Genomic DNA, 57671 nt, shown 5'->3' with positions numbered 1-57671 from the left:
ACTCGGTGACGACGTAGAGCTGGTCGCCGTCGAGGGCCGCCTCGATCACCGCGGCCGTGCAGAAGCGGCGTACGCGCATCGCCGCGTCGGCCTCGCGCCGGAAGCGCATCCGGAACTGCTCGTGCCGGCTGTACTCCGGGTTGATGACCTTGATCGCGACCGGCTGCCCGGTGGGGTCCTCACCGAGGTACACCGTGCCCATGCCGCCCCGCCCCAGACGGCTGCGCACGGAGTAGCGCCCAATCTGGCGGGGTTCGTCCGGACTCAGGTTGTTCACCGCTCGACCTAACCGCTATGCATAGTGATGAGGTGGCTCAGCCTATCGAGGAGGCGCCTCCGGTTGAGAGGGGTCGGCCGCGGCGGCGCCGTGACGGGCGGCATGACCTTCACAGCGTGGCCTTCACAGCGTGGCCTTGTCGATCCGCGGCCCGATCGGCGCGGACCCGTCGATCCGGCAGGCCGGCGACTTGCGCTGAGACCCCAGAAGAACATATGTTCGATACAGCACCCGACTTCCCCCGGGTGGCTCACGAGAAGCAGTCCGGAGCCCCAGGGAGGAAGAACCGCCTTGAGCAGACTCTACGGCGATCCGATCGAGGTGTGGACCAGAGACGGGGAGCCCAGCCAATTCGTCTGGCGCGACCGCCTCTACGTCGTGCGCCGGATCCTGGACCACTGGGTGGTCGCCCGAGAGTGGTGGAAGACCTCCGAGACCGACCCGGGCGAGCGCAGGTTCTGGCGCGTCGAGGCCACGCCCGACCGTGAGGTCGGCACCTACGAGCTCCGCTTCGACACCGCCAGCGGCGGCTGGCTGCTGCTGAGGGCGTGGGACTGATGTTCGCCCACCTGCACGTCGCCTCGGCGTACTCGCTCAGGTACGGCACCGCCTTCCCGGCCGCGCTGGTCGAGCGGGCCGCCGAGCACGGCATGGACATCATCGCGCTGACCGACCGCGACGGCGTCTACGGCGCGATCAAGCACGCGCAGGCGTGCCTGGACGCCGGCCTGCGCCCGGTCGTCGGCGCCGACCTCGCCTGCGCCGACGGCACCCGCGTCACCGTGCTGGCCCGCGGCCACGCCGAGGGCTGGGCGAGCCTGTGCCGCCTGGTCACCGCCGCCCACTACGCGGGGGAGCGGGGCGAGCCCGCCGTCACCCGCGAGCTGGTCGGCCGATACGCCGAAGGGCTCGCCGTGCTGCTCGGCCCCGGCTCCGACGTCGGCCGCGCCGTCGCCGACCGCCGCGACGAGCAGGCCCGCGACCTGCTGCTCGCCTGGCGCGCCGCCGTGCCCCACCTCGCGGTCGAACTGGTCGACCAGTACGGCTACCGCGAGGGCGGCACCGCCGCCCGCATGCTCGCGCTCGCCGAGTCGGCCGGCGCGCGTACGGTGCTCACCAACGCCGTGCGCTACCTCGACCCGGCCGACTACCAGGTCGGCGACGTGCTCGACGCCGCCCGCAAGCTGGTCCCGCTGCACCCCCGCCATCTGGAGCACACCACCTCCCACGCCTACCTCAAGAGCCCCAAGGAGATGGCCCAGGTCGCCGCCCGGGTTTGCGGCGGCGACACCCGCAGGGCCGCCCGCCTGCTCACCTCCACCCGCGACCTGGCCGAGCGGTGCGCGTTCGACCCGCGCGAGCTGCTCGCGCTGCGCGCCCAGCCCGCCCGGCTGCACCTTCCCGAGATCGGCCGCGACCCGGTGCCGCTGCTGCGCAACCGCTGCGCCGACGGCCTGTACCGACGCGGCCTGGACCGTTCCAGGGACGTGCGCGGCCGGCTCGCCGCCGAGCTGGACATCATCGAGGCCAAGGGCCTGTCCGGCTACTTCATCGCGGTCGCCGGCATCACCGACATGATCCGCGCCATGGGCGTACGCTGCGCGATCCGCGGCTCCGGCGCCGGCAGCCTGGTCAACTACCTGATCGGCATCGGCGAGGTGAACCCGATCGAGCACGGCCTGCTGATGGAGCGCTTCCTGTCCGAGGGCCGCGTCGGGCTGCCCGACATCGACATCGACGTGGAGTCGGCCCGCCGTCTCGACTGCTACCGCGCCATCTACGAGCGCTACGGCGAGGAGCGGGTCGCCTGCGTGTCCATGATGGAGACCTACCGGGCGCGCAGCGCCATCCGCGACGTCGGCGCCGCCATGGGCCTGCCGCCGCACGAGATCGACGTGATCGCCAAGGCGTTCCCGCACGTCCGCGCCAAGCAGATCCGCGCCGCCCTGTCCGACCTGCCCGAGCTGCGCGAGAGCGGCCTCGGCGACCGGCAGCTCGAAACCGTCTTCCGCCTCGCCGAACGCCTCGACGGCCTGCCCCGGCACATCGCCCTGCACCCCTGCGGCGTCCTGGTCGGCAACTCCGCGCTGCGCGACATCACCCCGGTCGAGCGCAGCCTGCTCGACTTCCCCATGTCGCAGTTCGACAAGGACGACGTGGAGGAGGCCGGGCTGCTCAAGCTGGACGTGCTCGGCGTGCGCATGCAGTCGGCCATGGCCTACACCCTCCAGGAGATCAAGCGGGTGGACGGCCTGGACATCGAGCTCGACGCGGTGCCCCACGACGACGCGGCGACGTACGACATGATCCGCACCGGCCGCACGATCGGCTGCTTCCAGATCGAGTCGCCCGGCCAGCGCGAGCTGGTCGCCAAGCTGGAGCCGCGCACGATGCACGACCTGATCGTGGACATCTCGCTGTTCCGCCCCGGCCCGGTCAACTCCGACATGGTCACCCCCTACCTGGAGTCGCGGCACGGCTTCCGCCCGGTCGTGTACCCGCACGAGGACCTGCGCGAGGCCCTGGCCGAGACCAACGGCGTGGTCATCTTCCACGAGCAGATCCTCAGGATCGTCGATGCGATGACCGGCTGCGGCCTGTCCTTCGCCGAGACCATCCGCCGCACCCTGGACACCCCCGAGGGCCGCGAGCGCGTCCGCTCGTGGTGGGAGGGCGCGGTGCGCCCCGAGTACGACCGGGAGACCGTCGAGCGCTCCTGGCAGGTCCTGGACGCCTTCGGCGCGTTCGGCTTCTGCAAGGCCCACGCCGCCGCCTTCGCCCTGCCCACCTACCAGTCGGCCTGGCTCAAACGCCACCACGCGGCGGCCTTCTTCGCCGGGGTGCTCACCCACGAGCCCGGCATGTACCCGCCCCGCGTGATCCTGGAGGAGGCCCGCCAGTGCGGCGTCTCCGTCCTCCCGCTGGACGTCAACCGCTCCGGCAGGCACTGGCAGGTGGAACGGGTGTCCCCCGGCCTCGGGCCGGACGAGGAAGGACTGGACACCATCGGCCGCGGCTACGGCCTGCGCGTGCCCTTCTCCGCGATCAGGGGCATCAGCGAGGCCGAGGTGGACCGGATCGTCGCCGGCCGGCCGTACACCTCGCTGTCCGACTTCTGGGACCGCGCCCGCCCCTCCCGCCCGGTCGCCGAGCGCATCGTCCAGGTCGGCGGCTTCGACGCGCTGCACGGCCTGACCCCCGGCCACGGCCCCCGCTGGCGCCCCGGCGAGCCGACCAGGCGCGATCTCGTCGCCCAGGTCGGCGCCCTGGACCGCTCCTCCGCCGCCGGCGTCACCGTACGCCCGTCCACCCGCGCCTCCCGCACCACCTCCACCGCCGCCGCCGAGGCGCTGTCGGTGCAGATGCCCCTCGGCTTCACCGAGCACATCACCCCCGGCGAGCTGCCCGAGATGACCGAGACCGAGATGGTCGCCGCCGAGCTGGAGATCCTCGGCATGGACGTCACCCGGCACGTGATCACCTTCCACGACGAACTGCTGGACGCGCTCGGCGTCGTACGCTCCCGCGACCTGCTGACCCAGCGCAACGGCGCCGAGATCCTGGTCGCCGGCGTGAAGGTCGCCACCCAGACCCCGGCCGTACGCTCCGGCCAGCGCGTCATCTTCACCACCCTCGACGACGCGACCGGCCCGATCGACCTCACCTTCTTCGAGTCCGTCCAGGCCCGCTGCGCCGCCACGGTCTTCGGCTCCTGGATGCTGCTGGCCCGCGGCGTCGTCCGCCGCACCGGCGCCCGCGCGGTCTCCCTGCGCGCCGTGGACTGCTGGAACCTGGTGGACCTGGACCGGATCTGGCAGGAGGAGGGCCTGGACGCCGTGCGATCCGCCATGACTTCGCAGCCCGCGCCCGCTTCGGCGGTGGGCGGCAGGGTGATCGAGTACGCCAACGGCTTCAAGCTGTCGCCGTACGCGGATGTCGGGCCGGCGCCGGGCGTACAGACGCCGCCCCGGAAGCTGTGGCACGCCAGCCCGGGCAGCTCCGGCGGAGGACCGACGCGCCGCTCGGCGTGATACCCGCGTGTCCTCACGCGGCCGCGCATGGGTTTTTAAGGCTGCCGACCCACCCGCCACCCCCCGACCTACCGGGCGGGCCCCTCAGGCCCGTCGTGGCTGATGCAGGCGCGGAAGTGCGGGCTCGCGGGCCGGGCGTGCCCGCAGGCCCGCCGTGGGCGAGGCAGGCGCGGACGTGCGGGACGGTGCGTGGCCGTGCCAGTACCGCTCGGCCGCCGTCCGCTCGATGGAGGTGTCACCGACAGGGCGCCTCGTAACGGGGGGATCATCCAGCCCCAGACGATCACGGCCGGACACGGCCGATCCGCGATGGGCGCGTCGCCGTGCCGGTTTCCGCGCATGCCGCACCGGCTGCGCGTCCTGGGGGGGGCAACGCCGGGCGTATAGACGCCGCCCAGGAGTCACTGGCACGCGTCGGCCATGTCAGTGAGTGGCCCGTGCGCTTTCCAGGTAGGCGACCAGCTCGGCCATCTTCTCGGCGGGCCAGGGCAGCCGGGCGCCGAGTTCCTCGCTGTGCTCCCGCCACATTCGCCGGGCCGCCGCCGCGGTCTGCTCGCCGCTGTCCCCGTCGCCGTGGAAGGCGGCGCCCAGCTCGTCCCAGCGCCGGACAAGGTCCTGCACCTGCGGGTCGTCGGTGGGAGTGCCGTCCTGCACGTGGCGCAGGAGCTGCTCGACCAGCCCGGCGAAACGAGCTTTGGCCTGCTCCACGGCCTCGGCGCCGAGTTCGGCGCGGCGCCCGGCCAGCTCCTCGCGCTGCTCGGGGGTGAAGTAGCCGTCCAGCATCGCCATCGTCTCCAAGGTCGTCATGAAGTCTTCCGGGTCGGGCAACGACGCCTGGTCGAGCCGTTGCATCAGGTCGCGGACCTGCTCGGTGAGTCTCCGAAGACGCTCGGCCTGTCCGTTCAGCTCCAGAAGCTGGGCGGCCAGAAGCGCGCGCATGGCCTCCAGAGCATCGGCCGGGGTGGCCAGCGCCTCCCTGATTTCCTCCAGCGGCAGCCCCAGGGCCCTCAGCGCCCGGACCCGATACAGCCGCCGCACGTCCCCGGCGGTGTAGCGGCGGTGTCCGGAGGCGGTGCGCTCGCCGGCCCGTACCAGGCCGATCTCGTCGTAGTGGCGCAGAGCGCGCACCGTCACTCCGCTGGCGCGGGCCAGCTCGCCGATGCTCCAGCGGCGTCCGGCGCCGTTCTTCCCGGTCATGCCGGCAACGCTAGGACCTCCCGTAACGGCGGGTTCAAGCCCCTGGTGATACCGGTGTACGACCTCTGGACGCGCCGGCGGCGAAGGCAGATCGAGGCGTGATTACTCCCGTTCACCCTGTGGAGCTTGGCGACCACGGGTAGTATCCATGGTGCGCCCTTGGGCGTTGCGCTGCTGTTTCTTCACCATCCCCGCCATCCCTCCGGGACTGGCGGGGTTCTTACGTCAGCAGGGGCGCCGCGCCCCCGGCTCACCCCGGGGCGGCGTCCAGGATGGCGAGCGCTTGGGCGTATTTGCGGGTGAGCGACGCCGCCTGCCGCGGGTCGAGCGCCGCGAGGCGTTCCGGGTCGGTGTTGTGGGCGATGTCGGCGCGCTTGACGAGCCGGCCGATCGGGTGGGAGGCCGCGCGGCGGACGAAGTCGGCGTAGGTCTCGCCCTCGCGGCGGGTGACGGCGAGCACCGCCTCTACGGTGTCCGGCTCGACTCCGGCGGCCAGCAGGTCGTCGGCGGTCACCGGGGTGTCCTCGATGACGTCGTGCAGCATGCCCGCGATCTGCGCCTGCTCACCGTGCTCGGCCAGCGACTCGGCCACCGCGAGCGGGTGCAGGACGTACGGCCGGCCCGCCTTGTCCGTCTGCCCGGCGTGGGCGCGCTCGGCGAGCCGGTAGGCGTCGGCCAGAGTGAACGTCACAGCCCCTCCAGCGGCTTGCGCCAGATCGAGACGTGGCTCTCGCTGTCGGCGGTGAAGGGGGCGCGGGTCCAGTCGGCCCAGCGGTCGGTCAGGTGGAGGCCGGCGAGCCGGGCCATCAGGTCGAGTTCGGCCGGCCAGACGTAGCGGAACGGGATCGAGCGGAACTCGGCGCGGCCGTCCACGACGTCCACGTAGTTGGAGCTCATGGCCTGGGTGGCGACGTCGTACACGTCGTAGGCCCAGCCCGTGGGGCTCACCCGCCAGGGGACGATGTTCTGGCCGGGCGGGAGCCTGCGCAGCTCGGGGACGCCGACCTCGATGACGAAACGGCCGCCGGGTTCGAGGTGGGCGGCGACGTTGCGGAAGCAGGCGACCTGCGCGTCCTGGGTCGTCAGGTTCATGATCGTGTTGAAGACCAGGTAGGCCAGGGAGAAGGTCCCGTCCACCCTGGTTGTGGCGAAGTCGCCGATCGTGACGCCGATCGCCTCGCCGCCGGGCTTGGCGCGCAGGCGGGCCACCATCGCCCGGGACAGGTCGATGCCGTGCACCGGCACGCCGCGCCGGGCGAGGGGGAGCGCGATGCGGCCGGTGCCGATGCCGAGCTCCAGGGCCCGGCCGCCGCCGGCGAGTTCGGCCAGGACATCGGCCGTGGTGTCGATGACGCTCTGCTGGAACATCTCGCCGGAGGAGTCGTCGTAGGTCGCCGCGACCCGCTCGCCGAAGAAGCCGTCGGGATCGTCCACGTCAGGACGGTACCTCGGGGATCGTCACCCGTACCACGGGTTTTCTAGCGCCTGCCCAGGCCGTTGAGCAGGGTGTCCACGACCAGGTCGGCGGCCTGCGGGGGGTCGAGCGCGGGGGTCTGACGGGCGGCGGTGTCGATGAGGTGGTCGAGCGTGGCGCGCGCCCAGGTGAGGGGCACGCCGGTGCGCAGCGGACCCTCCTCGATCATCCTCCGCACGAACCTGTCCAGGCGGGCGCTCAGCTCCTCCATGCGGGGCCTCGCGGCCGGGTCGGCGCGCATCATGCGGCGGGTGTCGACCGGCCACCGGCGGGTGACCGGGACGATGCCCTCCACGTACCGGTGCAGCGCCACCGCCACCGGGGCCTCCTCCAGCCGGGCCTCGTCCATGACGCGTTCGGCGGAGTCGAGCTTGGCCTGGAAGACGGCCGTGAGCAGGGCCTCGCGGGTGGGGAAGCGGCGGTAGACGGTGCGCCGGTCCACCCCGGCCTCGGCGGCGATGGTGGCCATGCTGGCCGACGGGTCCTCCGCCAGCAGGCGGGCGCCCGTCCGCAGGACCGCGTCGAGGTTGCGGGCGGCATCGGCTCTCATCATCACCCCCTGAGTGTAGTGGCCTGTGTCAGATCGCTGAGATTTCTCCTCACTGGTGAGGCATAAAACACTCTTACTGCCACGTTACTGTGTCAGTTACTCGAACCTAGGAGAACGCAATGAGCAAGACCTGGCTGATCACCGGTAGTTCCAGCGGGCTCGGGCGCGCGCTCGTCGAGGCCGTGCTCGACCGCGGCGATCGGGTGATGGCGGCCTCGCGCCGCCCCGGCGCGCTCGACGACCTCGCCGACCGGTACGGGGACCGCCTCTTCGCGGTCGCGCTCGATGTCACCGACGCCGCGGCCGTCCGGGGCGTGGTGGAGGACGCGGTGACGCGGTTCGGGTCGCTGGACGTGGTGGTGAACAACGCCGGCTACGCCACGTCCGCGGCAGCCGAGGACTTCCCGGAGGAGGCGTTCCGGGCCGAGATCGAGCTCAACCTGTTCGGCGTCGTCAACGTCACCAGGGCGGCCCTGCCGGTCATGCGGCAGGCGCGATCCGGGCACATCGTGCAGATCTCCTCCATCGGCGGACGGGTGGGCGGCACGCCGGGGTTGAGCGCGTACCAGACCGCCAAGTTCGGGGTGGAGGGCTTCTCGGAGGTCGTGGCCAACGAGGTCGCGCCGCTCGGGGTCAAGGTGACCATCGTCGAGCCCGGCGCCCTGCGAACGGGCTGGATGGCCGGCGCGGGGACGACCCCGGCGCCCGTGCGGGAGGAGTACGAGCAGACCGTCGGTGTCTGGTTGCGCCGGCGTTCGGACTACGTCGGCAAGGAGCAGGGCGACCCGGTACGTGCGGCGCGGGCGATCGTCGCGGTCGTCGAGGCCGAGGAGCCGCCGCGGCGGCTGCTGCTCGGCTCCGACGCGCTGAGGCTGGCGCTCCAGTCGGCGGCCGAACGCACCGCCGAGGCGGAGGAGTGGGCCGAGCTGACCAGGTCCAGCGACTTCCCCGGCTGAGCTACGCCACCACCGCGAGCAGCGTCGTCGCGGCGGCGGTGAGGGCGGGGTCGCCGGTCAGGACGGCGTGCTCGCGCGCCGCCTCCACCGTGATGCCCCGGGTGGCCAGACGCCAGAAGGCGTCCTGGTCCATGCGGACCCGGGCGGCGGGCTCGGTGGCGGGCGTGCCGAGGGTCCAGCGGCCCTCCCGGCGGACGGCGTGCCACTCGCCGCCCGCCGGGCCGGTCGCCTCCAGGGCCACCGCCGTGCCCTCGGGGCGGTCTTCGGCGCGCAGGGCGTACGGGAGGGCGCGGGCGAAGGTGGCCAGGACCGGGGCCATGAGGTCGGGGGTGTCGGCGCCGGGCATCTCCACGGCGTCGCGCACCTGCTGCTGGTGGACCCAGAACTCGGTGTACTCGCGGGCGATGTCCAGCCAGGCCGGGCTGGGGACGTCGGTCGCGGCCCAGGAGACGTTCAGCCCGGCGGGGCCGTTCAGGTCGCGGCCGGCCCACAGCGCGTCCAGCTCCGGTCCCAGGTGGTCCAGCAGTTCGATCATCAGCCGGGGGCTGAGCTGACGGGCCGCGCGGACGAACTCGTCGTTGGTGCGCGCCAGGTACGCCGGCAGCGTCTCGTCCTCGCGGAAGATCGCCCCGCGGTGGCCGTCGCGCCCGCCGGAGATCCGCCGCATGTAGTCGTTGAGCACGTGCCCGACGACCGCGTGCACGTCCCAGCCGGGGCAGACGGTGGGCCGCGACCAGTCGGCGGGGGCCAGCGCGCGGAGCAGGTCCACCATGGCCTGCCGCTCGCGTGGGAACAGCGGGCGTACGTCGATGACCGGGCCGAAGATGTGCATGGCTCCGACCGTACCGGGTGGGAGGGCGCGGGGCGTGGGAGCGTGACCATCGTCGAGCGAATCGCCACATGTCACGAAATGTCGAATAGGACACGCTGTAGCGGTTGATTTGGTTGTTACTAATGTGTCGGTTGGTTGCGGCGTTGCTGTCTGTTCTTGTGTGTATCGCGGGTGCTACGGTGTGCGCCTGTTCCCTTCGCGGTACGTCGCGGACCAGCGACGCATAGTCCGCGATGGGCACGGCATGTACGACGCGGTCGTGCCCGCACGCCGCCTCCGCCCCCCGAGGACCAACCGATGTCAGCACATGTATCCAACCGGACCCGGCGAAGGTTCTCGCCAGGCGAGCGGGCGGCGGTCGTCCTGCTCGGGACGATGGTCGTCGTGGTCCTGGCCTGGCTGTGGGCGGTGTCCACGGCCCCCGAGGGGGCCAAGGGACTCATGGCGCTCGTCGGCGGGGTCGCGGGCGTGCTGCTGGCCGTCGCCTTCGCCCTCGTGGCCAACTACGCCGCCACCGTGAAGCTGCTGCGCGAGCGCGCCCGGCTCGCCGACGCGCAGGCGACCCGGCTGGAGCGCGAGGCGCTGCGCATGGCCGAGGAGACCATGCCGGCGCTGGGACGCCAGGTGCGCGAGGGCGTCTCGGCCGTGGAGGCGCTGGCCGGCGTGCCGCAGCCCTCCGATGGCACGCTCCAACAGCTCCTGCGGGCCGCCGGCCACGAGCTGGACGTGCTGGAGCGCGAGGTCGCCGCGGCACGGGCCGCCCGGGAGGGGTTCGAGGCCGAGGTCGCCCGGCTCGCCGGTGACACGCTGCCGGAGCTGGCCAAGCGGGTGCAGAACGACCGGGTGCCGGTGAGCACCGCGCTGGAGGAGGTGCGCCAGCCGATCCACGCCCCGCTGCGCAGCCTGCTCAACGAGGCCGCCCGCCAGCTCGGCGAGGGCGAGCGCAGGGGCGCCGCCGCGATGGCGGCCTGCGCCAGCGCCGCCGCCCGGGTGCAGGCCCAGGCCACCAGCCTGCTCGCCCGGCTGCGCGAGCTGGAGGACGAGTACGGCACCCAGGAGGAGATCTTCGCCGACCTCCTCGACCTGGACCACCGCATCTCCCAGATGGGCCGCCTGGCCGACAACATCGCCCTGCTCAGCGGCGGCCGGTCCGGGCGCCGCTGGACCCGCCCGATCGTCATGGAGAGCGTGCTGCGCGGCGCGATGGGCCGCATCGGCGCCTACCGCCGCATCCGCCTCCACTCCACCAGCACCGTGGCCGTGGCCGGGTACGCCGCCGAAGGCGTCATGCACGCGCTGGCCGAGCTGATGGACAACGCCGCCACCTTCTCCGCGCACGGCACCGAGGTGCACGTGTACGTGGACGAGGAGGACACCGGCGTCGTCGTCACCATCGAGGACAGCGGCCTCGGCATGCGCTCGCGCGAGCGCCACCGCGCCGCCAAGCTCGTCTCCGAGCCGCTCGACCTGCGCATGCTCTCCGGCACCCGGCTGGGCCTGGCCGTCGTGGGCCGCCTGGTGGACAAGTACGGCCTGACGGTCAACTTCCGGCCCTCCGCCCGCGGCGGCACCGGCGTGGTGATGCTGATCCCGCGCAGGCTGATCACCCAGCCCCGCCCGGCGTCCACGCCGCCCCCCTCCGGGCCCGACGCCACGGCCCGGCCCGGGGCCCTGCCCGGCGCCGCGCCCGTGCCCGAGCCGTCCCCGGACGAGGACCGGCCGGGCGGCGACGGGCTGCTGCCCCGGCGCAGGCGCGGGCAGACGCTGGCCGAGGCGATGGCGGCCAAGACGCGGCAGGCGCCGGCGGCCCGGCCCGCGCGCGAGGCACACGACTCCGCGGCGAGGTTCGCCGCGTTCCGCCAGGCGGGCGCCCGCGGGCGAGCCCCCTCCGCTTCCGGCAGCGAGGGCGATGGCGGCTCCTGACCGGCCCCGCGAAGGCGGCCCCCCGCCGCCCGCCCCGCCCGCTCGCCGCACCTGAAACGATCACTAGATGGGAGGCAGGGGCCGTACGTCCCGGCGCCCGCGCGCCGGCCCGGCGTACCGCCCCGTCGTTTGCGATGAACACCGACGCGTTGAGCACCACCGATCGTGACCTCGACTGGCTGCTGGAGAACCTCAGGGAGAAGACCCCGGGGACCAGGCACGTGCTGGTGCTGACCAGGGACGGTCTGAAGATGTGCTTCACCACCGGCCTGGACCAGGACAAGGCCGACCAGCTCGCCGCGCTGGCCGCCGGCATCCAGAGCCTGTCGCTGAGCGCCTCGGCCGAGTTCGGCGACGGCATCGGCGCCGGGCAGGCGATGGTGGAGTTCGCCGGCGGGCTGCTGCTGATCGTGCCGGCGGGGGAGGGCGCCCATCTCGCCGTCGTGGCCGACGAGGACGCCGAGGTCGGCCTGGTCGGACACAACATGAACGAGCTGGTGGAGCAGATAGGCGTGTACCTGTCGGCCGCCCCGCGGCACCCCGAAAGCGGCGGCGATCACACATGATGCGGCGGCCCGTGGACCGGGAGGACCCGGACCGGCTCTACACGGTCACCGGGGGCCGCACCCGGGCCGATGAGAGCGCGTTCGACTCGGTCTCGCTGATCGTCAGCGAGTGCCAGCCCACGCCCGGCATGCAGTCGGAGCACGTCAAGATCCTGCAGATGACCCGGCAGCCCATGGCGGTGGTGGAGATCTCCGCGGAGCTGCGGCTGCCGGTGAGCGTGGTGAAGATCCTGCTGCGCGACCTGCTGGACACCGGCCGCATCACCGTGCGCCACCCGTCGGCCTTCGACCGGGCCGGACGGCCCGACCCCGAGATCCTGAAGCAGGTGCTCGTTGCACTCCACAACCTCTAGCCTCGCGGCGCGCACGCCGCTGAGCGCCACCGCCGTGGACGCCCTGAAGATCGTGATCGTGGGCGGGTTCGGGGTGGGCAAGACGACCATGGTCGGCTCGGTGAGCGAGATCCGCCCGCTCAGCACCGAGGAGGTCATGACCGAGGCCAGCGTCGGCATCGACGACGCCAGCCGGGTGCGCGCCAAGACCACCACCACGGTCGCCTTCGACTTCGGCCGCATCACCCTGAACGCCAGCAAGGTGCTGTACCTGTTCGGCGCGCCCGGCCAGCAGCGGTTCTGGTTCGTGTGGGACCAGCTCTTCGCCGGCAGCCTGGGCGCGGTCGTGCTGGTGGACACCCGCCGGCTGGAGGACTCCTGGTACTCCATCGACCGGCTGGAGCACCACCGGATGCCGTTCGTCGTCGCGGTCAACCGCTTCGCCGACGGTCCCGGCCTGGACGAGGTGCGCGACGCGCTGGCGCTGTCGCCCGAGGTGCCGATCGTGGACTGCGACGCCCGCCTGCGGCACTCGTGCAAGCACGTGCTGATCACGCTCGTGGAGCACCTCGCCAAGATGTACGAGCCCGGGAGCACGCCGTGACCACCCCATCATCCGCCGCCCTGCGCGAGGCGATCCAGGCCGGCTACCCGGACCACGCCGACGCGGTGCGCTTATACGGCCCGGAGATCTACGCCGACCCGGCCGGGCTGTATGAGGAGATCCGCCGCAAGCACGGCCCGATCGCCCCGGTCCTGCTCGACGACGACATCCCCGCCTGGTTCGTCGTCGGCTACCGCGAGCTGCACCACGTGACCAGCCAGACGCAGCTCTTCGGCCGCGACTCGCGCCGATGGAACATGAAGGACTTCGTGCGCCCCGACTGGCCGCTGCTGCCGTACGTCGGGTGGCAGCCCACGGTGCTGTTCACCGAGGGGGCCGAGCGGCAGCGGCGTACCGGGGCGCTCAACGACGCGCTGGACGCCCTGGACCGCACCGAGCTGACGGCGGTCTGCGAGCAGGTCGCCGACCTGCTGATCGACGACTTCTGCGGCGACGGCGAGGCCGACCTGATCCGCCAGTACGCCTACCCGCTCCCGGCCCACGTCATGGTCCGGCTGTTCGGGCTGCCGGAGGCCGACCTGCCGGATGTGGTGCGCGACGTCACCCTCTCCGCCGACATGACGGAGGAGTCCGGTCCGGCGTACGCGCGGCTGCGCGAGCGCGTGAGCCGCCTGGTGACGGAGAAGCAGGCCCGGCCGGGCGACGACCTGCCCTCCCGGCTGCTGGCGCACTCCGCGCGGCTCACCGACGAGGAGGCCGTGCTGGACATCCAGGTGCTGGTCGCCGGCGCGCACGGGCCGACCGCGAACTGGATCGGCAACACGCTGCGGCTGATGCTGATGGACGACGACTTCTCCATCACCCTGCAAGGGGGCCGCAGCAGCGTCGGCCAGGCGCTGAACGAGGTGCTGTGGAAGGACCCGCCGCTGCAGAACGCCCCCGGGCGCTGGGCGGTGCAGGACTGCGAGCTGGCCGGGCGGCGCATCCGCCGCGGCGACATGCTGGTGCTCGGCATCGCGGCGGCGAACGCCGACCCGCAGGTGCAGCCCGCCGCCTACCCCGACAGCGGCGCCAACCGGGCGCACATGTCCTTCAGCCACGGCGAGTACGGCTGCCCGTTCCCGGCCCCCGAGCTGGGCGAGCTGATCGCCAAGACCGCGGTCGAGGTGCTGCTCGACCGGCTGCCCGACGTGGACCTCGGGGTCGCGCCCGAGGAGGTCCGCTGGCGGCAGTCGCTGTGGATGCGCAGCCTGGAGGCGCTGCCGGTCAGGTTCAGCCCGACCGCGCCCATGGGCCAGGAGGCCGTCTGGAGCGGCCCCCGCTAGCCGGCCGGCTCACTCGCCGCCGACGCCGGTGGGGCGCAGCGAGGACCGCTCGGGGGCGGCGCCGCCCGCGGGCGCCGGGCGGGTGGCGTGCCGGTGCAGCAGCCGGGACCAGGGGCGGGTCCGGCCGCGGGCGCGGGGCCGCGACTGGAGCCGGGTGATCTCCTGTACGGTGGCGGCGCACAGCCGCGCGGCGATGACGACGGCGACCAGGGCGGCGGGGCCCAGACCGGTGATCCCCTGGCCCGACAGGCCCGGCACGCCGAGCGGCGGCAGGCGGAGCACGACCAGGGCCAGGGCGATCAGCGAGGTCAGCCACCAGGCGGTGAGCAGCGCCAGCCAGCGGCGGCGGCCGTGGCCCTCGGGGTTGGCGCCGCGCCAGATCCGGTCCAGCAGCAGCGGCGGCGCGACCAGGTTGACCGGCGGCAGCAGCCAGGTGGCGGCCACGGCGCCGGCCATGCGCGCCGCCGGGGCGTTGGCGCGCGCGGCCCGCGTCAGCCACACGGCGTACGCCGCGGCGGCCGCGGCCGTGGCTGCGACCGTCAGCAGCACCAGGACGGCGAACACCGTCACCGCGCCCGCCACGGCCTGGGCCTGCGGGGACGCCGGGTCACCGGGGAGCGCGGCGATCTCGCGCGCCAGGTCGCGGCCGCGTACGGCCTCGAAGACCACGAGCGCGGTGAGCGCGGAGACCTGGGCGAGCAGCGTCGCGCGGACCGCCGAAGCGGCCCGGTGCGGTGGTGGCGGGGCAAAGCGCATCCAAACCTCTCCCCCCGGCGTGCGCTGAAGGACCTTGCCTGACTTCTATCCCGTCGGCACCTCCGCTAATCAGGCGGCGTCCTAGTGCGCGGCGCCCGCGACCTCGCCCGCCACCTCGCCGGTCTCCAGGAAGGTCTTCAGGTCCGACAGCAGCTCCGGCCAGCCGCCGGAGACCTCGCTCGCGCCGCTGATCGCGCGGTACATCTCGCTGCCGGGCTCGAAGCCGTCGTGGATCACGGTCAGCTTGACCAGCTCGCCGTCGCGGACGGGTTCGATCGCGAAGGTGACCTTGGACCGCCGCTCCTTCAGCAGCTCCGCGAACCGCTCCTCGCTCCAGCCGAACAGCTCGCGGTGCTCGGGCTGGAAGCCGTGCCAGGTGTACGACAGGCGCCGGTGCGGGTCGGCCTCCAGCACGACCTGGCCGAGGTCGCGGTACTCCTCGCCGGGCGCCATCTGCCACAGCAGCGGCGAGCCCGGCTTCCAGTCGGACTTCAGCGCCGTGCCGCCCCAGTAGCGCCGGGTGAACTCCGGCTCGGTCAGCGCCCGCCACAGCTTCTCGGGGGTGGTGCGGATGTAGGTCACGTAGACGAACTCGGGTGCGTCCATGGGTGTCTCGTCCTCCAGTGCCTTCTTCAGGTCGGTCAGCGCGGCCACGCGCGCCCGGTCGTAGCGGCCGATCCAGCGCTCGGCGATCTCGCCGATGGGCGCGGCGTTGAGGTAGTGCAGCTTCTCCCGGCCGCGCCGTACGCTCGCCACCAGCCCGGCGTCCTCCAGCACGGCGAGGTGCTTGGCCACCGCCTGCCGGGTCATGTCCAGGTCGGCGCACAGCTCGCGCAGGCTCTGCCCGTTGCGCGCGTTCAGGCTGTCGAGCAGCCGCCGCCGGCTGGGATCGGCCAGCGCCTTGAAGACCGCGTCCATCGCCTCTCCTACATGCAACCTTTTGGTTGCCTATGAAACCGACAATAGGCAACCGATCGGTTGCCCGTCAATTGGAGGGTGTCAGCGGACCACGCCGGTCTCCCAGGCCCAGGCGGCGATCTCCACCCGGTTCCTGGTGCCCAGCTTGGCGAAGATGCTGCCGAGGTGGGTCTTCACGGTGGACAGCGACACGAACAGCTCCGCCGCCACCTCCTGGTTGGTCCGCCCCCTGGCCACCAGGCGCACGACGTCCAGCTCGCGGTCCGTCAGCGGCTCGCGCAGCCGCCGCGCGGCCTCGGGCCGCGGCTGGGACAGGTGCTGCAACAGCCGTACGGTGATCGACGGCGACACCAGCGCGTCGCCCACCGCCGCCGCCCGCACCGCCTCGATCAGCAGCGTCGGCCCGCTGTCCTTCAGCAGGAACCCGCACGCCCCCGCCCGCAACGCCCCGTAGACGTACTCGTCCAGGTCGAAGGTGGTCACGATGACCACCCGCATCGGGTTGTCCACCCCCGGCCCCGCCAGCAGCCGGGTCACCTCGATGCCGTCCAGCTTGGGCATCCGGATGTCCAGCAGGCACACGTCGGGCCGCAGCCGCCGCGCCTGCTCCACCGCCCCGGCCCCGTCGGCCACCGCCGCCACGACCTCGATGTCCGGCTGCGCGTCCAGGATCATCTGAAACCCGGTACGCACCAGTTCCTGATCGTCCGCGATCAGCACCCGAATCCCCACCCGCCCGATTCTGCCAGCCCTGCCAGACCTCGTCCCCACGATGGGCGATCTTCCCTCTCCCACGGCACCCTGCCGGCCCGCCGCAGCGGGGCCGGTACGGACGCCGGCCTGCCGAGGATCGGCCTTTCGGGGGAGGAGGTGGGGTACTCGCGGCCGATACGGGGGCCGGGGGCGGGGCGGGAGGCTCGGGGGCATGAGTGAGGGTGTCGTGTTGTACGGGCGCGGGCTGGTCAAGAGGTTCGGGGCGACGGTCGCGCTGGGGGGCGTGGACCTGGACGTGCGCCGGGCCGAGGCGGTGGCGATCATGGGGCCCAGCGGGTCGGGGAAGTCGACGCTGCTGCACTGCCTGGCCGGGATCATGAAGCCGGACGCCGGCGAGGTCGTGCTGCAGGGCGGGCGGATCGACGGGATGCGGGAGCGCGATCGCAGCGCGCTGCGGCGCACCCGGTTCGGGTTCGTGTTCCAGTTCGGGCAGTTGCTGCCCGAGCTGCCCGCCGAGGAGAACGTCGCGCTGCCGCTGATGCTGGGCGGCACGCCCCGGCGGGAGGCCGTGGCGCGGGCGCGGGAGTGGTTCGGGCCGCTCGGGCTCGCCGGGATGGAGGGGCGGCGGCCCGGGGAGCTGTCCGGCGGGCAGGCCCAGCGGGTGGCCATCGCGCGGGCGCTGGTCACCGGGCCCGCGGTGGTGTTCGCGGACGAGCCCACGGGGGCGCTCGACCGCACCACCGGGCACGCCACCATGCGGCTGCTGGTCGAGGCGACCGGGCACAACGGCGCCTCGCTGGTCGTGGTCACGCACGATCCGGAGGTGGCCGCGGCCTGCGACCGGGTGGTCGAGGTGCGCGACGGGTTCGTGGTGGCCGCCGGCGGTCAGCACGGCGGGTTCCATGCCGGTCAGCAGGCCGTTCAGCAGTTCGGTCAGCAGTTCGGTCAGCAGGCCGGCCTCCACGCAGGTCAGCAGGCCGGCCTTCACGGCGGCTTCCATGCCGGCGCGGGGCCGGTCATGGGGGCGTCCGGTGGCGCCGGTGGCGTCGGTGGCGGGCCTGTGGAAGGGCGGGCGTGGTGAGCGCGGTGCGGCTGGCGTGGCGGCTGCTGGCCGGGGGCGGGCGGCGCGGGGCGCTGGGGGCGGGGCTGACCCTGGCGGCGGTCGCGGTCTCGACGGCACTGCTGATGTTCGCGGTCGGGGTCAACTTCGCCTTCGCGGAGCGGGCGGAGCGCGGCGCGTGGCGGCAGCCGGTCGCCGCGGCACAGGGGGAGCGGGCGGTCGCGGTGCAGGCCGTGCGGCAGGACTTCGTGCGGGATCGGGCCATCACCGTGGTCGAGCTGGCCGCGCTGGCGGACCCGCCCGCGCCGCCGGGCCTGGCGCGGTTCCCGCGGCCCGGGGAGGTGTGGGTGTCGCCGGCGCTCGCCGAGCTGACCCGGGAGCTGCCCGCCGACCAGCTCGGGCGGCGTTTCCCCGCCGCCGCCGCCGGGACGATCGGGGAGGACGGGCTCGTCCACCCGGACGAGCTGGTCGCCGTGGTCGGGCGGGCGACCGGCGATCCGGCCCTGCGGGTGCAGCGCGCGGAGCACGACCGGCTCGGCATAGCCCCCACGCGGATCGCCGGGTTCGGCGGCGAGGCGACGGACGAGGCGATCACGTACCGGATCCTCGCGGTGATCGCGACCGTGCTGATGGTGGTGCCGCTGCTGGTGTTCGGGGGCGCGGCGGCGCGGCTGACGGTCGCGAGGCGCGACCAGCGGCTCGCGGCGCTGCGGCTGGTCGGGGCCACCCCGGGGCAGGTCGTGGCCATGACGGTCGCCGAGGCGGTCGTGGTGGCCGCGGTGGGGGCCGTGGCGGGCGTCCTCGTCTACGCGGCGGCGCTGCCGGGGCTGGCCGCGATCCCGATCGGCGGCGGCGGGTGGTACCCCGCCGACCTGTGGCCGGGCGTGCTGCCCGTCCTGGCGGTGCTGGTGGCCGTGCCGCTGCTCGTGGGCGTGTCCGCGGTCGCAGGGCTGCGCCGGGTGGTGGTCAGCCCGCTGGGCGTGGCCAGGCGGGAGACGCCACCCGGGCTGCGCGTGATCCGGATGGTGGTGTTCCTGGCGCTGCTGGTCGCGTTCCCGGTCGTGGTCTCGGCGGCGCGCGGCACGGCGCCGGCGGTCGGCCTGGCCGTGGTCGCCACGCTGCTCGCGCTGTGCTTCCTCGGCGTCAACCTCGTCGGGCCGTGGGTGGTGGCGCTGATCGGACGCGTCGTCGCGCGTACGGCCCGGGGACCCGAGCGGCTGCTCGCCGGGCGGCGGCTGGTGGACGACCCGCGCTCGGCCTGGCGCACGGTCGCCGGGGTCGCGCTCACCGGGTTCGTGGCGGGCTTCATCGGGCTGCTCAGCCCGTCCACCGGCCTGCTGGGAGACGCCCCCCGCACCCGGCTGTCGATCACGGCCCCGGCCGGGGACCAGGCCGCCGCGGCGCGGGAGGCGCGGGAGCGGCTGGAGGCGGCGGGCGTACAGGCACGGGTCGAGGTGCGGCGCGAGGGCCCGCAGGCGTCGCTGGTGGCCGAGCTGCCGGAGAAGGCGCCGGACGCGGCGATCGACCGGGCCCGTACGGCGCTGGCCGGGCTGGTCCCCGGGCGCAGCGCCACCTCGCCCGCCGACCAGGACGCGCTCGCCGCGGTGGTGCTCGGCGACATCCGCACCGGGACCGTCGTGGTGCTGTCGGTGTCGTTCCTGGTCGCCATCGCCAGCGCGGGAATCACCGCGGCCTCCTCGGTGCTCGACCGCAGGCAGACGTACGCCCTGCTCCGCCTCGCCGGCACGCCGCTGGAGGTGCTGGACCGGGCCAGGCGCGCCGAGACCCTGATCCCGCTGGCCGTCATGGGCGGCGGCGCGGTCGCGACCGGCGTGTTCTGCGCGCTGCCCTTCGCCACGGCCGGGGTGAGCGTCACGGGGGCCGTCGTCCTGGTGGTGTGCCTGGTGGCCGGGTTCGCCGGGGTGATCGGGGCGGGCGCGCTGAGCGCGCCGCTGCTGCGCTCGGTGACCGCCGAACCCGCGCCGCGTCCCGACTAGGTGTATAGTTGGTTTTGTCCAACCAACTAATTGGGGGAGGGGCCGGGATGGACGGCACGGCGGGGAACGGGGACGACCGGCTGCGGGAGGCCACCGATCGGGTGGCGGCGGCGCTGGCCACGGTGGGCAACTGGATGTTCGCACCGGCGACGCGGCGGCGGATCATGGCGGCCTCCGGGCTGGAGCTGTCGCTGGGGGACTACACGGTGCTCGCGCAGATCTCCCTGCACGCGCCGGTGCGGTTGTCGGTGCTGGCCGAGCTGATGGAGGTGGACAAGTCCACGCTCTCGCCCCCCGCCAAGCGCCTGGAGTCGCGCGGGTTCATCGAGCGGCGACCCGACCCGGCCGACGCGCGGGCGCAGTTGGTGAGTGTCACGCGGGAGGGCAAACTCGCCATCCGCGAGCTCTGGAAGGCCCGGACGGCCGCCGTCGCCGCCCTCATGGAGGGCTGGGACCCGTCCGACATCGAGCATCTGGCCGACGGTCTCGCCGCCTTCGCCGAGGCGATCAAGAAAGGCGCATGACTTCGCCGCCGGTCCGCAGGGCGTGCGCCGGCGATTGAGCGGTGTGACCGCCATGCGTGCTGTCGTGCTGCGTGAATTCGGCCACCGGCCATGGCACGACGCCGTCGCGCTCTACCGGGGCCACAGCCCAGGGCCGGATTCCCGCGGCGCGGGCGGCCGATGGTGATCGTGCCCGCGAGCCGGTGACCGAGGCGCTCGACCTGGCCGCCGCCGGTCGGCTCACGCCGGTGATCGGTCAGCGGTTCCCTCTGGAGAAAGCAGCCGGCGCACGCCGCCGTGGAGGCGCGCGACTCGCTCGGCAAGGCCCCGCTCATTCCCTGAGTCCTGTGCGGACTCCCCGGAGACGCCCAAGAGCCGTTACCGGCCCGGGTGAAGTACCCATTTATCCGAACAAGGAGCCAGTAAACGTGTCCACTTCCTCCAAGGTCTTCGTGGCCGGTGCCACGGGACTGCTCGGAAGCCAGATCATCAGCGCCCTTCTCGGCCGGGGCGCGCCCGTCCGGGCCCTGGTGCGGCCCGGTTCAGACGCGGGCAGGAAGGCCGCGCTCGCAGCGCTGCGGTCGCGCGGCCTGGAGGTGGTCGAAGGCGACATCACCGACCCGGCCGAGGCGCTGGCCGAGGCCGTCGGCGACGCCGCCACCGTCATCTCGGCCGTGCAAGGCGGCCCCGAGGTGATCGTGGACGGCCAGGCCAACCTGGCGCGCGCCGCCGCGAAGGCCGGTGCCCGCCGGTTCATCCCCTCCGACTTCGCCATCGACGTGACCAAGCTGGAGGACGGCGACAACTTCATGATCGACTGGCGTCGCCGGGCCGCCGCCGAGTACGCCCACGCCGGCCTTGAGGTGATCTCCGTGCTCAACGGCGCGTTCTACGAAGTGATGGTCGGCTTCATGGGGCTGATCGACTGGGATCGGGGCACCCTGTCGCACTGGGGCGACCCCGACCAGCCGCTCGACCTGACCTCGGTGGCCGATACCGCCGCCTACACCGCCGCCGTCGCCCTCGACCCGAAGGCCACCGGCACGCTGCGTTTCGCCGGTCAAGTGCTGTCGATGCGGCAGTTCCACGAGGCCGTCCAGCGCGGCTCGGGCCGCACGCTGGAACTGCGGCGCCTCGGCACCGCCGACGAGCTGCGCGCGGAGATCGAACGCCGAGCCGCCCGAACCCAGAACCCGTTCGACTACGTCGCCCTCCAGTACCAGTGGTGCATGGTGACCGGAAAGGCCAAGTTCGACGCCCTCGACAACGACAGGTACCCACAGATCACGCCGACTTCGGTCACCGACTTCGTCCGCGCGGCCGCACCCACGGCCTGATTCTGCGAGACATGACAGGACCCTGGGCCGGAATCGCTCTGTTCCGGCCCGGAGCGCCCCAATCTAGCCGGGCGCGGTGGTCAGGAGGAGGTCGCAGACCGCCGGGGTGATGGGCAGGCCGGTGGCCTCCTCGATCAGCAGGTAGCCGCCGGTGGGGTTGACCTCCAGGAAGATGTACCTGTCCTCGTCGGTGAGGGCCAGGTCGATGGTGCCGTAGCACAGGCCGAGGCGCCGGATCAGCAGGCGGCAGGTCTCGGCGGTGGCGTCCGGCAGGTCGTGGGGGCGCAGGCCGCGGTTGTTGCCCAGCATGTGGATCTCGGCCGCGAACACCCGCTCGCCCACCACGATCACCCGCAGCGACAGCTTCCGGGAGTGGTGGGCCTGGGCCAGGAACGGGCCGTCGGGGGCGCGGATGGGCGGGGCGGGCGGCTCGGCGCCGCCGGGCACCGTCCAGGGGCGGTCCAGGACCATCGTGACGATCTGGCCGCGGTGCTCCTGGTAGAAGTCCAGGCACTCGTCGGGGTCGGTGGTGATCAGCGTGGCCGGGACCTCCATGCCGATGCGCTCGGCGACCAGCAGTTGCAGCAGCTTGCGCCGGGCCCGCTGGGTCACCACGGGCGCGGCGGGCACGGTCAGGCAGCCCAGGCTGTCCCACAGGTCGCCGATCGCGCCCACCGAGCCGGCCACGCTCGCCGCGCCCAGGGCGCCGATCGTGCCCAGGCCGTCGGCCGCGCCGATCGCCTCGGCGGCGTGCACCGGCCCGTTCACCGGCAGCGGGGGGCCGGGCCTGCGGAACCACACCGAGGCCAGCGTGTCCAGGTCGATCTCGACCCCGGCCGCCGCCAGGCGCCTGCGGTGCGAGCCCGCGGGGCGTACCGTGACCGACAGCCGCGCCATGCCGGCGAGGCGGTAGGGATCGACCAGCGTGGCCACGGCGCCGCGCTCGCCGAGCGTACGGGCGACGTGCCGGGCCTGCGTGTCGTCCTCGCCGGTGAGGATGAGCACCGTGGGGGTCATGGGCCTTCTCGTGGGGGACCGGGCGGAAGCTGCTGACAAGGTCGATCTTGCCCGGTCGAACTTGATCCCCGCTTGGATGTGGATGGAACCGCCGGCGCGAATCGGCTCAGCCGAGCACGAGGTCGCGGATCGCGCGCAGCGACTCCTCATCGCGCGGGCCCATGACCAGCAGGTTCGTCACCGGGCTCTTACGCCACGGCTCCAGGCGCTCCCGGATGCGCCCGACCGGGCCGAGCAGGGCGATCCCGTCGGCCAGCTCGTCGGGGACGGCGCGGAACGCCTCCTCCCTGCGCCCGGCGAGGTAGTGCGACTGGATCTCCTCGGCCACCTCGGCGTAGCCCATCCTGCCGATGATGTCGGCGTGGAAGTTGCGGCTCTTGGCCCCCATGCCGCCGATGTAGAGGGTGAGGGTCATCTTCACCGCGTCCAGCGCGGCCCGCAGGTCGTCGGTGATGATCACGTGCACCATGGCGGCGACGTCGAAGCCCGGACGCGCGGCGGCCAGCGCCTCGCCGTACATCTGCTCGATCTTCTCCGGGAACGTGAACAGCGGCAGCCAGCCGTCGGCGATCTCGGCGGCGAGCGCGACGTTCTTGGGCCCCTCGGCGCCCAGGTAGAGCGGGATCTCGGGGCGCAGCGGGTGCGTGATCAGCTTCAGCGGCTTGCCCAGCCCGGCGCCGCCCGGGTACGGCAGCGGGTAGTGCGGGCCGTCGCTGGTGACCGGGCCCTCCCGCCGCCACACCTTGCGCATGATCTCCGCGTACTCGCGGGTCCTGGCCAGGGGGCGGGGGAACGGCACGCCGTACCAGCCCTCGACGACCTGGGGGCCGGAGGCGCCGATGCCGAGCAGGAGCCGGCCGCCGGTGAGGTGGTCCAGGGTCATCGCGGTCATCGCGGTCGTGACCGGCGGGCGCGCGGCGATCTGGGCCACGCTGGTGCCCAGCTTGATCCGCGAGGTGCGCGCGCCGTACCAGGCGAGGGGGGTGAAGGCGTCGCTCCCGTACGCCTCGGCCGTCCACACCGAGTCGTAGCCGAGCCGCTCGGCGGCCAGCACCAGGTCGGTGGAGTCCACCGCGTTCCGCTGCCAGTAGCCCAGATTCAGGCCGAGTCGCATATCGGTAGCCACCGCCTGATTAGAACACGTTCTACGTCTTTCGGTCGAGTTGCGGGAGGGGGCGGTGTGTCGGAGTACGGCCGCGGGGAATGGCTTGACCTGTGAAGAGGATCGCCTGCTGGCTCGTGGGACTGGCCATGCTCCTGCTTGCCGGGGCCGCGCAGCCGCTGGGCGCCGGTGACCCCGGCGCGCTGCCGCTGCGCGCGGCGCCGGCCATGGCGGGCGGGCCGGTGCGCCCCAACATCGTACTGATCCTCGCCGACGACCTCGACGACATGGATCTGCGCGCGTTTCCGAACATCCACGCGCAGCTCGTACGCCAGGGCGCCACCTTCGACCGCTACTTCGTCACCAACCCCTGGTGCTGCCCCTCGCGCAGCACGATCCTGCGCTCCCAGTACGTCCACAGCCACCAGGTGCTCACCAACACCGGCCCCGAGGGCGGGTTCGTGCGCTTCTACGAGCAGGGCCTGGAACGTTCCACCATCGGCTCCTGGATGCAGGCGTCCGGCTACCGCACGGCGCTGATGGGCAAGTACCTCAACCACTTCCCCGGCGAAGCCGTGCCGAAGACGTACGTGCCGCCCGGATGGGACGAGTGGTACGTCCCGGTACGGCGGCTGTACCAGGAGTTCGACTACACGCTCAACGAGAACGGCACCCTGCGCGAGTACGGGTCGGAGCCGGAGGACTACCTCGCCGACGTGCTGTCGGCCAAGGCGCAGGCGTTCGTGAAGGGCCGGTCGCCGTTCTTCCTCTACCTCGCGCCCATCGCGCCGCACCGCCCGGCCAACCCGGCGCCCCGGCACGAGGACGCGTTCGAGGACGCGCAGGCGCCGCGCCCGCCGTCCTTCGACCAGCCCGACGTGACCCGCGAGCCGCTGTGGCTGCGTTCGCTGCCGCGGATCGGCGAGCGCGCGGCGGAGGACATCGACGAGCTGTACCAGGAGCGGCTGCGCGCCATGCTGGGCGTGGACGACATGGTCGGCGCCCTGGTGGAGGCGCTGCGGGCCTCCGGGCGGCTGCAGGACACCTACATCTTCTTCACCTCCGATAACGGGTTCCACCTGGGCCAGCACCGGCTGACCCGGGGCAAGACCTCGCCGTACGAGGAGAGCATCAAGGTGCCGCTGATCGTGCGCGGCCCCGGCGTGCGCCCCGGGTCGCGGGTGCCGGGGCTGGCCGCGAGCGTGGACCTCGGGCCGACCTTCACCGACCTGGCCGGGGTGGCGACCCCGGGATTCGTGGAGGGGCGCTCGCTGGTGCCGCTGCTGGCGGGCCGCACGCCGGATCGGTGGCGCACCGGCGTGCTGGTGGAGTTCTACCGGCCGGGCGGCTGGGTGCCGACCCGGGCCTCGCCGGTCCCGCCGTACACGGCGCTGCGCACGACCAGCCACACCTACGTCGAGTACTCCACGGGGGAGCAGCAGCTCTTCGACCTCACCGCCGACCCCCACCAGCTCAGGAACATCGTCTCCGAGGCGCCGCCGGAGTTCCTCGACCGGCTGCGGTCGCAGATGCGGGCGCTGTCGCAGTGCTCGGGCGCCTCCTGCCGGGTCGCGGACGGCCAGTGATCACAGTGCTCACAGTGCTCATGTTCACAGTGATCAGCGAGTCGCGGGCCGTCAGGTCGCGTCGGGGTAGGTGCGGGTGAGGTGGCCGGTGACCGCGGCCACGGCCGCGTCGCCGTCGCCGGCCGCGATGGCCTCGTAGATGCGGCGGTGGTCGGCCATCAGGCCCGCGGTGTCGCCCAGGCGGGTCACCGCCTCGATCGCGTAGCCCTCGACGGCGGCGCGCAGCGCGCGCATGGTGGCCGCGATCAGCCGGTTGCCCGCCAGCTCGGCGATCCCGAGGTGGAAGCTCGCGTCGTGCCGGACGAACTCCGCCACCGACTCCGCCGCGTCCATGGCGGCCAGGTCGGCCCGCAGGCGCTCCAGCGACTCCTCGGTACGGGACGCGGCGGCGCGGGCCGCCGACCACTGCTCGATCATCATCCGGGTCTGCACGACCTCGCGCATGGACAGGCTGGACAGCCCGAGGTGCAGCCGGAGCAGGTCGGTGAGCGTGCTGTCGGGGCGGGCGGTGAGGATCGCGCCCGCGTCGGGACCCCGCCCGGCCTGCGAGGACACCACGCCCAGCGTCTCCAGCACCCGCAGCGCCTCGCGTACGGAGGAGCGGCTGACCTGGAGCTGCTCGGCCAGGTGGCGCTCGCCCGGAAGGCGGTCGCCGGGGGTGAGCCCGTCCTCGACGATGCGCCGCTCGATCTGGGCGAGCACGTCCTCGAACGTGCGGGCGCGGCGCACCGGCCGCCACCCGGTGTCTTGTGTTCCCATATGGTCCGACCATACTGTGGTCAGACCACATGAACCACCCTGAATTCTGCGAAAGGGGACTTGCGGTGCGGGTCGCCCTGTTCATCACGTGTGTCAACGACACGCTGTTCCCCGGCACCGGGCGCGCGGTGGTGTCGCTGCTGCGCCGGCTCGGCTGCGAGGTGGAGTTCCCGGCCGCGCAGACCTGCTGCGGCCAGATGCACGTCAACACCGGCTACCAGGCCGAGGGCGTGAAGCTGGCCCGGCACTTCGGCGAGGTGTTCGCCGGGTACGACGCCGTCGTCGCGCCGTCGGGGTCGTGCGCGTCGATGGTGCGCGAGCAGTACCCGAGACTGGCCAGGGCGGCGGGCGTGACGCTGACCGTGCCGAAGGTGTACGACCTGTCGGAGTTCCTGGTGGACGTGCTGGAGGTCACCGACGTAGGCGCATATTTCCCCCACCGGGTGACATATCACCCTACGTGTCACTCGTTGCGCGGCCTCCGCGTCGGCGACAAGCCCACCAAGCTGCTGGAGCAGGTACGCGGCCTGGAGCTCGTGCCGCTCCCCGCCGCCGACGAGTGCTGCGGCTTCGGCGGCACCTTCGCGGTGAAGAACCCGGCGATCTCCTCGGCCATGTGCGCCGACAAGGTCCGCAACGTCATGGACACCGGGGCCGAGGTGCTGTGCGCCGCCGACAACTCCTGCCTGATGCACATCGGGGGCACGCTCAAGCGCCAGCGCACCGGCGTACGCGTGATGCACCTCGCCGAGATCCTGGCCCGGACGGAGGCCGACAAGTGAGCCGAACCTTCGTGGGGATGCCCGCGTTCCCCCGGAACGCCACCCGCGCCGTGCAGAACTCCCAGCTCCGCTACAACCTCCGCAAGGCCACCCACACCATCCGGGGCAAGCGGGCCGCCGTGGTGGGCGAGCTGCCCGACTGGGCCGAGCTGCGCGCCGCCGGCAAGGCGATCAAGGACCACACGCTGCGCAACCTGGACACGTACTTGCTCCAGCTCGAAGAGGCGGTGACCAGGGCGGGCGGGCACGTGCACTGGGCGGCCGACGCCGCCGAGGCCAACCGGATCGTCACCGACCTGGTCCGGGCCACCGGCGAGACCTCCGTGGTGAAGGTCAAGTCGATGGCCACCCAGGAGATCGGCCTCAACGAGCACCTGGCGGCGCGCGGCATCACGGCGTACGAGACCGACCTGGCCGAGCTGATCGTGCAGCTCGGCGACGACCTGCCCTCGCACATCCTGGTGCCCGCGATCCACCGCAACCGGGCGGAGATCCGGGAGATCTTCCTGAGCAAGATGGCCGAGTGGGGCAGGCCCGCCCCCGAGCGGCTGACCGACGAGCCGCGCGCCCTCGCCGAGGCCGCCCGGCTGCACCTGCGCGAGCGCTTCCTGTCCACCAAGGTGGCGATCTCCGGCGCCAACTTCATGATCGCCGAGACCGGCACCCTGGTCGTGCTGGAGTCGGAGGGCAACGGCCGCATGTGCCTGACCCTCCCCGAGACGCTGATCAGCGTGGTCGGCATCGAGAAGCTGCTGCCGACGTGGCGCGACCTGGAGGTGTTCCTGCAGCTCCTGCCGCGCAGCTCCACCGGCGAGCGGATGAACCCCTACACCTCCATGTGGACCGGCGCGGTGGACGGCCAGGAGTTCCACCTCGTGCTGCTGGACAACGGGCGTACGCGGGTGCTGGCCGACGAGGTGGGGCGGCAGGCGCTGCGCTGCATCCGGTGCTCGGCCTGCCTGAACGTCTGCCCCGTCTACGAGCGCGCGGGCGGGCACGCGTACGGGTCGGTATACCCGGGGCCGATCGGCGCGATCCTCACCCCGCAGCTCCGCGGCCTCGGCTCGGAGCTGGACCGGTCCCTGCCGTACGCGTCCAGCCTGTGCGGCGCGTGCTTCGACGCCTGCCCGGTCGCCATCGACATCCCCGAGGTGCTGGTCCACCTGCGGGCCAAGGCCCGGCACGCCCGCGCAGAACGCGCCGGGATGCGCGCGGCCGGCTGGGTGTTCGACCGGCCGGAACGGCTCGCGCGCGCCCAGCGGCTCGGCAGCCGCTTCCGCAGGCTCGTGCCGCGCCGGCTCCCCGGCCCGCTGGCCGCCTGGACCGACACCCGCGATCTGCCCGACATCCCCGCGACGTCGTTCCGCGACTGGTGGGACAAGACCGACGGAGGCCGCCGATGACCTCGCCGATGATCCCGCCGACCAGATCCTCAAGGGACCTGATCCTGGCCCGCGTCCGGGCGGCGGTGCGCGGCGCGCCCGAGGTGGAGATCCCGCGCGGCTACCGCACCGCCGCGCCCGGCACGGACCTGGTGAGCCTGCTCGCCGAGCGTCTGGACGACTACCGGGCCCAGGTTCACGTGGTGCCCGAGGCCGAGGTCCCCGGCGCCGTCGCCGCGGCCCTGGACCGGCGCGGCGCGGCCCGCCTGGTCGTGCCCGGCGGCCTGCCCGAGGAGTGGCGCCGCGCCGCGGCGGCGGGGCGGGAGATCGTCCGGGACGACCCGCCGCTGCGCGCGGACGAGCTGGACCGCGTGGACGGCGTGCTCACCGCCTGCGCGGTGGCCGTCGCCGAGACCGGCACCATCGTGCTCGACTCCGGGCCCGGCCAGGGCCGCAGGGCGCTCACCCTGGTGCCCGACTACCACCTGTGCGTGGTCCGGGCCGCGCAGATCGTCGCGATCGTCCCCGAGGCCGTGGCCCGGCTCGACCCGGCCGCGCCGCAGACCTGGATCGCGGGTCCGTCCGCGACCAGCGACATCGAGCTGAACCGGGTCGAGGGCGTGCACGGCCCGAGGACCCTGGAGGTGATCATCGCGTCCTGAGCGGGGACGCGGTCAGTACCGCAGCAGCGCCGCCACGTCGGTGCCCAGCGACTCGCGGGCCACGAACCACAGCTCGGCGTCCGTGGTCGCCACCGCGCGGGCCAGCGCGGCGTCGGCGCGCTCGCGCCTGGGCTCGGGCACGCCCCACTCGACCAGCTCGGCGCGGTCCACGGCGAGCTGCCCGCCCTCTGGACCGATCCACATCACGCCGTCGGCGTGCGGGTCGTCGGCCAGCAGCAGCGTGTCCACCTGGCCGTTGCGCAGCGCGCGCACGGTCTCCTGGAGCCCGGTGGCCGACGGGCCCTCGCCGTAGTGCTCGATCAGCTCCTCGCGCCGGTGCGCCACCCAGTCGTCCACGGCCTCCTCGGCGTCGCGTTCGAACGGCTCCCGCGCGGCGCCCTGGGCCCGCTTGCCGTGCTCGGCCATCACCACCCGGTCGGCCGAGTACGCGTCCAGGTGCTCGCACACCAGCGCCCGCGACGCGGGCTCCCCGGCCACCACGACCAGCTCCGCTCCGACCCGGCGCGCCTCCTTGTCCACCGTCTCGGCCACCGCTATCGCGTTGCGCTCCCAGGTCTCCTCGACCCCGCGCTCGTACCTCTTCTGCGACCAGCCGCCCTGCCCGGTCTTCTGCATCGGCCAGTCCTCGGACCCCACCGCCGTACGCCGGGGCGCGCCCGCGCCCACCACGACGACCTCCGCGCCGGTGTGGTCGGCCAGCACCCGCAGGTGCGGCACGCTCTCGCCGCGCTGGGCCAGCAGCGGCATCACGTGCGGCAGCGGCGACCAGCGGGCGATCTCCCGGCGCGGCGGATGGGGCAGCGGCTCGTCGTACACGACCCGGCCCCCGGTGGCGAAGACCGCACGGCCCGGCGCCGCCTCGGCCGGCGAGGTGACCAGCCTGCCGATGGCGTCGAGCGTCTCCGCGTCGGCCCCCGCGTCGAGCAACTGCTCGCGCAGCCGCCGCCAGCGCAGCTCCACCTCGGCCGCGCCGCTCTCATCGGCCCGGCTCGTGTCCAGGTAGACCGATGCGAAGGGGCCTTCGCCCTGCTCGTAGAGCGGCCTGATCGCGTCCAGTCTCATCGCGTTGTCAGCTCCCGTCGTCAATCAACCGGCGTCCGGCCGGCGCCGGTCACCAGCGCTCGGCCTCCACACCCAGGCCGAGGGCCTGCGCGACCTCGGAGATGTTGGCGAACTGCAGGTCGGGCAGCGCGTTGACGGCCTCGATCACCGGGTCGGGCGCCCCGACCTCCTCCGCGTGGGTGATCAGCTCCTCGCGGTCGGCGGGGAACTCGGCGTCGCTGAGCCATTTGGCCAGGTTGCTGCGCCGCTCCACGTCGGCCGGCGTGATGCCGTGCGGTGCGCCAGGCTCGTGGCCCGGGGGACGCGCGGGCGGGGCGAGGCCCTCCTCGCCGGCCGCGTGCGTCGGCTCGGGCTGCTTCCACTCCTCGGCGTGGGTCGCGCCGGCACCGCGGACCATACCCTCGGTCTCGTGTTTCTGCTGGTCGTCCAGGCGCGCGCCATGCTTCGCACTACCGCGTTCCATGGTGCCCCCTTTCACCGGTGCCATGTCCGGACTCACCGTCCTACCCGGGGCTTTCACGGCAAACATGGCGGTTCGGGGGTTGCGGGCTGATCCTCGGTGCGCTGGGGTGTGGTGCACCGAAAAATCACAGTAAAGCGGGGTAAATGATGAAGGTGGGGGTCATGAACGGTTTTGACGCGCAGCTCACGATCCGTACCCGCCGGCTGGTGCTGCGCCCGTTCGGCCCCCAGGACGCCCAGCGGATCACCGGCGTGGTCGAGGCCGGGCACAGGTTCCTGCCGCCCGGCGCCCCGGGCCACGTCTCCGGCGTGCGGCAGTGGCTCCGGTACGGCGTGCACGAACTCCAGCGCTCGGGCCAGGGCATCCACCTCGCCATGGAGCTCGCCACGGAGGCCGAGGCCCGCATAGTAGGAGCGATCAGCCTGTTCAAGACCCAGTGGGGGATCGGCGTCACCGAGGTCGGCTACGGCGTGCACCCCGTCCACCGTGGTCGCGGCTACGCCCCCGAGGCCGTCACCGCCCTGGCCGGGCGGGTCTTCGCCGACTACGGCATACGCCGCATCGAACTGCGCGCCAACCTGGACAACGCCGCCTCGCTCCGCGTCGCCGAGAAGGCCGGCTTCGTCCGCGAGGGCGTGCTGCGATCCGCCGGGCAGGAGGACGACGGCCCCCGCGACCTCGTCGTCTTCGGCCTGCTCCGCGACGACCTCGCCGACCCCCCGCCGTCCGGGCCCAGGCTCGGCCCCATCCGCCTGGAGACCCCGCGCCTCCTGCTGCGCCCCTTCGAGGCCGCCGACGCCGACGACCTCCTGGCCGCCGCCCAGGACCCGGAGATCCGGCGCTGGATGAAGTGGTCGCGCGACTTCACCCCCGAACGCGCCTGGGACTTCTGCGTCCGCCTGGCCCACCAGAACCCCGAGACCGGCGCCCAATGCGCGATCGTCGCCAAGGCCACCGGCCGCCTGTCCGGCGCGGTCTCCCTGTTCGCCGCCGACCGGGACAACGGCTTCGCCTACTGCGGCTACTGGACCGCTCCATGGGCCCGCCGAAACGGCTACGCCGCCGAGGCCGCCCGCGCCATGGCCGCCCACGCCTTCGCCCGCGGCCTGTCGCACGTGGGCCTCTGGGCCGCCCGCGACAACACCGCCTCCCAGCGCACCGCCGAACGCGCCGGCTTCACCCGCGAGGGCCTCCTCCGCAACGCCTCCCTCCTCCCCTCCGGCACCCGCACCGACATGGCCGTCTACAGCCGCCTCCCCACCGACCCCTGACCCGCCCCCACACTCCCGCCCCCACCGGCCCCCGTCCCCACCGACCCTCGTCCCCGCCGCCCTCCGCTCCCACCGGCCCCCGTCCCCGCCGCCCTCCGCTCCCACCGGCCCCGTCTCCACTGGCCCCCGTCCCCACGGGCCGCGCTCCCGCCGGTCCGTGCGCTCCTCTGGAGGGCGTTCGGGCTCGTCCTGGTGGGCCGGTCTTGGCCTCGGGCCGGGGGCGATCGGTGGGGAACCCAGTTCAACCCGGTTTGTGAGCTGGTCGGACGGCTCGGTTCCCGGCACCCTTGGTATCGAGGGCGGTGAGCGGTGATGATCACAGTGATCGGGTTCGACGGGTCGGAGCTGCCGGCGGTCGCGCGGGCGCGGCTGGACGCCGCCGCGCTGGTGGCGGGGCCCGAGCGGATCGTGCGGCGGGTGCGTCCGCCCGAGGGCGCGAAGGTCGCCGCGATCCCCGCCGACGGGCCCTGGGCCGCCGGGAGCGAGCGCGGGGAGCTGCTGGACGCGGTGGACCAGCACCTCGAACACGGTGAGGGGCCGGTGGTGGTGGTCGCCGAGGGCGATCCCGGCTTCTTCGGCTCGGTGCGCGACCTGCGCGGGCACGGCCTGGCGCCCGAGGTGATCCCGGGCACGTCGCTGGTCTCGCGCGCGTTCGCCCGCGCCGGGCTGCCCTGGGAGGACGCCCTGGTGGTGTGCACGCGGGAGCTGCGCCGGGCGGCCAACGTGTGCCGGGCGCACCCCAAGGTCGCGGTCTTCGTGACCCCGGAGGTCGGGCCGGCCGAGATCGCCCGCGAGCTGGCCCCCACCACGCCGCGCTCGCTGATCGTCTTCGAGGACCTGGGCGGCCCCGACGAGCGGGTCACGCACAGCCGCATGGGCGAGGCCACCACCCGTCCCTGGAAGGACCCCGACCTGGTGCTCGTCCTCGACCCGCACCACCGCAGCCCCGACGGCGGCTGGCTGGCCGGCGCCCGCCCCGGGCCCGGCGCGTGGGCGGTGACCCCGGGGCCGGGCGCGGGCGCCGCCGAGGAGCCCGCGCTCGCCTTCGTGCTGGCCAAGCTGGGCCCCAGGCTGGGCGACCTGGTGTGGGACGTGGGCGCGGGAGAGGGCGCGGTGGCCGTGGAGTGCGCCCGCTTCGGCGCGGCCGTCGTCGCGGTGGAACGCGACAAGGCACGCTGCGAGGCCATCCGGCGCAACGTGATCGCGCGCGGCGTCAAGGTCGCGCTGGCCCGTGGCCAGGCGCCGCCCGCCCTGGAGCCCCTGCCCGACCCCGACAGCGTGTACGTCGGCGGCGGCGGCCCCGACGTCGTGGCCGCCTGCGCCGCCCGGGGCCCGGCCACGCTGGTGTGCGAGCTGCGCGCGGTCGAGCGGGTGCCCGCCGTACTGGCGATCATGCGGGAGCACGGCTACCGCGCCGAGGGCGTCCAGATCCAGGCGGCGCGGCTCGGCGCGGGCCCCGACGGGACCCACCATCTCGCCGCCGCCGACCCCGTCTTCGTGGTCCACGGCACCCGTCGCTGACCCTGCCGGGCCCCCAGAGGGGGACAAGGCCGGCGAAGGGCTTCTCATAGGACGCGCGGCCCCCGCACGGCGTTGACAACACCTCACAAAACGCTCTTGTCACAGCCGTATCGTTGCCTTGCCGTTACCTGTCCATGGCCGCCCTTTTTCCGATATCCTCCCCGTCTTGTCTGCGTAGTCGCAGGTCAAGGCTTTTCAACCAACTGGAGATATCTGCATGAAGCCGCCGCTGTTGCTCATAGGGCACGGCCGAGGCGATGACAGCGGTGCAGCCGAATTCGGCAGGTTCGTGCACCGGCTGCGCTGCCGGCTTGATCAGAAGGTCACCGACGTGTCCGGCGGATACCTCGACAAGGCCCGTCCGAGGCTGAGCGACTCGGTCGCCTCCCTGGTGGCCCGTGGGCACCACCGCCTGGTCGCCCTCTCCCTGGCGCTCAACGGCCAGCACGCCATGAGCGCGATCCCCGACGTGATGGCGCTGGAGCAACAGCGTCACCCCACCCTCATGTACGACTACGGCCGTCCCCTCGGCCCCGACCCCCGCGTGCTCTCCCTGCTCGCCGAGCGGCTCGCCGACGCCGCCGCCGACATCCCCCGGCTGCGCCTGGTGGCCTCCCACGGGTCGCACATCGACGAGCCCGCCCAGACCACCCCGTCCGAGACCGCCATCGTGCTGGTCGGCGACGGCTCCACCGACCCGGCGGCCAACGCCGAGGTGCACCGCGTCTCCCGGCTGTTCTGGGAGACCCACGCCTACGACTACATGACCGTCGAGACCGCGTTCGTCTCGCTCACCCCGCCGGGCGTGGCGGGCGGCCTGGAGCGCTGCCGCCGCCTGGGCGCCCGCAGGGTCATCGTGCTGCCCTACCTGCTGTTCTCCGGCGGGCAGCTCGAACGCGTGTGGGCGCAGGCGCTCGCGTACGCCGCGGGCCACCCGGAGATGGACATCCGCTCGGCCGACGTGATCGGCGACTGCGAGGCCCTCGCCGACGTGGTCATCGACCGCTACGAGGAGGCCCTGGCCACCGCCGCCCTCTGACACCCCGTCCCCCCCGCACAACCGTCCCCGCGGTCGCGATCACGGCCCCGGGCCGCGACGTCACCCCTCCCCGGTACACCGAACCCCGGCGCACGGCACACTGGCAGGTGTCATGCCCGTCTGACGAACGGATCACGGCGTGGACCTGAGCCTGCTCTACGAGACGATCGCCGCCATCGAGCCCGCGGACCCCGCCGCGGTGACGGAGGCGCGCGCACACCAGGACCGTCTCACCAAGCCGCGCGGCGCGCTCGGCGCCCTGGAGGATGTCGCGGTGCGCCTGGCGGGCGCGGCCGGCTGCAGCCCGCCGCCGATGCCCGAGCCCGCCGCGCTGGCCATCTTCGCCGCCGACCACGGCGTGCACGCCCAGGGCGTCACGCCGTGGCCGCAGGAGGTCACCCAGCAGATGGTGGCCAACTTCGTGGCCGGCGGCGCGGTCGCCAACGCGTTCGCGGCGCAGGTGGGCGCCTCGGTCACGGTGGTGGACGTCGGCGTGGCCGCCGATCTGCCGCACGCGCCCGGCCTGGTGCACCACAAGGTCGCGTACGGCACCGCCGACCTGTCCGCAGGCCCGGCGATGACCCCCGAGCAGACCGTCGCCGCGCTGGAGGCCGGCATCTCGGTCGCCCGGCGGCTCGTCGCCGAGGGCGCCCGGTGCCTGATCACCGGCGACATGGGCATCGCCAACACCACCGCCTCGGCCGCGCTCGTCGCCGCGTTTACCGGCCACGACCCGGCGGAGGTCACCGGCCGCGGCACCGGCGTGGACGACGAGACCTACGCCCGCAAGATCGAGGTGATCCGGCGGGCGCTCGACGCCAACGGGCTGCGCCCCGGCCACGCCGCCGCCCCGCTCGCGGCGCTCGGCGGGGTGGGCGGCCTGGAGCACGCCGCCATCGCCGGGTTCATCCTCGGCGGCGCGGCGGCCCGGGTCCCGGTGCTGCTCGACGGCGTGATCGCCGGCTCGGCCGCGCTGGCCGCCGCGGCGCTCGCGCCCGCGGCGGTGGACCACTGCGTCGCCGGGCACCGCTCGGCCGAGCCGGGCCACGCGGCGGCGCTGGAGTACCTCGGCCTGCGCCCGCTCGTCGATCTGGAGCTCCGGCTCGGCGAGGGCACCGGCGGCCTGCTCGCCCACCCCCTGGTCTGCGCCGCCGTACGCGTCATGCACGATGTCGCCACCTTCGACTCCGCCGGAGTGACGGAGAAGGACGCGTGAGCGAGTAGCGGAAGGAAGGACCCAAGGTGGCCAGGTACGGGGCGATGTTCGGGCCCGATGTCACCTTCCTCGGCGTGGACCGGTGCGACGTCACCGACCCCGGCACGTACGCCGACGCCGACGTGGTGATCATCGGTGCCCCGTTCGACGGGGGCACGTCGCACCGGGCGGGGGCCAGGTTCGGCCCCTCCGCCCTGCGCCAGGCGTGCTACCTGCCGCACAACGGCTCGCGCCCCAGCCTGGCCATGCGCGTGGACGCCCTGCGCGACCTGCGCGTGCTCGACGCCGGCGACGTGGAGTGCTACTCCGGCGACATCGAGGGCTCGATCGCGGCCATCGAGGAGGCCGTGCGCCGCATCGCCGGCACCGGCTCGATCCCGATCGTGCTCGGCGGCGACCACACCATCGCGCTCCCCGACGCCCGCGGCGTGGCCACCGCGCGCGGCCGGGGCCGCGTGTCGATGATCCACTTCGACGCGCACGCCGACACCGGCAACGTCCAGTTCGGCCACCTGTACGGGCACGGCCTGCCGATGCGCAGGCTCGACGAGTCGGGCGCGATCCGGGGCGACAGGTTCCTGCAGATCGGGCTGCGCGGCTACTGGCCGGAGCCCGAGACCCTGGCGTGGATGGCCGAGCGCGGCATGCGCTCGTACGAGATGACCGAGATCGTGGCGCGCGGCCTGGACGAGTGCCTGACCGAGGCGTTCGCCATCGCCACCGACGAGTGCGAGGGCGTGTTCCTGTCGGTGGACATCGACGTGTGCGACCCCGGCCACGCCCCGGGCACCGGCACGCCCGAGCCGGGCGGGCTCACCGCCCGCGAACTTCTCGACTCCGTACGCCGCGTCTGCTACGAGCTGCCGGTCGTGGGCATGGAGATCGTCGAGGTGGCGCCGCCGTACGACCACGCCGACGTCACCGCCTTCCTCGGCAACCGGGTCGTGCTCGAAGCGCTGTCGGCGATGGCGCGGCGGCGCAAGGACGCCGCGGGCGGGCCCGCCTGGGACCCCCGGCAGCCACTGCTGGACGGCCGCTGACCCCTGCTGTGACGCAGGTTCCCGGTGTTAACAGCCGTGGCTTGACGGTCGTTAACACGCCCGCAGCAAATCCGCCGGTCCAAGCCGGTAGGTTTACCTCACAACGTGCAAAGTCTCGTGAACGGGAGATCGGCCGCCATGTCCCCCTACCTGCTCGGTCTGCGCCTCTCCGGGCGGCGGGTGCTCGTCGTGGGCGGCGGGCGGGTCGCCCAGCGGCGCGTGCCCGCCCTGCTCGACGCCGGCGCGAAGATCACGCTGGTGTCGCCCAGCGTCACGCCCGCCCTCGACGATCTCATCGCGGCGGGCCGGATCACCTGGGAGGCCCGGCGCTACGAGGTCGGCGACTGCGACGGCGCCTGGCTCGTCCAGGCGTGCACCGACGACCGCGCCGCCAACACCGCCATCGCCGCGGAGGCCGAGGCCAAGCGCATCTGGTGCGTCCGCGCCGACGACAAGGAGTCCTCGGCCGCCTGGACCCCCGCCTCCGGCAAGGTGGACGAGATAACCGTCGCGATCACGGCCGGGGGCGACCCGCGCCGGGCCGCGGGCATCAGGGACGCGGTGGTGGACGCGCTGCGCGACGGCACCGTGGACGCGCGGCGCAACCGCACCAAGCCGGTGGGCGTGGCCCTGGTCGGCGGCGGCCCCGGCGACCCCGCCCTGATCACCGTACGCGGGCGCCAGCTCCTCGCCCAGGCCGACGTGGTCATCGCCGACCGGCTCGCGCCCCGCGCGCTGCTCGACGAGCTGCCGCCGGACGTGGAGCTGATCGACGCGGCCAAGATCCCGTACGGCCGCTACCTCGCCCAGGAGAAGATCAACGACCTGATCGTGGAGCATGCAAGGGCCGGAAAGTTCGTGGTCCGGCTCAAGGGCGGCGACCCCTTCGTCTTCGGCCGCGGCGGCGAGGAGATGCTCGCCTGCGCCCGCGCCGGCATCCCGGTCACGGTCGTGCCCGGCATCACGAGCCCCGTCGCGGTGCCCGCGGCGGCGGGCGTACCGGTGACCCACCGGGGGATCAGCCAGGAGTTTCACGTGATCTCGGTGCACGTGCCGCCCGGCCACCCCGAGTCCACCGTCGACTGGCCCGCACTGGCGCGCTCGCAGGGGACCCTGGTGCTCATGATGGCCGTCGAGCGCATCGCTCAGATCGCCGACGCGCTGCAGAGAGACGGACGTTCGCCGGAAACTCCCGTAATGGTGGTACAGGACGGTACTCTTCCGACGCAGCGGGCGGTGTACGCCACGCTGTCCACGGTGGCTGAGCGCGTGTCGGCGGCCGGCATCCGGCCACCGGCGATCGTGCTCGTCGGCGACGTCGTGAAGGTCGGCCAGGAGGTCGAGATGGTGCGAGCGGAGCGGGTTCCGTGAAGTCTGCTGCCAACAGGCCGACGGGGCGGCTCGAAGACGCCGGAGGCGAGGACGCGCCCGTCGCCCAGCCGGAGGAGCACCCCGAGTCGCCCGGAGAGCAGACGATCAGCTTCCGGCCGATACGCGACGACGAGGACGGCCCGCCCGCCGAGGCCCGGCCCGACCCCGACCCCACCCCGGCCCTGCCCCCCGAAGAGGGGTTAGCCGCCGAGGCCGCCGAAACCCCCGAGGCCGTCCCGGAACCGGAAGCAGACACGGAACCGGAAGCAGACACGGAACCGGAAGCAGACACGGAACCGGACACGGAACCGGAACCGGACGCGGAAGCGGAACCCGACGCGGAAGCGGACGCGGAGCCGGAACCCGACGCGGATGCGGAAGCGGAAGCCGTGCCCGGCTCCGAAGCCGAGCCCCCATCCCCCCAGCCCGCCGCCGAGGAGCCCGACCCCGACGCCCCCGCAGCCCCCGACGCGGAGCCCGCCCCAGAAGCAGAATCAGAAGCAGAAGCGGAACCCCAGCCGGACCCGGAGCCCGAACCCGAAGCCGAAACGGAACCGGACCCCGAACCGGCGCGTTTCGACGCGTTCTCGCCGTTCTCCGCCACCCCCAAGAAGAAGTCCGGCGGGCTCTTCGCCGCCGGCGGCGTACGCGAGGTCCCGATGCCCGACGCCGCCGCGCAGGCGCTGACGGCGGCGCTGGCCGCGCTAAAGGAGAGCGTGGCCGGCCTGCGCTTCGGCCTGGACGCGCCAGGCGCGGAGGAGGCGGGCAAGGCCAGGGACGAGATCCTGGCGCAGCTCGACGACTACGTGATCCCGCGGGTGCGGATGAGCGCGGGCCCCGCGCTGGTCGTGATCGCGGGGTCCACCGGCGCGGGCAAGTCCACGCTGGTCAACACGCTGGCCGGGGCGAAGGTGAGCGCGACGGGCGTACGCCGCCCGACCACGGGCACGCCGGTGCTGGCCTGCCACCCCGGAGACACCCCCTGGTTCGCGCCGGGAGGCATGCTCGGCGGCCTGCGCCGGGTGCGGGCGGCCGGGCGCGACACCCGTCCCGACAGCCTGGTGGTGACCCAGAGCGAGCTGCTTCCGCAGGGGATCGCGCTGCTGGACAGCCCCGACATCGACTCGGTCGTGGAGAGCCACCACGACATGGCGCACCGGATGCTGGACGCCGCCGACATGTGGATCTTCGTCACGACCGCGGCCCGCTACGCCGACGCCCCCGCCTGGCGGCTGCTGCGCATGGCCAAGGAACGCGGCGCGAAGATGGCGATCGTGCTCTCCCGCGTGCCGCCGCGATCACGCGACGTCGTGGTCAAGCACTTCGTGCGCATGCTGACCGAGTACGGGCTCGGCGAGGTGCAGCGGTTCGTCATCGACGAGTGCGACGCGCGTGACGGGCGCCTGCCCGACGACCAGATCGCCGACCTGCGCGAGTGGCTCACCGAGCTGTCGGTGGACGAGGAGCGGCGCGACAAGGCCGTACGCGAGACGCTGGCCGGGGTGCTGGACAGCTTCCGCACCCGCGTGCCCAAGCTGGCCCGGCACATGGAGGCGCAGGTCGCCCTGCGCGGGGAGCTGCGCTCGGACGTCGAGACTGCGTACACCGGCGCGCTGGCCACGATCGACGAGGTGACCAGGAACGGCTCGCTGATGCGCGGGGAGGTGTTCGCCCGCTGGCAGGACTTCGCCGGCTCCGGCGACATCATGCGCACCCTGCACCTGAGGCGGCCGATGAGGTTCGGCGGGCGGGCGTCCAAGCAGGCGCCGGAGCGGCAGCGGGCGCTGAAGTCCGCGCTGCGCTCGGGCCTGGAGTCGCTGATCGTGACCGCGGCCCAGCGGGCGGCGGAGGAGGTCGTGGAGCGCTGGACGCGTCGCGGCCGGCCGGGCGACAAGCTCGCCGAGACCCCGGGGCTCGGGCACGTCTCGGAGGAGATGGTGCGCAGGACCGGGCGTACGATCGCCGCCTGGCAGGACCACCTCGTGGAGCTGATGCGCAAGGAGGGCGTGACCAAGCGGTCGGTGGCCAAGGTGGTGTCCTTCGACGAGGAGTCCTTAGCCCTGATCTTCACGGTCGGGCTGCTCGGCTACGGCACGGCGGAGACCGACGGACGCGAGAGCCCGATGCCGCAGCGGCTGCTGCGCGCCCTGCTCGGCGCCGAGTCGCTGCGCAGCATCAGCGTCAAGGCGCGCAACGACCTACGGGCCAGGATCGGCATGCTGTTCGATGAGGAGACGATGAGATACGCGCAGGTGCTGGACGGAGCCGGCATCCCTGACGAAGCCGCCGCGGCCCGGCTCTACCAGGCGACGTACAACCTGGAGGTCGCCCGATGAGCGTGTCGATCACCCCGCCGGCCACGCAGCCCCGCACGGGTCTCGGCACCCGGCTGGCGGCCCTGTCGCGGGTGGTCGAGCTGGGCCCCGGCCGGGTCAACCCCACCCTGCTGAAGGAGTCGGGGCAACTGCTCTCGCGCGCGGGTGACCGGCTCAAGCTCTCCTCCGACCACACGGTGGTGGCGCTCGCGGGCGGCACCGGCAGCGGCAAGTCGTCCCTGTTCAACGCGGTGTCGGGGCTGGAGCTGTCGCCGACGGGCGTACGGCGGCCGACCACCGCGCGTACGCACGCGTGCGTGTGGGGCCTGGAGGGCGCGGGCCCGCTGCTCGACTGGCTGCAGATCCAGTGGCGCCACCGCTTCGCGCGGGCCAGCGCCCTGGACAAGGGCGACAGCCAGCTCCACGGCCTGATCCTGCTCGACCTGCCCGACCACGACTCCATCCGCGCGCTCACCGACCGCGAGGCCGACCGCCTGATCAAGGTCGCCGACCTGGTGGTGTGGGTGCTGGACCCGCAGAAGTACGCCGACGCGGCCATGCACACCAAGTACGTCGCCGAGCTGGCCGGGCACGACGCGGTGACGGTGTTCGCGCTCAACCAGGCCGACAGGCTCACCCGCGAGGAACTGGCCGAGTGCATGGCCGACCTGACGGCCCTGCTCAAGCGCGAGGGCGTCGCGAGCCCCACCGTGGTGGCCACATCGGCGATCACGCCGGGGGGCGCGGACGGCCTCAAGGCCGTGCTCGCGCACGCGGTCTCCAAGCGCAGGGCCGCGATCCAGCGTCTCGAAGCCGACGTGGAGCGGGCGGCCCGCCACCTGGGGGCGATGATGCCGCCGGGCGACGCGCTGACCGTACCGGCGACGGTGGACGCCGCCCGCCGCGTCGGCCTCACCGACGCGCTGTGCGACGCGGTCGGCGTCCCCGCGCTGGGGGAGGCGATGGAGAACATCTACGGCGCGCGGTCGGCCGACTACGTCGGCTGGCCCTACGCGCGCTGGGCCAGCAGGCTGCGCGGCGACCCGCTCAAGAGCCTGCGCCTGGGCGACCTGCGCCAGGAGATCCGCGACCTGACGGCGGGCGCGGTGCAGGCCCAGCCCGCCGAGGTGGACAACGCGATCCAGGCCCTGGCCGACGGCCTGTCGGCGGGCATGCACGACACCTGGCGCAACGCCGTCAAGCAGGCCGCCCGGTCCCGCGCCGCCGACCTGCCGCGCGTGCTGTCGGAGGAGCTGTCACAGGCCGCCCCCCGCCTCGACCGCGTCCCGGCGTCCTGGCGGCTGCTGAAGATCTGGCAGTACCTCCTGGTGGTCCTGTTCGTGGCGGGCGTGGCCTGGATGGGCACCACCCTGCTGTACGGCGTGCTGGGCGTGGGCGAGCTGCCCGACGGCCTGAGCGTCTTCGGCGAGGTGGAGTCGCTGCCCTGGGTCGGCCTGATGATGTTCTCGGTGCTCGGCCTCGGCCTGCTGTCGGCGGTCGCGAGCCGCAACTTCGTGGTGCTGGGGGCGGGCAACGAGCGCGACCGCCTGGAGAGAGACATGCGCCGCAGGGTGAGCGCGGTGGCCGAGTCGATGGTGATCGAGCCGGTGGAACGCGAACTCGCCAAGCACCACGAGTTCTACACCGCCCTGCGAGCACTGCGCTCCTGAGTTGTCCACAGCCGGAGCGGCCGGCCGGGTTCTGGGCATCCGCCATCCCCAGAACCCCGCTCGCTCCCGCGTGCTCACCCCACCTCCCGGCAGTGTGTCCCCCAAGCGGCGGGCAACCCGAGCCCGCCACCTGAGAGGCACACCGCAATGAACGACATCTACGTAACCCTCATCGGCACCGTGGCGGCCGAGCCGCGCCAGCACACCCTCACCGACGGTACCCGCGTGACCTCCCTGCGCGTCGCGACCAACAGCCGCTACTACGACCGCAAGGCCCAGGAGTGGCGCGACGCCGACAAGACCTTCTTCACGATCCGCTGCTGGCGCGGCCTGGGCGACCACGTGGCCCGCTCGGTCCAGGTCGGCCACCCGGTCGTCGTCCAGGGCCGCCTGCGCATCCGCGAGTTCGGCAAGGAGGGCGAACGCCGCTTCATACCCGAGGTCGAGGCCAACTCCCTAGGCCACGACCTGCGCTGGGGCATCGCCACCTTCCACCGTCCCCCACGCGGCGCCACCCCCGCCCCCCTGGACGACGACGCCCGCACCGCCCTCGACACCGCCACCGAAGACTGGGCCTTCCCCACCACATCCCCCACCCCCACCCCCACAGCCACCCCCGCCCTCCCCCCAGCCCCCGCCCTCCAAGCGCCCCCCACCACCCCACAACTCCCACCGGCGGCACCGTCCACCTCGCCGCCCACGCCCACCCCACCGCCGACCCCCCTCCACGACCCCGACGCCACGGCGACCTTCCGAGCCCCGGCCCCCTCCACACCCCCCGCCCCGTCGGCGCCCCCCACTCCCCAGGCAGCACCAGCCCCCACGGCCCCGTCGTCCACCGAACCCGCCCCCACCGAACCCGCCCCCACCGAGGCGTCCGAGCCCACAGGAAGGTGGCGCCGCCGCACCCCCAAGCCCGCCCAGGAGCCCTCCACCGAAACCCCCCAGGCAGCCTGACCTCCTTCAGCGGCGCCTGACGCACTCCAGAGGGGCGGGCCCACACCGCGCCCGGGGTGTGTCACCCTTCGGGAGGAGGCGGCCGGAGGGCGTCGCGTTTCCGCAAGTTGCGGCATCCACCCCCGTCCCGTCGGGCGCAAGATCCACCGTTGCCCGGACACTCCCGGGGGCTGCCTGGCGAGGCCCGCTTGGGTGCGCCCGGAGGCTCGTCTGGGCCAGTTTGCCGGACCTGTTCCGGCCTGCCCAGGCCAGCCCTGTCGCGGGTCTGCTTGGGTCTGCCCATCGGGTGCGCGCTTGGGTTCGTTGTCGACGCCTGCCTGTCCCAGCCCGCACGGGTTCGCTTGGCGAGGGCCGCCCCGTCCTCGCCTGGCCGGGCCTGCCGGGCCTGCCGGGCCTGCCGGGCCTGCCGGGCCTGCCGGGCCTGCCGGCCTGCCGGCCTGCCGGGCCTGTCGGGGACTGCTGGCGTCCGCCCGGCTCTACCGGGACGCTCGGCCCCAGCCGCACCCGGGTGGCCTGCGCTGTGCTGTCGGCGTGCGCCGTGCTTGCCCAGGCATGCCGGCCCTTGCGGTCGGTCCTGGCCCTTTCGCTCGGCCTCACCCTGCCGGGTGATCAAAAGCAGGTGCGGTGGGGGCTCGCTGCTCACGCGTGTGGTCGGCCGCCTCAACGCGCCATCGCCGTGAGCAGGGCCATGGCCGTCAGCGTGGCCGTCAGCGGGGCCCTCGCTGTGAGCAGCACCGGCTCTGCATGAGCCGGAGGGTGACGAGCCGGGCTCTCCACCGGTGGAGCGGGTCAACGGTGCTCCTTTCCCGGAACGGGTCACGGATGGGTCCAGCATGACCGTCGGGCCCGGCCGTCGCCCTGGAGTCGGGCGCCGACCGGTGAGGACCGCGCCGTAGCAGGTCCACGCGTGGGTGCGAGGGCTCGGGCTCCGGCCGCCGTGCGGAGGTAGGGTGCGGGCGTGGAGGCTGAGATCGAGGCGCTGGTGGGGCGGCATCTTCCGGGGCATGGGGGCGCCTCGGTGGTGCGGGCCGGCGAGGGTCTGGACAACGCGGTGTACGAGGTGGACGGTGAGCTGATCGTCCGGGTTGCGAAGGAGGAGGACCCGGAGCTGCGGGCCGAGCAGGTGGAGCGGGAGGCTCGGCTGCTGGCCGTCGTGGGGGAGTTGTCGTCGCTGCCGGTGCCCGAGGTGGTGTTCGCCGATCCGGAGCGGGGTGCGCTGGCATACCGCAGGCTGCCCGGGGTGCCGTTGCAGCGCAACCCCGTGGCCGAGCCCGTACGGCTGGCGGCGCAACTGGGGGAGTTCCTGACCGGGCTGCACGCGGCGCCCCCGGCCGAGATGGAGCCGCTCGCCCCGATCGACCGGTATCCGATGGACGAGTGGCTGCGTGACGCCGAGCGGGACTTCCGGGAGATCGTGGGGGGTGAGGGCGGGGTTCGTGATGAGGTGCCGGCGGAGGTGTGGCGGGCCGTCGAGGACTTCCTGGGGCGCACTCCGCCCGCCGAGGCCGGGGAGGTTGTTTTCACGCACAACGACCTGGGCAGCGAGCACCTGCTCGTCGATGTCGCCGCGAACGCGATCACCGGGGTCATCGACTGGACGGACGCGGCGGTGACCGATCCCGCGCACGATTTCGGGCTGATTCTGCGCGATCTGGGACCGGAGGTCTTCGAGCGCACATTGGCCTGTTACGGCGGGCGATGGTGCGACTCCGAGCGGGAGCGGGCCGTGTTCTACGCCCGGTGCGCGATCCTGGAGGACATCACCTTTGGTTTACGCACCGGTGAGCGGGTATACGTGCAGCCCAACCTGGTGCGCCTGGCCAGGAGCTTCCAACGCAACTTGTGATCAGAAAACACTTCGGTCCGGCGGGGCCGCCGCAGGGAGCGGCGCGAGCGGAAGCGGGGAGGGGGCACCGGCCGTGCCGGCCTCGCCGGGAGCGGTGCGGCCACGGTTCTCGCCGGGAGCGGGCGTCCTCCGGGTCGGCGGATCGTCGTCCGAGGCGCCCCGCGTGCGGTGGGCGTCGTCCGGGTCGGCGGAGTCGCGCCTGTCCGCGGCTGGGGCGTCGTCCGGGTCGGCGGAGTCGCGCCTGTCCGCGGGTGGAGCGTCGCCCGGGTCGGCGTTGTCGCGTCGTCCCGGTCGGCGTCGTCCGGTGGCGGCGTCCGGTCGGTGGAGCGTCGTCCTGACCGGGGCATGGCGCCACGACGGCGTAGCCCCAGGCGGCGTACGCCGGAGCGGCGTAGTGCCAGGGGTGACACGCCGCAAGGGCGTACACCGAGGTGGCGCGGCGCCGGGATGGCCTGACGCCGGGGCGGCGAAAGTGTGGTCGTCCGGGGTGGCGGGCGTCGTCTGCTCGGGGCGGGCGGGGCGCAGTGGCGGAGGTAGGTCCGCGCGGTCCCGCGAGCCTCGGGAGAACCGGCCGATGGTCTGTTCCGACTCAGGTGCCTGGGCGCTTTGTCAGGTCCAGGTCACACCCCGTGTCATGGCGGCTCCTTTCCGGTGCGGATCGTACGGGCCGTGAGCGGTCGCATCGTTCGCGGCCAGTGCAAAAATAACCGGCTTCCTCGCCCAAGGTAGCGGTTTGCATCGCACATCGCACACTCCGCAACTATTGTGTTACACATCGTGAGTCAGGGAGGGGGAATGACATGGCGGCGGCGAGTCACGTCTCGGTCAAGCCTCGTGGCGGTTCGAAGGCGCTGACAGGTCGGTGGCCCCTGCTGGCGCAGCCGAGGGCTCTGCTGGCCTACATCATCGCGATCGTGGCGCTGTACGTGGCGGGGCTCGGCTGGTTCGCCGTCTCGACCCCGATCCGGGCGGGCGACGCGCTGACCTTCGGCGCGCTCGTGGCGTGTGGAGCGGTGTGCATCGAGGCGACGAGGCGGCTCGGCATGCCGGCGGGCATCTCGCGAGACCTGCTGTCGGCGTGGTGGCTGCCCGTGGCGTTCCTGCTTCCGCCGCTGTACGCCCTGCTCGCGCCGATCCCGTTGCAGATCCTGATGCAGAAACGGGTCAGGCAGACCGTGCTGTATCGGAGGGTGTTCAGCTCGGCCGCCCTCGGGCTGGCCGGAGGGGCCGCCTCGGTGGCCTTCCACGCGCTGGTTGCCGACCCCGGCGAACTGGGCGCGGGCGCGGTGCAGCCGATCGGGGCGGCCGTCGCCTGCGCGCTGCTGTTCGCGGTCCTGAACACCCCGCTGATCGGCGTCGCGGCCTACCTGGCCGACGCCGACACCCGGTGGCGCGACGTCCTGTGGGACCGCGAGAACGCCCTGCTCGACGTCGTGGAGCTGTGCCTGGGCGTGATCGTGGCCATCGCCTGCGGGCTCAACCTCGCCCTGCTGGTGCTCGCGCTGCCGCCGGTCGTGCTGCTGCAGCGCAGTCTGCTGCACGCCCAGCTCCAGGCCGCCGCGCGTACCGACCCGAAGACCGGCCTGCTCAACGCCGCCGCCTGGCAGCGCGAGGCCGACACCGAGATCGTCCGCGCCCGGCGCACCGGCGCGCGGCTCGCCGTCCTGATCATCGACATCGACCACTTCAAACGGGTCAACGACCGCCACGGCCACCTGGTGGGCGACCAGGTGCTGGCCGGGATCGCCGCGACGCTGCGCGGCCAGCTTCGCGAGTACGACGTGATCGGCCGCTTCGGCGGCGAGGAGTTCTGCGTCCTGCTCCCGCACGCCGACGTCATGGAGGCCCGCCGGATCGCCGAGCGGCTGCGGCAGCACATCAGCCGCATGAGCGTCCCCGCCGACGAGGTGTCGGTGCGCGTGACCATCTCCGTCGGCGTCGCCATCAGCGGAGTGCACGGCGACGACCTGATCGACCTGCTGACCGCCGCCGACCTGGCCCTCTACCGGGCCAAGGAACTGGGCCGCGACCGTATCTGCCTGCCCCCCACCGTCCCGCCCCGCCCCCGAGAGACCGACGAGAACCAGCAACCCACGGAACCCGAGCCGGCCTAGGGAAGGCCCGGCCACCCGGTTGGTTTCGTCGAGGGCTGGCCGGTCGAGGGCCCATTGAGGGCTTGGCTGCGGGCTCGTCGAGGCTCGTCGAAGGCTGGCTGAGGGCGCGTTGAGGGGCTCGTCGAAGGCTGGTTGGGGGCGCGTTGAGGGGCTGGGTCAATGGCTGGTTGGGGGTGCGTGGAGGGGCTCGTCAATGGCTGGTGAGGCTGGTTGAGAGCTCGCGCGGGCCCGTCGTGGGCGGGGTTCCTCGCTGCCCCGCTTGTTCGTGCGCGGTGACCTGATGGCCATGTGCGGTCTGGGGTGCCGTGGTGGCGGTGCCGTGTGTGGCGTGGTGGTGGTGCCGTGTGTGCGTGGTGGGGGGGCGGTGTGTGGTGTGGCGCAGGGGTGCCCTGTGTGGCGTGTGTGGCGTGGTAGGGGTGCCCTGTGTGGCGTGGTAGGGGTGCCCTCTGCGGCGTGGTGGTGGCCGCCTGCGATGTTGTGGGCTGGCGTGGTGGCCGAGGGTGCCGTGTGTGCGGGGTGGCGCGGTGGCTTTGGGCGGGTTGGCGTGTGTGTCCCGGGCCCGTCATGTCCTGCGATGGGCGCATCCGGGGGCTCGGATGGTGCCCTGCCGGGGCCGGGTGGGTGTCTGCGTGTTCGCTGGGATTGGTGAGGTTCGCATCTGTTCGGGGGGAAGCCCCTAGCGAGCGGAAGCGCTGCCTTCGGGCCACTAAGCTTGACCGTATGCCGGAGTACATCTACACGCTGCAGCGCGTGCGCAAGGCGCACGGCGACAAGGTGGTGCTCGACGACGTCACGTTGTCGTTCCTGCCCGGAGCCAAGATCGGTGTCCTCGGCCCGAACGGCACCGGCAAATCGACGCTGCTGAGGATGATGGCGGGCCTGGAGCAGCCGTCCAACGGCGATGCCCGGCTGATGCCCGGCTTCACGGTGGGCATGCTCCAGCAGGAGCCCCCGCTCGACGAGACCAAGACGGTGCTCGGCAACGTCGAGATGGGCGTGGCCGAGACCAAGGCGCTGCTCGATCGGTACAACCAGATCGCCGAGCAGATGGCCACCGACTACAGCGATGAGCTGCTTGAGGAGATGGGGCGGCTGCAGGAGCAGCTTGACCATCGCAACGCGTGGGATCTCGACAGTCAGCTCGAACAGGCGATGGACGCGCTGCGCTGCCCGCCGGGCGACGCCGACGTGACCAAGCTGTCCGGTGGTGAGCGGCGCCGGGTCGCGCTGTGCAAGCTGCTGCTGGAGGCGCCCGACCTGCTGCTGCTCGACGAGCCGACCAACCACCTCGACGCCGAGAGCGTGCAGTGGCTGGAGCAGCACCTGGAGAAGTACGCCGGCACCGTCCTGGCGGTCACCCACGACCGCTACTTCCTCGACAACGTGGCCGGGTGGATCCTGGAGCTCGACCGCGGGCGCTGCCACGCGTACGAGGGCAACTACTCCACCTACCTGGAGAAGAAGGCCGCGCGGCTCAAGGTCGAGGGGCAGAAGGACGCCAAGCGCAAGAAGCGCCTGGAGGAGGAGCTGGAGTGGGTCCGCTCCAACCCCAAGGCGCGCCAGACCAAGAGCAAGGCCCGTCTCCAGCGGTACGAGGAGATGGCGGCCGAGGCCGACAAGCACCGCAAGCTCGACTTCGAGGAGATCCAGATCCCGCCGGGGCCGCGCCTGGGCACCACGGTGATCAGCGCCGAGGGGCTGACCAAGGGCTTCGGCGACCGGCTGCTGATCGAGGATCTGTCGTTCACGCTGCCGCGCAACGGCATCGTCGGCGTCATCGGCCCGAACGGCGTCGGCAAGACCACGCTGTTCCGGATGATCACCGGGAACGACACCCCCGACAAGGGCAGCATCACGGTCGGCGAGACCGTCAGCATCTCCTATGTGGACCAGACCCGGGCCGGCATCGACCCGAAGAAGAACGTCTGGGAGGTCGTCTCCGACGGGCTCGACCACATCAAGGTCGGCCACGTCGAGATGCCGTCGCGGGCCTACATCGCCGCCTTCGGGTTCAAGGGGCCCGACCAGCAAAAGCCCGCGGGCGTGCTGTCGGGCGGCGAGCGGAACCGGCTCAACCTGGCGCTCACCCTCAAGCAGGGCGGCAACGTGCTGCTGCTGGACGAGCCCACCAACGACCTCGACACCGAGACGCTGTCCAGCCTGGAGAACGCGCTGCTCGAATTCCCGGGCTGCGCGGTCATCACCTCCCACGACCGGTGGTTCCTGGACCGCATCGCGACCCACATCCTCGCCTGGGAAGAGGGGTCGAGCTGGTTCTGGTTCGAGGGCAATTTCGCCGACTACGAGAAGAACAAGATCGAGCGGCTCGGGGCCGAGGCCGCTCGGCCGCACCGGGTCACCTACCGCCAGCTCCGCCGCGACTGACGGCGGCCCCCGCGAATCAGCGCCGCCCCGGCGACCGCGCTCCCGCTCGGCCGCCGGGGCGGTTCCGCGTCTCCGGGGCGCGATCATGGGGCGGTGGTACGGCCGGCCGCCGCTGCACCGCGGCCAGGGCAGGGATGGCAGGAACGGCGCGCGTGATCACGCCGGTGCCGGTCGGTTGGGCGACGGGACTCGCAGCCTGTGACGCGTCCCTTGGAGTGTTGGCTGCCGTTGCTTCTGCGCAGGCTGGGAAGGCGTCGCTGGAATAGCGGGGACGGTGGCGCGACTTGGCTTTGGACATGACCGACACATCGTTCAACCCGCGTGCGCTGCTCGCGGGAAGCCGGCTCGGGGTCCTCGCGACGATCAAGTCGGACGGCCGCCCCCAGCTTTCCCCCGTCATGCCCTACTACGACCAGCAGGCCGATGTCATCTACGTGTCGATGACCGAGGGACGCGCCAAGACGGCGAACCTGCGCCGCGATCCGCGGGCCACGCTGGAGGTCACCAGCCCGGACGGGTGGGCGTGGGCCACCGCCGAGGGCAGGGCCACGCTCATCGGGCCGGGGACCGACCCTCACGGTCCCGAGGTCGAGGCGTTGGTGGACTACTACCGGCGCGCCGCGGGGGAGCACCCCGACTGGGACGAGTACCGGTCGGTCATGGTGTCCGACCGCAGGGTGCTCATGGTGATGACGGTCGACCACGTGTACGGCGCCAAGATCCGCTGACGGCGCCCGGAGGGGCCGCACGTCTCATGGGGTGGTACTCGTTGGCGGGGGAGCCGCCCCCGGGATGAGTATCTGGGCATGGTCGGTCGGCTGCGGCGGTGGTGGATCCTGTCCCTCGGGGTGAACGCGCACACCCTCTCCACGGTGGCGCTGTTCGGGCTGCCGGTGATCCTGCCGGTGCTGCGGCAGGACCTGGGGGTGTCGCTGGCGACGGCGGGGCTGATCACCAGCGCGCCGAGCGTGGGGGCGATGGCCACGCTGATCCTGTGGGGGGCGCTGGCAGACCGGCGCGGCGAGCGGGTGGTGATCGGGACCGGGGTCACGGCGTGTGCGGTGCTGCTGGCGTGCGCCGCCGTCGTCACCGAGCCGCTGCTGCTGGTCGTGCTGCTGGGGCTCGGCGGGGCGGCGGGGGCGGCGGCGGTCGTGGGCGGGGGGCGGATCGTGCTGCGCTGGTTCCCGCCGCACGAGCGCGGCATCGCGATGGGGCTCAGGCAGGTGTCGTACACGCTGGGGATGGCTATCGCCGCGTTCGCGCTGCCGCCGATCGCGCACGTGTGGGGCCTCACCGGTACGTTCGTCGCCTCCGCCGTGGCCTGCCTGGTCTCGGCGGTGCTCGCGGCGCTGTTCATCGCCGACCCGCCCGCGACCGCTCCTCCCCGGGGCGAGCGCCCGGGGCCCTCATCCGGGCGGCGGGAGGCGTCGCCGTACCGCGGGCCGGAGTTGTGGCGGGTGCACGGGAGCAGCGCGCTGCTGGTGATCCCGCAGTTCGCGGTGAGCACGTACGGCGTGAGCTGCCTGGTGGACGCGCATCACTGGGACCGGATCGGGGCCGGGCAGGTGTTCGGGGCGGCGGCCCTGGCCGGGGCGGCGGCGCGGCTGGCGGCGGGGTACTGGTCGGATCGCACCGGGCGGCGGATGGCCCCGTGGCGGCTGCTCACGCTCGCCGGCGCGGGCGTCATGGCGGTGCTGGCCGCGAGCGAGCGGATGAGCTGGTGGCCGGCCGTCGTGGCGCTGCTGGTCGCCTCGGTGGTGACGGTGAGCGGGAACGGGCTGGCGTACCTGGGGGCGGGGGAGCTGGCCGGGCCCCGATGGGCGGGACGGGTGCTGGGGGCGCACAACGCGGTGCAGAACGTGGTGGCGTTCGTGCTCGTGCCGGTGCTGGGGGCGGTGATCGGCGCGTTCGGCTACTGGTCCGGGTTCGCGATCGGCGCCGTCGTGGCGCTCGCCGCGGTGCCGCTCATCCCGGTCGCGGCCGAGCGGGTGCGGCGCGCGGCGGGGCGGCCGGGGGAGGGGCGGCCTCCCTCCGCCTCGGACGGCCGGGGGGAGGCCGGGGCGCTGCGCGACGCCGACGGCTGAACCTGGGTCAGGCGCGCAGCCAGGCCGCCGCGTCCGGCGGGAGCACGCCCGTACGGACGTCCGCCTCGGCGGGCGCCGTGGCGATCAGGACCTCGCTGTGCGGCGGCAGCCGCACCGGGCCGAGGCCGCAGTTGATCGCGCAGATCAGCCCGCCGCGGGCGAAGAACAGCGCGTCCTCGGTGTCCGCCCCGTCCAGCCAGGTGATGTCGTCGGGGAGCGAGGGCACCAGGGCGCGGCGCAGCGCGAGGGCCCGGCGGTAGAACTCCAGGGTCGAGCCGGGGTCGCCGGTCTGGCGCTCGGCGCTCAGCTCGGCCCACTCCGCGGGCTGCGGCAGCCACGGCCGTACGCCCGGCGCCGCGAAGCCGTACGGCGGCTCGGCGCCGGACCAGGGGAGCGGCACCCGGCAGCCGTCGCGGCCCGTCAGGGTGCCCCGGCTGCGGTGGAAGATCGGGTCCTGCCGGGCTTCCGGGGGAATATCCTTCACCTCGGGGAGGCCGAGTTCCTCCCCCTGGTAGAGATATGCCGACCCGGGCAGGGCCAGCATGGTCAGCAGGGCGGCGTTGGCCCGTCTCAGACCGGTGCCGGGATCGGCCTCGCCGTACCTCGTGCGGTGGCGTACGACGTCGTGGTTGGACAGCACCCACGTGGGGGAGGGCACGGTGCCCAGCGTGTCCTCGATCACCGTGCGGAAGGCGGTGGCCGACCACGGCGCCTGGAGCCAGGCGAAGTTGAAGCTCTGCTGCAGCTCGTCGGGGCGCACGTAACGGGCCAGGTCCTCGGCGGAGTCGGTCCACACCTCGCCGACCGCCATCCGCTCGCCGGGGTAGGAGTCGAGCACCTTGCGCCACTCGCGGTACACCTCGTGCACCTCCGGGCGGCCCCAGATGGGCGACTCGGCCCTGAACGCCTGGTCCTCGGGCGGGGTGTCGGGCAGGCCCTCGGCCTTGAACAGGCCCATCGCCACGTCGATGCGGAAGCCGTCCACGCCCCGGTCCAGCCAGAACCGCAGCGTCTCCAGGAAGTCGGCCTGCACGTCGGGGTCGCGCCAGTTGAAGTCGGGCTGCTCGGGGGCGAACAGGTGCAGGTACCACTGCCCGTCGGGGGCCCGGGTCCAGGCGGGGCCGCTGAAGGTGGACTGCCAGTTGTTGGGCGGCAGCTCGCCGCCGTCCACGAAGATGTAGCGGGCGCGTTCGGGGCTGCCGGGCTCGGCCGCGAGGGCCGCCTGGAACCACGGATGGGCGGAGGAGCTGTGGTTCGGCACGATGTCCACCAGCACGCGCAGGCCCAGGGCGTGCGCCTCGGCCACCATCGCGTCGAAGTCGGCGAGCGTGCCGAACAGCGGGTCCACGTCGCGGTAGTCGGCGACGTCGTAGCCGCCGTCGGCCATCGGGGAGGGATAGAACGGGGTCAGCCAGATCGCGTCCACGCCCAGCTCCGCGAGGTAGGGCAGGCGGGAGCGTACGCCCGCCAGGTCGCCCACGCCGTCGCCCGAGGCGTCGGCGAAGCTGCGGACGTAGATCTCGTACACGACGGCGTCGCGCCACCAGGGGTTGTTCATGTGTCTTGGGCTGCCCCGGCCCACGCCGCCTTATGCGCTCACGCGTCGGGGGCGTTGACGAGGCTGTGGGCCGCGTACACGAGGTAGTCCCACAGCCGGTTCTCCAGCTCGGCGGGCAGCTCCAGCGAGTCGACCGCGTCGCGCATGTGGCGCAGCCACGCGTCGCGCTCGGCGGAGCCGATCACGAACGGGTGGTGCCGCATGCGCAGCCGGGGGTGGCCGCGCTGCTGGCTGTAGGTGGTCGGCCCGCCCCAGTACTGGATGAGGAACATCCGCAGCCGGTCCTCGGCTCCGGTGAGGTCGTCCTCCGGGTAGAGCGGGCGCAGCAGCGGGTCGTCCGCCACACCCTGGTAGAACCGGTGCACCAGGCGGTGGAAGGTCTCCTCGCCTCCCACGGCCTCGTAGAAGGAGACCTGTACGTCGTGCTCGCCGGCGTTGCCTGACATGTCACTCACCTTATGCCACCTAAAAGACCGTACGGGCCGGGGCCGCGCTCAGCCCGCCGCCGCCGCGAGCGGGATGGACTCCTGGTCGAGCGCCGACTTGACCCGTATGCGCAGCTCGCGGGCCACCGCCGCCTGCTGGGCAGGGAGGGTCTTGGCGCTGACCCGGAAGATCATCGCGGTGTCGGAGATCTGCTCGATGCCGAAGACCTGCGGCTCCTCCACGATCATCTTGTCGCGGAACTCCGGGTCCTCCCACAGCTCGGCGGCCACGCGCTGCAACAGCTCGCGTACGGCCGGCACGTCGGCGTCGTACGCGACCGGCACGTCCACGGCCGCCCGCGACCAGCCCTGCGACTCGTTGCCCACCCGGGTGATCGTGCCGTTGCGCACGTACCAGACCCGGCCGTCCAGGTCGCGCAGCCTGGTGATGCGCAGCGTCACCGCCTCGACCGTGCCCACGGCCGGGCCCACGTCGATCACGTCGCCGACGCCGTACTGGTCCTCCAGCAGCATGAACATGCCCGCGATGAAGTCCTTGACCAGCTCCTGGGCGCCGAAGCCGACCGCGACGCCGATGATGCCGACGCTGGTGAGCAGCGGGGCGATCGGGATCGACAGGCGGCTGAGGATGGTCAGCAGGGTCGTGCCGATGATCACGACGGTGGCGATGTGCTTGAGCACCGAGCCCATGGTCTCGGCGCGTTGCTTGCGCCGCTCGGTCAGCAGCAGCGCGGCCTCCTCGCTGCTGCTCAGCGTACGGCCGCGCAGCCGCGCGGGCAGCGTGGTGGACGCGGCCCGGCGTACGACGCGGTCGATGATGCGCTGCGCGAGCTTGCGCAGCAGGAGGCCGACGACCAGGATCAGCACCAGGTCGGCCAGGCTCGCCACGAGCGGCACCCATGTACCCATGCCCTGCGGGAACAGCGTGTTCAGCGCTGGGCAGATGAAGCCCTGGTTGTCACCGCAACTGCGGACCAGGTTGTTCATGACCGCCTCAGGGTCCGGTGCCGGGGGCACCGGTGTGGGAGACAGCATCAGGTACACGAGGTGGATCCCCCCGGATCGGTTCGGTCGGCAATGAGTAAAGTCGGCAAGACTCTTCAATATTGCCGACCGAACCGGCCGCCGTCACATCACGCCGGGGAGACGGGGTTGTCCGGCCCCGGGGCCGCGGGGGCGGGAACCGGACGCTCCGGTGACGGACGGCCCGGACGGGGCACGCACCCGGAAGCGTGTCCCGTGCCGTTCCAGGAGGGGATCCCCCTTCCCTTCCCGGCACGTGTCGTGCGCCACGTGACATGCCGGAAAGGGGGCTTCATGGCGTTATCGCCGGGTCCGGCGCGCGGGCCGGTTCACGTCGAGGCGCGAACCGGCCCGCGCGCCGCGGAGCCGGCGGGGCGGGCCAGCATCCCGCCGTGCCGCGGTGAGACGGCATCGGGGGACGCTCCGCACCGGCGCCACCCCGCCGACCCCGTACGGCCGCGGTCAGGTGCGGTGGAGGCTCCGGTGGCTGCGCCCCACCGGTCCACCGCCTACCTCACTCCCCCACCGCGGCGAGCACGCGTGCGACCTTCGTCGCGGCACCGGCGGGATCGTCCGCCCGGTGCATCCTTTCGCCCCACGACCACCAGTAGTACCAATCGCGGTGGTCCGGGACCGGAACCTGCCTGCAGGTGACGTTCTCGGCGAGACTGGTCGCGTTCGGGTTGATCACGCGTACGAACGCGCGGCCCGACTGGGTGCGTACCACGCGGGCCAGCAACCCTCTGGCGTCAAGCTCCGACACCAGTCGTTCGAGGTGCCCGCAGTCGTCCTCCCCCACCTTCGTGCCTCCTTGTCGTGCTTTTCGGCTACGTCGTCTTCGGCTACGTCTTCGTCTTCGTCGTCTTCGTCGTCGGCAATGCCGAGGCGCCCTTCCCATGGCGCCTGACGTTGCTGTTGGCCCAACATGACTCAGTACGACGACGCGGTCAACGCACCGTAAACCCCTCTCAGGAGGGGCGTTCTCCCAAGTGGGTTGAAAGAAGCAGTCCGGGGGAGGACGATCCTTAGCCGATGGCCATGACCGAGCGTTTCCAGGCGCCCGGCACTGGTTCATCATTTTCCATAGGCGCAGTGCAACCTGTGAACTACGCTGTGTCAGCGTGAGTGGACCGGTCGGGAAGCGGCCACGCCGCAAGGCTGGCAAGGGGAGAGGGGCCGGGATGTCCGGCAGGCAACACAGAGAAACGGAGATCGCGCGGCAGATACGGGCCAAAGGTTTGGCCGCCGGCCGCAGCACGGCCCAGATCGCCGACATGATCTACGAGGAGTGCTCCGCCGACTACGGCACGACTCGGATCAAGAGCCAGCGCCTGGCGCACGGGATCGCGCTGGCCGACGTGATCGAGCAGGTGCGCGCCCTGTTCGCCCGAGACGGCAAGTCACAGCCGGGCATGGGCGAGACCCTGCTGTCGTCCTACGAGAGCGGCCTCAAGCGCCCCGGCCCCGAATACCTCCACTACCTGTGCTCGGTCTACCGGGTCGAGCCGGCCAACCTCGGCTACGACGGGCCGTGCATCTGCGGCCACGGCCACCGCATGCCCGGTGTGATGCGCGGCGACTCCGACGGCAACGTGACCCGCATCGACCTGCGCAACTCCCACCGCGAGCTGTACATCCAGCCCGCCGGGCCCGACCCCGGATCGGCGGCCAACGAGGAGGACGAGAACATCCTCCGCACCAGCCTGCTGACCGTCCTCACCAACCCCGCCACCGTCCAGGCCGAGCTGGCCGCGCCGGTGCTGGGCGCCATCGAGAACATCCGCCGCCGCATGGACGAGACCCTCGTCTCGGCCACGGTGTCGCCGGCGATGCTCGACCAGTGGGAGGAGGCGCTGGCGGGGTTCGGCCGCCAGTACATGAACACCCCGCCGCTGCGCCTGCTGTGCGACGTGATGCTGGAGTTCAGCGCCGTCCGCAAGGCCATGGACCGGCGCCAGCCCATCGACCTGCAGGACCGGCTGTGCCACATGGCCGCGCAGCTCGCCGGCCTGGGCGGCATGATCATGATCAACCTCGGCGACCACCGCCTGGCCCGGGCCTTCTTCCGGACCGGCCGCACCGCCGCCGACGAGACCGGCAACCGCGCCCTGCGCGCCTGGGTGTGCGCCCGCGAGGCCCTGGTCCCGCTCTACCTCGGCGACCCGCGCGAGGCGCTGAACCTGGCCAAGAAGAGCCGCGACCTCGCCGGCCAGACCCCGTGCGCGGCCCAGGCGATGGCCCCGGTCGTGGAGGCCCGCGCGCTGGCCATGCTCTCCGGCAGCGGCCGCAAGGACGTCGTCGACCAGGCCAAGCGCGCGCTGTCACGGGCCAGGGCCGCCTTCGCCCAGATGAGCGCCAACGAGAAGGACGACGCCACCTTCGGCTACACCGAGCGCCAGCTCTACTTCCACCAGGGCGACGCGCTGGTCAAGCTGGGCCAGGCCCTGGAGGCCGACCTGGTGCTGGAGCAGGCGCTCACCAAGTACGGCCCGTCCGAGTGGCTCGACCCGGTGCTGATCCGCTTCGACCGGGCCAAGTGCAAGGTGCTGGAGGGCGACCTCGACGAGGCGATGGAGATCGGCTACAAGCTGCTCTCGGAGCTGGAGGCGAGCTACCGCGCCGACATCGTGATCAAGCGCGCCGACGAGCTGGCCAAGGCCGTCGCGGCCAAGAACCCCAGGCACCCCCTACTGGAGCCCTACCGCGAACTGCTGAAGAAGCCCAACCCCGAGGCGTCGCTGGCCAACCTCGACACCACGGTCGCGCTGGCCACCGTCTCGTCCGGGCGCAAGAGCAGCCGGAGCGACAAGGACAACTCCGCCGCGGCCGAGGCCCTGGAGAAGCTCCGCCTGGCCTCCGAGCGCGAGGCCGCGTCCCCCCAGCCCCCGGCCACCGCCACGCCCGCCGCAGCCCCCACCCCCTCTCCCGACCCGACCGACACCGCTTCTCCGGAATCCATGACCGGCCCCGGCGAGGCCGATGGCTCCGACGACTCAGGCCCCCTGGCCTCCGTCACCCCCATCACCTCCATCACCTCGCCGCGTACCGGTCAGGAGGGTTGATGCATGACCTTGACGATCAGGCGCTACCGCTGGTCTGACCTCGAAGCCGTGTGTGCCCTGCACCAGATCTGCATGGCCCAGGTGGGCCTGGCCTCGGGCGACGGGGTGTACTACGACGACGACTTCCCCCGCATCCACGAGATCTACCTGGCCGACCGGGGCGAGTTCCTGGTCGGCGAGGTCCCCGGCGCCACCGGCCGGCGCCTCGTGGCCATGGGCGGCCTACGCCGGATCGACGACGAGGCGGCCGAGATGTGCCGCCTGCGGGTCCACCCCGAGTACCAGCGCCGCGGCTTCGGTGAGCTGATGCTGCGCACCCTGGAGTCCAGCGCCCTGTCCCTCGGCTACCGGGTCGTACGCGGCGACACCACGCTCAACCAGCGCGCCGCCCTCAGCCTGTACCACAAGTACGGCTGGCGCGAGACCCGCCGCACCGAGGTGGGCGGCCTGACCGTCATCTACGTCGAAAAACCCCTGGTCCCCGACCAGACCCACCAAATCACCTCCCCCAACCCCCTCTGACCACCGGCCCTCACCCGGCCACCGGCATCCCGCCGACGCGGCCACCTGCAACCCGCCGCCCACGGCACGTGCGGCATCCCGC

At 73.0% G+C, this 57671-nt stretch carries 50 protein-coding genes (1 of these 50 only partly in view); 32 read left to right on the top strand and 18 right to left on the bottom strand.

The genetic code is table 11. The annotated features are described in order from the left end of the window. Positions 1–277, bottom strand: the 5' end (the start) of a protein-coding gene (locus HNP84_RS29955) for a serine/threonine-protein kinase (RefSeq protein ID WP_312925993.1). The gene continues 1682 nt to the left of window position 1, outside the view; only the first 277 of its 1959 coding nucleotides appear in the window; it begins with the start codon at positions 275–277; its stop codon lies off the left edge, out of view. A 291-nt stretch (positions 278–568) separates the two neighbouring features. Between HNP84_RS29955 and HNP84_RS29950 the strand changes: the two genes are divergently transcribed. Further along, a complete protein-coding gene (locus HNP84_RS29950) occupies positions 569–835 on the top strand; it encodes a DUF6504 family protein (RefSeq protein ID WP_185053282.1) in 267 nt (88 codons plus the stop codon). Next, entirely contained in the window at positions 835–4308 is a 3474-nt protein-coding gene (locus tag HNP84_RS29945; RefSeq protein ID WP_185053466.1) for a DNA polymerase III subunit alpha, read from the top strand. The genes HNP84_RS29950 and HNP84_RS29945 overlap by 1 nt, the downstream gene beginning before the upstream one ends. A gap of 423 nt (positions 4309–4731) precedes the next feature. On the opposite strand, the gene HNP84_RS29940 is transcribed toward HNP84_RS29945, so the two are convergent. From HNP84_RS29940 to HNP84_RS29925, 4 genes are all read right to left on the bottom strand, one after another. Beyond that, complete coding sequence (locus HNP84_RS29940; protein WP_185053281.1) at positions 4732–5505, bottom strand: MerR family transcriptional regulator; 774 nt, start codon at positions 5503–5505, stop codon at positions 4732–4734. Between the two features lie 250 nt (positions 5506–5755). Further along, positions 5756–6196 (bottom strand): HD domain-containing protein, encoded by a 441-nt coding sequence (locus HNP84_RS29935; protein ID WP_185053280.1) that lies wholly within the window; start codon positions 6194–6196, stop codon positions 5756–5758. Next, the gene (locus HNP84_RS29930; RefSeq protein ID WP_221336952.1) at positions 6193–6873 is read right to left on the bottom strand and encodes a class I SAM-dependent DNA methyltransferase; all 681 of its coding nucleotides are present in this window, start codon (positions 6871–6873) and stop codon (positions 6193–6195) included. Before HNP84_RS29930 ends, HNP84_RS29935 begins: the two co-directional genes overlap by 4 nt. A gap of 110 nt (positions 6874–6983) precedes the next feature. Then, on the bottom strand, positions 6984–7532 hold the full coding sequence (locus tag HNP84_RS29925; protein WP_221336915.1) for a TetR/AcrR family transcriptional regulator: 549 nt from the start codon (positions 7530–7532) through the stop codon (positions 6984–6986). 116 nt (positions 7533–7648) lie between these two features. Here HNP84_RS29925 and HNP84_RS29920 point away from each other — a divergent pair, with 116 nt between their 5' ends. Then, a complete protein-coding gene (locus HNP84_RS29920; RefSeq protein ID WP_185053278.1) occupies positions 7649–8485 on the top strand; it encodes an oxidoreductase in 837 nt (278 codons plus the stop codon). A gap of 1 nt (position 8486) precedes the next feature. Here the strand turns inward: HNP84_RS29920 and HNP84_RS29915 are convergent, their stop codons facing one another. Then, a complete protein-coding gene (locus tag HNP84_RS29915; RefSeq protein WP_185053277.1) occupies positions 8487–9317 on the bottom strand; it encodes a maleylpyruvate isomerase family mycothiol-dependent enzyme in 831 nt (276 codons plus the stop codon). A gap of 297 nt (positions 9318–9614) precedes the next feature. On the opposite strand from HNP84_RS29915, the gene HNP84_RS29910 reads away from it, so the two are divergent. The 5 genes from HNP84_RS29910 (at position 9615) to HNP84_RS29890 (ending at position 14028) form a co-directional block, all read left to right on the top strand. Then, a complete protein-coding gene (locus HNP84_RS29910; RefSeq protein ID WP_221336914.1) occupies positions 9615–11240 on the top strand; it encodes a sensor histidine kinase in 1626 nt (541 codons plus the stop codon). Between the two features lie 134 nt (positions 11241–11374). Continuing rightward, positions 11375–11806, top strand: a complete 432-nt coding sequence (locus HNP84_RS29905; protein WP_246518921.1) for a roadblock/LC7 domain-containing protein — start codon at positions 11375–11377, stop codon at positions 11804–11806. Beyond that, positions 11806–12159, top strand: a complete 354-nt coding sequence (locus tag HNP84_RS29900) for a DUF742 domain-containing protein (RefSeq protein WP_221336951.1) — start codon at positions 11806–11808, stop codon at positions 12157–12159. The genes HNP84_RS29905 and HNP84_RS29900 overlap by 1 nt, the downstream gene beginning before the upstream one ends. After that, positions 12140–12742 carry a GTP-binding protein gene (locus HNP84_RS29895; RefSeq protein ID WP_185053275.1) on the top strand — a complete coding sequence of 201 codons (603 nt, stop codon included), beginning with the start codon at positions 12140–12142 and terminating at the stop codon, positions 12740–12742. The genes HNP84_RS29900 and HNP84_RS29895 overlap by 20 nt, the downstream gene beginning before the upstream one ends. Next, a complete protein-coding gene (locus HNP84_RS29890) occupies positions 12739–14028 on the top strand; it encodes a cytochrome P450 (RefSeq protein ID WP_185053274.1) in 1290 nt (429 codons plus the stop codon). Before HNP84_RS29895 ends, HNP84_RS29890 begins: the two co-directional genes overlap by 4 nt. A 9-nt stretch (positions 14029–14037) precedes the next feature. On the opposite strand, the gene HNP84_RS29885 is transcribed toward HNP84_RS29890, so the two are convergent. The 3 genes from HNP84_RS29885 to HNP84_RS29875 form a co-directional block, all read right to left on the bottom strand. After that, the gene (locus tag HNP84_RS29885) at positions 14038–14784 is read right to left on the bottom strand and encodes a DUF4328 domain-containing protein (RefSeq protein ID WP_185053273.1); all 747 of its coding nucleotides are present in this window, start codon (positions 14782–14784) and stop codon (positions 14038–14040) included. Positions 14785–14865: 81 nt separating this feature from the next. Further along, a complete protein-coding gene (locus tag HNP84_RS29880) occupies positions 14866–15702 on the bottom strand; it encodes an ArsR/SmtB family transcription factor (protein WP_185053272.1) in 837 nt (278 codons plus the stop codon). Between the two features lie 81 nt (positions 15703–15783). Then, on the bottom strand, positions 15784–16434 hold the full coding sequence (locus HNP84_RS29875) for a response regulator (protein ID WP_185053271.1): 651 nt from the start codon (positions 16432–16434) through the stop codon (positions 15784–15786). A gap of 193 nt (positions 16435–16627) precedes the next feature. Here HNP84_RS29875 and HNP84_RS29870 point away from each other — a divergent pair, with 193 nt between their 5' ends. The 4 genes from HNP84_RS29870 (at position 16628) to HNP84_RS29855 (ending at position 21313) form a co-directional block, all read left to right on the top strand. After that, positions 16628–17497: an ABC transporter ATP-binding protein gene (locus tag HNP84_RS29870; protein WP_246518920.1), complete on the top strand. Its 870-nt coding sequence runs from the start codon at positions 16628–16630 to the stop codon at positions 17495–17497. Further along, the gene (locus HNP84_RS29865) at positions 17494–19473 is read left to right on the top strand and encodes an FtsX-like permease family protein (protein WP_312925989.1); all 1980 of its coding nucleotides are present in this window, start codon (positions 17494–17496) and stop codon (positions 19471–19473) included. The genes HNP84_RS29870 and HNP84_RS29865 overlap by 4 nt, the downstream gene beginning before the upstream one ends. Positions 19474–19520: 47 nt before the next feature. After that, entirely contained in the window at positions 19521–19997 is a 477-nt protein-coding gene (locus HNP84_RS29860; protein ID WP_185053270.1) for a MarR family winged helix-turn-helix transcriptional regulator, read from the top strand. A gap of 407 nt (positions 19998–20404) precedes the next feature. Then, positions 20405–21313, top strand: a complete 909-nt coding sequence (locus HNP84_RS29855) for an NmrA family NAD(P)-binding protein (RefSeq protein WP_185053269.1) — start codon at positions 20405–20407, stop codon at positions 21311–21313. Positions 21314–21376: 63 nt separating this feature from the next. On the opposite strand, the gene HNP84_RS29850 is transcribed toward HNP84_RS29855, so the two are convergent. After that, a complete protein-coding gene (locus HNP84_RS29850) occupies positions 21377–22330 on the bottom strand; it encodes an MvdC/MvdD family ATP grasp protein (RefSeq protein ID WP_185053268.1) in 954 nt (317 codons plus the stop codon). Between the two features lie 106 nt (positions 22331–22436). After that, on the bottom strand, positions 22437–23456 hold the full coding sequence (locus HNP84_RS29845) for an LLM class F420-dependent oxidoreductase (protein WP_185053267.1): 1020 nt from the start codon (positions 23454–23456) through the stop codon (positions 22437–22439). Positions 23457–23581: 125 nt separating this feature from the next. Between HNP84_RS29845 and HNP84_RS29840 the strand changes: the two genes are divergently transcribed. Beyond that, complete coding sequence (locus tag HNP84_RS29840) at positions 23582–25018, top strand: sulfatase family protein (RefSeq protein WP_185053266.1); 1437 nt, start codon at positions 23582–23584, stop codon at positions 25016–25018. Positions 25019–25069: 51 nt separating this feature from the next. Here HNP84_RS29840 and HNP84_RS29835 read toward each other — a convergent pair whose 3' ends face one another. Continuing rightward, the gene (locus HNP84_RS29835; RefSeq protein WP_185053265.1) at positions 25070–25777 is read right to left on the bottom strand and encodes a FadR/GntR family transcriptional regulator; all 708 of its coding nucleotides are present in this window, start codon (positions 25775–25777) and stop codon (positions 25070–25072) included. Between the two features lie 65 nt (positions 25778–25842). On the opposite strand from HNP84_RS29835, the gene HNP84_RS29830 reads away from it, so the two are divergent. The 3 genes from HNP84_RS29830 to HNP84_RS29820 are packed head-to-tail and all read left to right on the top strand — an operon-like array spanning position 25843 to position 28603. Next, complete coding sequence (locus HNP84_RS29830) at positions 25843–26559, top strand: (Fe-S)-binding protein (RefSeq protein WP_185053264.1); 717 nt, start codon at positions 25843–25845, stop codon at positions 26557–26559. Then, positions 26556–27962, top strand: coding sequence for a lactate utilization protein B (locus HNP84_RS29825; RefSeq protein ID WP_185053263.1), 1407 nt, complete (start codon positions 26556–26558; stop codon positions 27960–27962). Before HNP84_RS29830 ends, HNP84_RS29825 begins: the two co-directional genes overlap by 4 nt. Then, positions 27959–28603 (top strand): LutC/YkgG family protein, encoded by a 645-nt coding sequence (locus HNP84_RS29820; protein ID WP_185053262.1) that lies wholly within the window; start codon positions 27959–27961, stop codon positions 28601–28603. The genes HNP84_RS29825 and HNP84_RS29820 overlap by 4 nt, the downstream gene beginning before the upstream one ends. A gap of 12 nt (positions 28604–28615) precedes the next feature. On the opposite strand, the gene HNP84_RS29815 is transcribed toward HNP84_RS29820, so the two are convergent. After that, on the bottom strand, positions 28616–29686 hold the full coding sequence (locus tag HNP84_RS29815) for a baeRF2 domain-containing protein (RefSeq protein ID WP_185053261.1): 1071 nt from the start codon (positions 29684–29686) through the stop codon (positions 28616–28618). 49 nt (positions 29687–29735) lie between these two features. Further along, the gene (locus tag HNP84_RS29810; protein WP_185053260.1) at positions 29736–30149 is read right to left on the bottom strand and encodes a DUF2795 domain-containing protein; all 414 of its coding nucleotides are present in this window, start codon (positions 30147–30149) and stop codon (positions 29736–29738) included. A 161-nt stretch (positions 30150–30310) separates the two neighbouring features. On the opposite strand from HNP84_RS29810, the gene HNP84_RS29805 reads away from it, so the two are divergent. The 14 genes from HNP84_RS29805 to HNP84_RS29740 all read left to right on the top strand — a co-directional run bounded on the left by HNP84_RS29805 (position 30311) and on the right by HNP84_RS29740 (position 50978). Continuing rightward, positions 30311–31420, top strand: coding sequence for a GNAT family N-acetyltransferase (locus HNP84_RS29805; protein WP_185053259.1), 1110 nt, complete (start codon positions 30311–30313; stop codon positions 31418–31420). 312 nt (positions 31421–31732) lie between these two features. Further along, complete coding sequence (gene cbiE / locus HNP84_RS29800; RefSeq protein ID WP_185053258.1) at positions 31733–32941, top strand: precorrin-6y C5,15-methyltransferase (decarboxylating) subunit CbiE; 1209 nt, start codon at positions 31733–31735, stop codon at positions 32939–32941. Between the two features lie 217 nt (positions 32942–33158). Continuing rightward, a complete protein-coding gene (locus tag HNP84_RS29795) occupies positions 33159–33980 on the top strand; it encodes a sirohydrochlorin chelatase (protein ID WP_185053257.1) in 822 nt (273 codons plus the stop codon). A gap of 145 nt (positions 33981–34125) precedes the next feature. After that, on the top strand, positions 34126–35196 hold the full coding sequence (cobT, locus tag HNP84_RS29790; protein WP_185053461.1) for a nicotinate-nucleotide--dimethylbenzimidazole phosphoribosyltransferase: 1071 nt from the start codon (positions 34126–34128) through the stop codon (positions 35194–35196). A gap of 26 nt (positions 35197–35222) precedes the next feature. After that, entirely contained in the window at positions 35223–36236 is a 1014-nt protein-coding gene (gene speB, locus HNP84_RS29785) for an agmatinase (RefSeq protein ID WP_185053256.1), read from the top strand. Between the two features lie 138 nt (positions 36237–36374). Then, positions 36375–37607: a uroporphyrinogen-III C-methyltransferase gene (gene cobA / locus HNP84_RS29780; RefSeq protein ID WP_185053460.1), complete on the top strand. Its 1233-nt coding sequence runs from the start codon at positions 36375–36377 to the stop codon at positions 37605–37607. Further along, positions 37604–39943, top strand: a complete 2340-nt coding sequence (locus HNP84_RS29775) for a GTPase family protein (protein ID WP_312925982.1) — start codon at positions 37604–37606, stop codon at positions 39941–39943. The genes cobA and HNP84_RS29775 overlap by 4 nt, the downstream gene beginning before the upstream one ends. After that, entirely contained in the window at positions 39940–41592 is a 1653-nt protein-coding gene (locus HNP84_RS29770) for a GTPase (RefSeq protein WP_185053255.1), read from the top strand. The genes HNP84_RS29775 and HNP84_RS29770 overlap by 4 nt, the downstream gene beginning before the upstream one ends. 147 nt (positions 41593–41739) lie before the next feature. Next, positions 41740–42549: a single-stranded DNA-binding protein gene (locus tag HNP84_RS55335; RefSeq protein ID WP_185053254.1), complete on the top strand. Its 810-nt coding sequence runs from the start codon at positions 41740–41742 to the stop codon at positions 42547–42549. Positions 42550–43507: 958 nt separating this feature from the next. Further along, positions 43508–44395: a phosphotransferase family protein gene (locus HNP84_RS29760; RefSeq protein ID WP_185053253.1), complete on the top strand. Its 888-nt coding sequence runs from the start codon at positions 43508–43510 to the stop codon at positions 44393–44395. Positions 44396–45195: 800 nt separating this feature from the next. Further along, positions 45196–46509 (top strand): GGDEF domain-containing protein, encoded by a 1314-nt coding sequence (locus HNP84_RS29755; RefSeq protein WP_185053252.1) that lies wholly within the window; start codon positions 45196–45198, stop codon positions 46507–46509. Positions 46510–47229: 720 nt separating this feature from the next. Continuing rightward, positions 47230–48894, top strand: coding sequence for an energy-dependent translational throttle protein EttA (gene ettA, locus HNP84_RS29750; RefSeq protein ID WP_185053251.1), 1665 nt, complete (start codon positions 47230–47232; stop codon positions 48892–48894). 296 nt (positions 48895–49190) lie between these two features. After that, on the top strand, positions 49191–49622 hold the full coding sequence (locus HNP84_RS29745) for a PPOX class F420-dependent oxidoreductase (protein ID WP_185053250.1): 432 nt from the start codon (positions 49191–49193) through the stop codon (positions 49620–49622). Between the two features lie 78 nt (positions 49623–49700). Continuing rightward, positions 49701–50978 (top strand): MFS transporter, encoded by a 1278-nt coding sequence (locus HNP84_RS29740; protein WP_185053249.1) that lies wholly within the window; start codon positions 49701–49703, stop codon positions 50976–50978. 7 nt (positions 50979–50985) lie between these two features. On the opposite strand, the gene HNP84_RS29735 is transcribed toward HNP84_RS29740, so the two are convergent. The 4 genes from HNP84_RS29735 to HNP84_RS29720 form a co-directional block, all read right to left on the bottom strand. Next, positions 50986–52536: a glycoside hydrolase family 13 protein gene (locus HNP84_RS29735; protein WP_185053248.1), complete on the bottom strand. Its 1551-nt coding sequence runs from the start codon at positions 52534–52536 to the stop codon at positions 50986–50988. A 38-nt stretch (positions 52537–52574) separates the two neighbouring features. Further along, a complete protein-coding gene (locus tag HNP84_RS29730) occupies positions 52575–52982 on the bottom strand; it encodes a globin (protein ID WP_185053247.1) in 408 nt (135 codons plus the stop codon). 48 nt (positions 52983–53030) lie between these two features. Continuing rightward, positions 53031–53969, bottom strand: coding sequence for a mechanosensitive ion channel family protein (locus HNP84_RS29725; protein WP_246518919.1), 939 nt, complete (start codon positions 53967–53969; stop codon positions 53031–53033). Positions 53970–54519: 550 nt separating this feature from the next. Further along, positions 54520–54804, bottom strand: a complete 285-nt coding sequence (locus HNP84_RS29720) for a hypothetical protein (protein ID WP_185053245.1) — start codon at positions 54802–54804, stop codon at positions 54520–54522. A 439-nt stretch (positions 54805–55243) separates the two neighbouring features. Between HNP84_RS29720 and HNP84_RS29715 the strand changes: the two genes are divergently transcribed. Together HNP84_RS29715 and HNP84_RS29710 are read left to right on the top strand one after the other, a co-directional pair. Beyond that, complete coding sequence (locus HNP84_RS29715) at positions 55244–57067, top strand: NsdA family TPR-like regulatory protein (protein WP_246518917.1); 1824 nt, start codon at positions 55244–55246, stop codon at positions 57065–57067. Between the two features lie 3 nt (positions 57068–57070). Then, entirely contained in the window at positions 57071–57589 is a 519-nt protein-coding gene (locus HNP84_RS29710; protein WP_185053244.1) for a GNAT family N-acetyltransferase, read from the top strand. Positions 57590–57671 lie beyond the last annotated feature (82 nt).

The sequence above is a fragment of the Thermocatellispora tengchongensis genome (genome assembly GCF_014202315.1).
Taxonomy (GTDB): domain Bacteria; phylum Actinomycetota; class Actinomycetes; order Streptosporangiales; family Streptosporangiaceae; genus Thermocatellispora; species Thermocatellispora tengchongensis.
This window is presented reverse-complemented; position numbering and strand designations above follow the sequence as displayed.

What these genes read in the sequence shown, in the direction of transcription:
- HNP84_RS55335 (WP_185053254.1), top strand. Translation starts at nt 41,740, where the DNA reads ATGAACGACATCTACGTAACCCTCATCGGCACCGTGGCGGCCGAGCCG.
- cobA (WP_185053460.1), top strand. Translation starts at nt 36,375, where the DNA reads ATGTCCCCCTACCTGCTCGGTCTGCGCCTCTCCGGGCGGCGGGTGCTC.
- HNP84_RS29905 (WP_246518921.1), top strand. Translation starts at nt 11,375, where the DNA reads ATGAACACCGACGCGTTGAGCACCACCGATCGTGACCTCGACTGGCTG.
- HNP84_RS29900 (WP_221336951.1), top strand. Translation starts at nt 11,806, where the DNA reads ATGCGGCGGCCCGTGGACCGGGAGGACCCGGACCGGCTCTACACGGTC.
- HNP84_RS29745 (WP_185053250.1), top strand. Translation starts at nt 49,191, where the DNA reads ATGACCGACACATCGTTCAACCCGCGTGCGCTGCTCGCGGGAAGCCGG.
- HNP84_RS29945 (WP_185053466.1), top strand. Translation starts at nt 835, where the DNA reads ATGTTCGCCCACCTGCACGTCGCCTCGGCGTACTCGCTCAGGTACGGC.
- HNP84_RS29930 (WP_221336952.1), bottom strand. Translation starts at nt 6,873, where the DNA reads ATGTTCCAGCAGAGCGTCATCGACACCACGGCCGATGTCCTGGCCGAA.
- HNP84_RS29835 (WP_185053265.1), bottom strand. Translation starts at nt 25,777, where the DNA reads ATGGGAACACAAGACACCGGGTGGCGGCCGGTGCGCCGCGCCCGCACG.
- HNP84_RS29730 (WP_185053247.1), bottom strand. Translation starts at nt 52,982, where the DNA reads ATGTCAGGCAACGCCGGCGAGCACGACGTACAGGTCTCCTTCTACGAG.
- HNP84_RS29740 (WP_185053249.1), top strand. Translation starts at nt 49,701, where the DNA reads ATGGTCGGTCGGCTGCGGCGGTGGTGGATCCTGTCCCTCGGGGTGAAC.
- HNP84_RS29920 (WP_185053278.1), top strand. Translation starts at nt 7,649, where the DNA reads ATGAGCAAGACCTGGCTGATCACCGGTAGTTCCAGCGGGCTCGGGCGC.
- HNP84_RS29840 (WP_185053266.1), top strand. Translation starts at nt 23,582, where the DNA reads ATGCTCCTGCTTGCCGGGGCCGCGCAGCCGCTGGGCGCCGGTGACCCC.
- HNP84_RS29910 (WP_221336914.1), top strand. Translation starts at nt 9,615, where the DNA reads ATGTCAGCACATGTATCCAACCGGACCCGGCGAAGGTTCTCGCCAGGC.
- HNP84_RS29805 (WP_185053259.1), top strand. Translation starts at nt 30,311, where the DNA reads ATGAACGGTTTTGACGCGCAGCTCACGATCCGTACCCGCCGGCTGGTG.
- HNP84_RS29880 (WP_185053272.1), bottom strand. Translation starts at nt 15,702, where the DNA reads ATGGACGCGGTCTTCAAGGCGCTGGCCGATCCCAGCCGGCGGCGGCTG.
- HNP84_RS29940 (WP_185053281.1), bottom strand. Translation starts at nt 5,505, where the DNA reads ATGACCGGGAAGAACGGCGCCGGACGCCGCTGGAGCATCGGCGAGCTG.
- HNP84_RS29925 (WP_221336915.1), bottom strand. Translation starts at nt 7,532, where the DNA reads ATGATGAGAGCCGATGCCGCCCGCAACCTCGACGCGGTCCTGCGGACG.
- HNP84_RS29755 (WP_185053252.1), top strand. Translation starts at nt 45,196, where the DNA reads ATGGCGGCGGCGAGTCACGTCTCGGTCAAGCCTCGTGGCGGTTCGAAG.
- HNP84_RS29770 (WP_185053255.1), top strand. Translation starts at nt 39,940, where the DNA reads ATGAGCGTGTCGATCACCCCGCCGGCCACGCAGCCCCGCACGGGTCTC.
- HNP84_RS29795 (WP_185053257.1), top strand. Translation starts at nt 33,159, where the DNA reads ATGAAGCCGCCGCTGTTGCTCATAGGGCACGGCCGAGGCGATGACAGC.
- HNP84_RS29735 (WP_185053248.1), bottom strand. Translation starts at nt 52,536, where the DNA reads ATGAACAACCCCTGGTGGCGCGACGCCGTCGTGTACGAGATCTACGTC.
- HNP84_RS29850 (WP_185053268.1), bottom strand. Translation starts at nt 22,330, where the DNA reads ATGACCCCCACGGTGCTCATCCTCACCGGCGAGGACGACACGCAGGCC.
- HNP84_RS29710 (WP_185053244.1), top strand. Translation starts at nt 57,071, where the DNA reads ATGACCTTGACGATCAGGCGCTACCGCTGGTCTGACCTCGAAGCCGTG.
- HNP84_RS29915 (WP_185053277.1), bottom strand. Translation starts at nt 9,317, where the DNA reads ATGCACATCTTCGGCCCGGTCATCGACGTACGCCCGCTGTTCCCACGC.
- HNP84_RS29810 (WP_185053260.1), bottom strand. Translation starts at nt 30,149, where the DNA reads ATGGAACGCGGTAGTGCGAAGCATGGCGCGCGCCTGGACGACCAGCAG.
- HNP84_RS29815 (WP_185053261.1), bottom strand. Translation starts at nt 29,686, where the DNA reads ATGAGACTGGACGCGATCAGGCCGCTCTACGAGCAGGGCGAAGGCCCC.
- HNP84_RS29820 (WP_185053262.1), top strand. Translation starts at nt 27,959, where the DNA reads ATGACCTCGCCGATGATCCCGCCGACCAGATCCTCAAGGGACCTGATC.
- cbiE (WP_185053258.1), top strand. Translation starts at nt 31,733, where the DNA reads ATGATCACAGTGATCGGGTTCGACGGGTCGGAGCTGCCGGCGGTCGCG.
- HNP84_RS29885 (WP_185053273.1), bottom strand. Translation starts at nt 14,784, where the DNA reads ATGCGCTTTGCCCCGCCACCACCGCACCGGGCCGCTTCGGCGGTCCGC.
- HNP84_RS29725 (WP_246518919.1), bottom strand. Translation starts at nt 53,969, where the DNA reads ATGAACAACCTGGTCCGCAGTTGCGGTGACAACCAGGGCTTCATCTGC.
- ettA (WP_185053251.1), top strand. Translation starts at nt 47,230, where the DNA reads ATGCCGGAGTACATCTACACGCTGCAGCGCGTGCGCAAGGCGCACGGC.
- HNP84_RS29860 (WP_185053270.1), top strand. Translation starts at nt 19,521, where the DNA reads ATGGACGGCACGGCGGGGAACGGGGACGACCGGCTGCGGGAGGCCACC.
- HNP84_RS29870 (WP_246518920.1), top strand. Translation starts at nt 16,628, where the DNA reads ATGAGTGAGGGTGTCGTGTTGTACGGGCGCGGGCTGGTCAAGAGGTTC.